Below are 57,671 nucleotides of genomic sequence, written 5' to 3'. Positions count from 1 at the left end.
GTACAGTAAAAGAGGGGCTGGCAGCCAGGGCAGAATTCACGCAAACAGCAAGGAGGGAGACGGCAACAAACAAACGGCGTTTCAAGAGGATATCCTTAAGGTGTGACAAAAGAGCTGACCTTTGTACGGAAAATCTTGTGTCGAATCCTGGAACAATTGCAAACAAATGTGACAGCGAAGAGGTACGCGGCGGAAGCAGGCACGCAGTTCGGGTAAAAACAGCGCTTTTATTTCTGTTTAGCGGGCGGCATGGTTTACCATAAAGAGGTGATATAACAACAGGACAATATCAGGTGTCAGATTCCGCTGCGCAGCCAACTTTTCTTTTCCACGACTACGAAACCTTCGGAACCAGCCCGTCGCTGGACCGGCCGGCACAGTTTGCCGCCCTCCGCACCGATGAGGATTTCACGCCGATTGGCGAGCCGGAGGTGTTTTACTGCCAGCCTGCCGATGACTATTTGCCGCAGCCGGAAGCCGTGATGATCACCGGCATTACGCCGCAGATCGCCCTGGAAAAAGGTGACAACGAAGCCGCCTTTGCGAAGCGTATCCACGATATCTTTACCGTGCCGGGCACCTGCGTGGTGGGCTATAACAACGTTCGCTTCGATGATGAAGTCACCCGCAACGTTTTCTACCGCAACTTCTATGACCCCTATGCCTGGAGCTGGCAGCACGGTAACTCCCGCTGGGATCTGCTGGACGTGATGCGTGCCTGCTACGCGCTGCGCCCGGAAGGCATCAACTGGCCGGAGAACGATGACGGCCTGCCCAGCTTCCGCCTTGAGCATCTGACGCAGGCCAACGGCATCGAGCACAGCAACGCCCACGACGCGATGGCGGACGTCTACGCGACCATTGCCATGGCGCAGCTGGTTAAAGCCCGCCAACCCAAGCTGTTTAACTACCTCTACGCCTATCGCAGCAAGCAGAAGCTGACCACGCTGATCGACGTGCCGCAGATGAAACCGCTGGTGCATGTTTCCGGTATGTTCGGTGCCCATCGCGGCAATACCAGCTGGGTTGCGCCGCTGGCCTGGCACCCCGAGAACCGAAACGCGGTGATCATGGTCGACCTGGCGGGGGATATGTCTCCTCTGCTGGAACTGGACGCCGACGCCCTGCGCGAGCGCCTCTATACGCCTAAAGCGGATCTGGGCGACGAGTCCCCCGTACCGGTGAAGCTGGTGCACCTCAATAAGTGTCCGGTGCTGGCGCAGGCGAATACCCTGCGTCCGGAAGACGCCGATCGGCTGGGTATCAACCGTCAGGCGTGCCTGGCGAACCTGCAAATTCTGCGCGACAACCCAGAGGTGCGGGAAAAAGTGCTGGCTATCTTCGCCGAAGCCGAGCCGTTTGTACCGTCGGATAACGTTGACGCCCAGCTCTATAACGGCTTCTTTAGCGACGCCGATCGTGCAGCGATGAAAATCGTGCTGGCGACCGATCCGCAGAACCTGCCGGCGCTGGATATTACCTTTGCCGACAAGCGCATTGAGAAGCTGCTGTTTAACTACCGGGCACGCAATTTCCCCGGCACGCTGGATGAAAACGAGCAGCAGCGCTGGCTCCAGCATCGGCGTAACGTTTTTACACCAGAATTTTTGCAGGCCTGGGCGGAAGAGCTGGAGACGCTCTACCAGCAGCACGCGGGGGATAGTGAAAAACTCGCCCTGATCAAAGCCCTGTATCAGTACGCGCAAGAGATTGTATAAACAAAAAAGCCAGCTTCTCAGCTGGCTTTTCTTTTTACTTACGGCTTAGCGCATTACGCAACGTCTTCGTACTGCGGGACCGGGTTGCGGAAGCTTTTAGTCACGCAGGCCAGGTAAACCAGACCGATACCGCCCCAGATCAGACCCAGAATCATTGAGCTCTCTTCCAGGTTCAGCCACAGCGCACCTACGGTCAACGCACCGCACAGCGGCAGGATCAGGAACTGGAAGTGATCTTTCAGCGTCTTGTTACGCTTCTCACGGATCCAGAACTGTGAAATCACCGACAGGTTAACGAAGGTAAAGGCTACCAGCGCACCGAAGTTGATCAGCGCCGTCGCAGTCACCAGGTCAAAGTTAATCGCCAGCAGGGCAATCGCGCCCACCAGCAGCACGTTCCAGGCCGGGGTGCGCCATTTCGGGTGCACGTAGCCAAAGAAGCGGCTCGGGAATACGCCGTCACGGCCCATCACATACATCAGGCGGGAAACGCCTGCGTGCGCTGCCATGCCAGAAGCCAGTACGGTAATGGTCGAGAAGACCAGCACGCCGAACTGGAAGGTTTTACCCGCCACGTAGAGCATGATTTCCGGCTGAGACGCGTCAGGATCTTTGAAGCGGCTGATATCCGGGAAATAGAGCTGCAGGAAGTAGGAGGCCACGATAAACACCAGGCCGCCAATCAGCGCTGTCAGGAAGATCGCTTTCGGGATCACGCGCTCGGCGTCTTTGGTCTCTTCCGACAGAGAAGAGATGCCGTCGAAGCCCAGGAACGAGAAGCACAGAATGGTCGCACCGGTGATCATCGGCACCACGTGCGCGCCTTCAGACCAGAACGGACGGGAGCTGGTCAGCGTACCCGCACCTTCACCGTGCGCCACGCCGTAAACAATCAGGCCGACGATGGCTGCCACAATACCCATCTGCAGAATAACAATCAGGGTGTTGAAGTTGGCTACGGATTTAATGCTGCGCAGGTTCGAGATGGTCATAAAGGCCACCAGCGCTACCACAAAGATCCACGACGGCACGCTGGGCACCAGCGCTTCAAAGTAGATTTTAGCCAGCAGGATGTTGATCATCGGCATGAACAGATAGTCCAGCAGCGACGACCAGCCCACCATAAAGCCCACGGCCGGGCTAATGGATTTTTGGGCATAGGTGTAGGCTGAGCCAGCGGACGGGAAACGACGCACCAGTTTACCGTAGCTCAGGGCAGTAAAGAGAATAGCCACCAGCGCAAACGCATACGCGGTCGCGACATGACCATCGGTCAGACCAGAGACAATGCCGAACGTATCGAACAGCGTCATCGGCTGCATATAGGCAAGACCCATCATAACAACCGGAATCAACGTAAGCGATTTACGCAGTTCCACGCGAGAGGTTTTTGGAGTAACGTTATGCGACATGGTCAGCCCCCATTACGGCGAATGCCGTCGCAATAGCAAAAAATTGCCCCATTTTGTTTCTTTCCTCAGCGACAACGACTGTCGGTTTTTAAATGTGTATCTATCCGGTACGAAGCCCGGCCTCTTGGATTTAAATGACGTATTGATGCAAAAAAAATAACCGACGCGTTTAACGTCGGTTAGTGTCATTTTTTGCAGGCGACATATTTTGCCCCAAACTGAGGCGCGATGACAAGATGGCATACACCCATCAGGCCATCTTTTTTAACGCACGCCTGATTCACGGCCGCTCACCGGAATGTAAACGCCAGCGATCGCACTATTTGCTAAAATTTCCGTGCACCACCAGCCGCTTGCCAGCCCTGCGGTCTGCTCATTCCAGCCCATCCAGACCGGTTCGGCTGAGATTGGCGCGACCACCTGCTTCTCTACCAGCGCGCCGCTATTTAAGAAAAGCTGCGCCATATAGCGTGGCAAATAGCCACAGCCAAGACCGCCAATCAGCAGATCCAGTTTAGCCTTAAAATCAAAAACGGTGATCGCCTCCTGATCCTCCAGCAGCAGCTGGGAGTGTGAGCAGCCCGGCCGCGCTTCGCCAACGACAATAGCGCGATGGCGTTTGATTACCCTCCGGGGGAGCGGCTCCGCAGCCCCAGCCAGCGGATGATGGGGCGCAACGGCAAAGACCTGCTCAAGGCTGCCAAGCCTGGCAAAGCCAAATCCGCTGAGCGGCGGTGGGTCGTGCAGCGCACCGACGATAATATCGGCCCGCCCCTGAATTAACGCCTCCCACGATCCCGACAGTACGCCATTAATAAACGCCAGCCGGGTTACGCTGTGCTGCAGATAGAAGGCATCGATAAGCGGTAAAAGCAGTGAGAAGGGAAAGGTGTCATCCACACCAATAGTAAGATGGCTCTCCCAGCCCTCGTTGAGCTTGATGGCCTGCTTCTCCAGCTCGCGCACCGTGTGCAGCACCTCCCTCCCCTTATCCAGCAGCATCTGGCCGGTGCGGGTAAACCTGGCCCGATGGCCGCTGCGGTCGAGAAGCTGAATATTAAGATCGCTCTCCAGCTTATGCACGGTGTAGCTCAGCGCAGAGGGCGTTTTGTAGAGCTTCGCCGAGGCCGCAGCAAAGCTGCCCTCTTTTTCGAGGGCATCAAGGATAACGAGAACATCCAGCAATGGTTTCATGTTCGCCCCATAGGGTGTGCGACCAGTCCCCAGGCTGCTGCCCTACTCCATCGGCATGATCAGCGGATCGGGATACTGATATTCGAACCCTAATTCATTGGTGATGCGGCTCCCGTCAACAAGCTTGCCCTTGCTGTCAGCGTCGCTCTCGGTAAACTGCGGCGGCGCCAGGCCCAGCTGGCGAGCCATCACCGGGTAAAATTCAGATCGCGCAGGGTGCTTAGGCGCGCAGAGGTTGTAGATATGCCCCCCCTTCGGCGACTGCAATAACAGCGTAATCGCGGCGATAACGTCTTCCAGGTGCACCAGATTAACGCCCTGGCTGCCGTTGGGAGCTGTTTTACCGGCGAAGAAGCGCCCCGGATGGCGACCCGGCCCGACCAGCCCGGCAAGCCGAAGGATATCCACCGACGTACCCGGCAGGTTATGCAGCCACTCCTCCAGCTCTTTCAGGGTGCGCCCGCTGTGGGTCACCGGCTGAAGCGGCATGCTCTCTTTGACGGTGCCCTCTGCGTTACCGTATACCGACGTCGAGCTGGTAAAGATAATGCGCGGAATACGCCTCGCCAGCGCGCTGTCGACAATCTCCTGCACCGCCTGCAGATAGAATGTGTTCCCGCTGCCGCTCCGTCGGGCGGGCAGCGTGACCACCAGCGCATCCACGTTCATCAGCGCTTCCAGGTCGTCAGCGTCACACACCAGCTCCGGCTCAAGCTTCAGCGGATAGCTTTCAATACCGCACATGCGCGCCGCTTCGACGCCGTCGTGGGTCGTTTTACTGCCGGTAACCTGCCAGCCCTTTGACTGCAGCGAGAGCGCCAGCGGCATCCCCAGCCAGCCTAAACCGACAATCGCGACTTTTTTCATCCTTAATTCTCCCGGCTTTCATACGTTAGGATTAAGGCTACGCCAGGCAAGGGCAACTGACAATTCAGAAGGCAAGATGAAATGATGTAATGATGTAAAAAAGCCCTTGCTTTCAGCGGGCAAAGTGGTTTAGGTTAATTGACAAGACATGAATAAGCATTCATTGGAAATTTTATGACACGTGTTCAATTTAAACACCACCATCATCACCATCATCCTGACTAGTCTTTCAGGCGATGTGTGCTGGAAGACGTTTGGATCTTCCAGTGGTGCATGAACGCATGAAAAAGCCCCCGGAAGATCCTCTTCCGGGGGCTTTTTTTTGAACCTAATTCAGGCAGGATAAGAGGATAAGTAGAATGTTAGATAACTCCCGTTTACGCATAGCTATGCAGAAATCTGGCCGCTTAAGCGATGATTCACGCGAACTGCTGGCCCGCTGCGGCATCAAAATTAATCTGCACACGCAGCGTCTGATTGCGCTGGCAGAGAATATGCCCATCGATATTCTGCGCGTACGTGACGACGACATTCCGGGGCTGGTCATGGACGGCGTGGTGGATCTCGGCATTATCGGCGAGAACGTGCTGGAAGAGGAGTTGCTGACCCGTCGCGCACAGGGCGAAGACCCGCGCTACTTTACCCTGCGCCGTCTCGATTTTGGCGGCTGCCGCCTGTCGCTGGCCACCGCCGTTGACGAGCCGTGGGACGGCCCGGCAGCATTGAACGGTAAACGTATCGCGACCTCCTATCCGCACCTGCTGAAGCGCTACCTCGATCAGAAAGGCGTCGCGTTTAAATCCTGTCTGCTGAACGGCTCGGTCGAAGTGGCCCCGCGCGCGGGCCTGGCCGATGCTATCTGTGACCTGGTCTCGACCGGGGCGACGCTCGAAGCCAACGGCCTGCGTGAGGTAGAGGTGATCTATCGCTCGAAAGCCTGCCTGATCCAGCGCGACGGCGAGATGCCGGCGGCCAAGCAGCAGCTGATCGACAAGCTGCTGACCCGTATCCAGGGCGTTATCCAGGCCCGCGAATCAAAATACATCATGATGCATGCTCCGACCGAGCGTCTTGACGAGGTGATTGCCCTGCTGCCGGGCGCTGAACGTCCGACCATTCTGCCGCTGGCAGGCGACCAGCAGCGCGTAGCAATGCACATGGTCAGCAGCGAAACGCTGTTCTGGGAAACCATGGAGAAGCTGAAGGCGCTGGGGGCCAGCTCTATTCTGGTGCTGCCGATTGAGAAGATGATGGAGTAATGGCCATGAGCTTCAATACCGTTATCGACTGGAACACCTGTAGCGACGAGCAGCAGCGCGATCTGCTGATGCGTCCGGCAATCTCCGCCTCGGAAAGCATCACCCGCACGGTGGTAGAGATCCTCGACAATGTAAAAGCACGCGGCGACGACGCCCTGCGTGAATACAGCGCTAAATTTGATAAAACCGAGGTCGGCGCGCTGAAGGTCACCGCGCAGGAGATCGCCGACGCCAGCGCCCGCCTGGGTGATGATATCAAGCAGGCGATGGCCGTGGCGGTGAAGAACATCGACACCTTCCACCAGGCGCAAAAGCTCCAGCCTGTGGATGTGGAAACGCTGCCCGGCGTGCGCTGCCAGCAGGTGACCCGCCCGATAGCCTCCGTAGGCCTCTATATTCCCGGTGGCTCCGCGCCGCTGTTCTCAACGGTATTGATGCTGGCCACGCCGGCGCGCATCGCAGGCTGCCAGCGGGTAGTGCTCTGCTCGCCGCCGCCGATTGCCGATGAGATCCTCTATGCCGCCAGTCTCTGTGGCGTGCAGGAGGTCTTCAAGGTGGGCGGGGCGCAGGCCATCGCCGCCCTGGCCTTTGGCACCGAATCGATCCCCTCGGTGGATAAAATTTTTGGCCCTGGCAACGCTTTCGTAACCGAAGCCAAGCGCCAGGTCAGCCAGCGGCTGGACGGGGCGGCGATTGATATGCCCGCCGGTCCGTCTGAGGTACTGGTGATTGCCGACAGTGGCGCAACGCCGGATTTCGTCGCCTCGGATCTGCTCTCCCAAGCCGAACACGGCCCGGATTCGCAGGTGATCCTGCTGACGCCGGACACGCAGATGGCTGAAGCAGTAGCCGACGCCGTTGAGCGCCAGCTGGCCGAGCTTCCGCGCGCCGACACCGCCCGCCAGTCGCTGGCCGCCAGCAGGCTGATCGTCGCGAAGGATCTTGCCCAGTGCGTAGCTATCTCCAACGCCTACGGCCCGGAACACCTGATTATTCAGACGCGCGACGCCCGCTCGCTGGTAGACAGCATCACCAGCGCGGGATCGGTGTTTCTCGGCGACTGGTCGCCGGAGTCGGCGGGCGACTATGCATCGGGGACCAACCACGTGCTGCCGACCTACGGCTACACTGCCACCTGCTCCAGCCTCGGGCTGGCGGATTTCCAGAAGCGCATGACGGTGCAGGAGCTGTCCCGGGAGGGCTTCTCGGCGCTGGCGGCGACTATTGAGACCCTGGCGGCGGCCGAGCGTCTGCACGCCCACAAGAATGCCGTTACCCTGCGCGTTAACGCCCTCAAGGAGCAAGCATGAGCATTGAAGATTTAGCGCGCGAGAACGTGCGAAACCTGACGCCCTATCAGTCCGCTCGTCGCCTGGGCGGCAAAGGCGACGTCTGGCTGAACGCCAACGAGTTCCCTACCCCGGTGGCCTTTGAGCTGACCCAGTCATCGCTCAACCGCTACCCGGAGTGCCAGCCGAAAGCGGTGATTGAGGGTTACGCCCGCTATGCTGGTCTGCAGCCGGAGCAGGTGCTGGTCAGCCGCGGCGCGGACGAAGGTATCGAGCTGCTGATTCGCGCCTTCTGCGAGCCAGGCAAGGACGCGGTGCTCTACTGCCCGCCGACCTACGGCATGTACAGCGTGAGCGCCGAAACCTTCGGCGTTGAGGCGCGCACCGTTCCGGCGCTGGAGAGCTGGCAGCTCAATCTGGAGGGCATCTCTGAGTCCCTCGATGGGGTAAAGCTTATCTATGTGTGCAGCCCCAACAACCCGACCGGGCAGATTATCGACCCGCAGGATATGCGTGCCCTGTTAGAGATGACCCGTGGAAAAGCACTGGTGATTGCCGACGAGGCCTACATTGAGTTCTGTCCGCAGGCGACGCTCAGCGGCTGGCTGGCGGACTATCCGCACCTGGTGATCTTACGCACGCTGTCGAAAGCCTTTGCGCTGGCCGGTCTGCGCTGCGGCTTTACCCTCGCAAGCCAGGAGATTATCGCCCTGCTGCTGAAGGTGATTGCCCCCTACCCGCTCTCGACCCCGGTCGCCGAGATCGCCGCTCAAGCCCTCTCCCCAGCGGGCATTGAGGCTATGCAGGGCCGGGTGGCGCAGATCCTCAACGAACGCCGCTACCTGGTTGAGCAGCTGCGCACGATTCCCTGCGTGGAAACGGTATTCGATTCAGAAACCAACTATATTCTGGCGCGCATCACCGCCTCCAGCGCGGTATTTAAATCCCTGTGGGATCAGGGCATTATTCTACGCGATCAAAACAAACAACCCTCTTTAAGCGGCTGCCTGCGGATCACCATCGGTACCCGGGAAGAGAGCCAGCGCGTCATCGACGCCCTACGTGCGGAGCAAGTATGAGCCAGAAGTATCTTTTTATTGACCGTGACGGCACCCTGATTAGCGAGCCGCCGAGCGACTTTCAGGTCGATAGCTTTGAAAAACTGGCCTTTGAGCCAGATGCCATCCCGGTGCTGCTTAAGCTGCAGGCGGCAGGCTTTAAGCTGGTGATGATCACTAATCAGGATGGACTGGGCACGGCCAGCTTCCCGCAAGAGCACTTTACCGGCCCGCACAACCTGATGATGCAGATCTTCACCTCCCAGGGCGTGATCTTTGACGAGGTGCTGATCTGTCCGCACCTGCCCGCCGACGAGTGCGACTGCCGTAAGCCGAAGGTGAAGCTGGTTGAAGGCTATCTCGCCAACGAGGCGCTGGATAAGGCCAACAGCTACGTGATTGGCGATCGAATGACGGACGTGACCCTGGCCGAAAACATGGGTATCACCGGCCTGCGCTACGATCGAGAAACGCTGAACTGGCGCGCCATTGGTGACCAGCTGACCAAACGCGACCGCTACGCCCACGTCGAGCGTAAGACCAAAGAGACGCAGATTGACGTGAAGGTATGGCTGGATCGCGAAGGCGGCAGCAAAATTAACACTGGCGTGGGTTTCTTTGATCACATGCTGGATCAGATTGCCACTCACGGCGGTTTCCGCATGGAGATTCAGGTCAAGGGCGATCTCTACATTGACGATCACCACACCTTGGAAGACACCGGCCTGGCGCTCGGCGAGGCGCTGAAACTGGCCCTCGGCGACAAGCGCGGCATTAACCGCTTTGGCTTTGTCCTGCCGATGGACGAGTGCCTGGCCCGCTGCGCGCTGGATATCTCCGGGCGTCCGCACCTTGAGTACAAGGCCGAGTTTACCTACCAACGCGTGGGTGACCTGACCACCGAGATGGTTGAGCACTTCTTCCGCTCGCTCTCCTACACCATGGCCGTCACCCTGCACCTGAAAACCAAGGGCAAGAACGATCACCATCGCGTGGAGAGCCTGTTTAAGGCCTTTGGCCGTACGCTGCGTCAGGCGATCCGTGTGGAAGGCGATACCCTTCCCTCCTCGAAAGGAGTGCTGTAATGAACGTGGTGATCCTCGATACCGGCTGCGCCAACCTGCACTCGGTAACCTCTGCGGTTGCCCGCCACGGCTACCAGCCGGTGGTGAGTCGCGATCCGGACGTGGTGCTGCGCGCCGATAAGCTCTTTTTACCTGGCGTAGGGACGGCGCAGGCTGCGATGGATCAGATCCACCAGCGCGAACTGCTGAACCTGATCCGAGCCTGCACCCAGCCGGTGCTCGGGATCTGCCTCGGCATGCAGCTGTTGGGCAGTCGCAGCGAAGAGACCCACGGCGTAGAGCTGCTGGGGATTATCGATGAGCCAGTGGTTAAGATGGAGGACGTCGGTCTTCCTTTACCGCACATGGGCTGGAACCGCGTCTACCCGAAAGCGGGCGATCGCCTGTTTCGCGGCATTGAGGACGGGGCCTACTTCTACTTCGTGCACAGCTACGCCATGCCGGTGAATGCCCAGACCATCGCCCAGTGCCACTACGGCGCGCCCTTCACCGCCGCCGTGCAGAAAGATAACTTCTACGGCGTCCAGTTCCACCCGGAGCGCTCCGGCGCGGCGGGCGCGCAGCTGCTGAAAAACTTCCTGGAGATGTAATGATTATTCCAGCGTTAGACTTAATTGATGGCACGGTAGTCCGCCTGCATCAGGGGGACTACGCGCAGCAGCGCGACTACGGTAACGATCCGCTGACCCGCCTGCAGGGCTATGCCGCCGAAGGTGCAGAGGTGCTGCACCTGGTCGATCTGACCGGGGCGAAAGATCCGGCTAAGCGGCAGATCCCGCTGATTAAAACCCTGGTAGCTGGCGTAAACGTGCCGGTGCAGGTCGGCGGCGGGATCCGCACGGAAGAGGACGTTGCCGCCCTGCTGGAAGCAGGCGTTGCCCGCGTGGTGGTCGGCTCGACGGCGGTAAAATCCCCTGAGGTCGTTAAAGGCTGGTTCACGCGCTTCGGCGCAGAGGCGCTGGTGCTGGCGCTTGACGTACGCATCGACAACGAGGGCGTAAAGCAGGTGGCGGTCAGCGGCTGGCAGGAGAACTCCGGCGTATCGCTGGAAGAACTGATTGAAACTTATCAGCCCGTGGGCCTGAAGCACGTCCTGTGCACGGATATCTCTCGCGATGGCACCCTTGCAGGCTCCAACGTCTCGCTGTATGAAGAGGTGTGCGCCCGCTATCCGCAGATCGCTTTTCAATCCTCGGGCGGCATCGGCGGGCTACAGGATATCGCCGCCCTACGTGGTACCGGGGTGCGCGGGGTGATCGTTGGCCGGGCGCTGCTGGAAGGCAAATTTAACGTAACGGAGGCGATCCAATGCTGGCAAAACGGATAATTCCCTGTCTGGACGTGCGCAACGGCCAGGTGGTAAAAGGCGTGCAGTTCCGCAACCATGAGATCATTGGCGACATCGTCCCCCTGGCAAAGCGCTATGCAGAGGAAGGCGCGGACGAGCTGGTGTTTTACGATATCACCGCCTCCAGCGATGGACGCGTCGTGGATAAGAGCTGGGTCTCCAGCGTAGCAGAAGCGATCGATATCCCTTTCTGTGTAGCGGGTGGGATTAAATCCGTTGACGACGCGGCACAGATCCTCTCCTTTGGCGCGGACAAGATCTCTATTAACTCACCGGCCCTGGCCGACCCGGAGCTGATCACCCGCCTCGCCGACCGCTTTGGCGTGCAGTGTATCGTCATCGGCATTGATACCTGGTTTGATGAAGCTACCGGCAAATATCACGTTAATCAGTATACCGGTGACGAGAGCCGTACCCGCGTCACCACCTGGGAGACGCTGGACTGGGTACAGGAAGTCCAGAAGCGTGGCGCGGGTGAAATCGTGCTCAACATGATGAACCAGGACGGGGTGCGTAACGGATACGATCTGGTGCAGCTGAAGAAGGTGCGCGAGGTCTGCCATGTTCCGCTGATCGCCTCCGGTGGCGCGGGAACCATGGAGCACTTCCTGGAAGCCTTCCGGGATGTTGACGTCGACGGGGCGCTGGCCGCATCAGTGTTCCACAAGCAGATTATTAATATTGGTGAACTGAAAGCGTACCTGGCACTGCAGGGCGTGGAGATAAGGATATGTTAACAGAGCAACAACGCAGCCTGCTGGACTGGACCAAAACCGATGGGCTGCTGCCTGCCGTGATCCAACATGCGGTATCCGGCGAGGTGTTAATGCTGGGCTATATGAACCAGCAGGCGCTGGCGAAGACCGAAGAGAGCGGGCTGGTCACGTTCTACTCGCGCACCAAACAGCGCCTGTGGACCAAGGGTGAAACCTCCGGCAACGTGCTTAATGTGGTCAGTATCACGCCGGACTGTGACAACGACACGCTGCTGGTGCTGGTCAATCCCGTCGGTCCAACCTGTCATACCGGCACCACCAGCTGCTTTGGTGAAGAGAAGAGCCATCAGTGGCTGTTCCTCTACCAGCTGGAGCAGCTGCTGGCAGCGCGCAAAAGCGCCGATCCTGCCAGCTCCTACACGGCGAAGCTCTACGCCAGCGGCACCAAGCGTATCGCCCAGAAGGTCGGGGAAGAAGGGGTTGAAACCGCCCTCGCCGCTACCGTTAACGACCGCGAAGAGCTGACTAACGAAGCCTCCGATCTGATCTACCACCTGCTGGTACTGCTGCAGGATCAGGATCTGGACATGACGGCCATCATTGAAAACTTGAGAGCGCGGCACAAGTAGTACCGCAGAGATAAAAAAACCGGGCAAGCCCGGTTTTTTTTATTACGCTTTCGGCTGGTAGTTTCGCAGCGCGTTGCGGGTAAGGACGTAGCCGGAGCCAAGGATAAGACCCAGCAACACGGCCATAATCAGTGTTAACGCGCGTTTCGGGCTATCACGCCATATTGGCAGAGTAGGCTTCATAACGTAGCGGTAGCTGTGCATATTGGACGGATCGGGCTTCAGACGTGCAATATCCAACAGGTTTTTGCGCATCTGGTAATAGCTTTCCGGATAAACTAACGGTCGGGATGCTTCATTTTTAACCATAGATTCCAGCGCTTCCCCACCCAGCAGGAAGAGCGTATCCTGCGTTACCTCTTGGGTTTGCTGCACCTGTGGATTCTTAATTTGCGCCTCTTGTGCGACCTTCAACGCCTCTGAGATCTGTTTCAGGCGCAGATCTTTCTGTTCCTGAGCCACCTTCTCCTGGGTCGCTAATAGTGCAACCAGTTCATTTGTGCGCGACTTAATGTTTACTGAGAGATCCAGGTCGAGTTCGTCAGCGATCTGTTCGTCTACCTGCTGAATGTACTGGGCCAGCGTTTTCTGTGCATTTTCTGCAGAATCGCCCTGATAAGTAAGTTTTAACGGCAGGGCCTGCCCGCGCACCGCAGAGTCGATAGTGAGCTTTTCAGGCTCCTCCTGGTTTTCTAAAATTTCCGATAGTGCAGAGAAAGCAGCATTAAAGCGACCTATAACGCGCTGCTGGATATTATCGATATCGGCAGATGAGACCCCGTTAAGGACGCTCATTGCGTTGGTGTAGCCAGTAATCTGACCCGCATCCGGCATAGTGATAACTGCCGTTGAGGTCCATTTCTCTTTAGCCACAGTCAAATACACTGCTGCTAATGCCAGGGTAGCAACCACAAAAATTGCAATTGTCCATTTGCTGCGCCAAAGCTGCAGCAGAAGATCAATCATATCAACTTGTTCAGGATTGTAATTTCCCTTTCTTACCACATCATTGTCGTTGTGCGTCATAGCAACCTTTGTGATGAAAGCGCAAGTAACCGTTACGTTTAGCGTAGTTTACCCAAGGCGTTTTTTTTTACTATAAGATTCATTCTAATTCATTACCTGAATGTTGCAGAGTCAGTGTTCACCCCCATCCAGGTGTACAAAATATGAACAATTCAAGCACATAGCCCGACAAACTGAACAAAAAAAAGCCTGATGCTTGGCATCAGGCTTTTGCCTTCCAGAACGGTACATTAGTCATTGCCAAACAGATCGCGGGTGTAAACTTTTTCTGCAACGTCAAGTAACTCTTCCGCCATACGATTTGAGATAATAACGTCGGCCTCTTGCTTGAAGGCAGTGATATCACGCACAACACGTGAGTTGTAGAACTGTTCTTCTTTCATTACCGGTTCGTAGATAATAACTTCGACACCTTTCGCTTTGATACGCTTCATAATGCCCTGAATGGAAGAGGCGCGGAAATTGTCGGAGCCGCTTTTCATTATCAGACGATAAACCCCCACCACTTTCGGCTGGCGCGCCAATATCGCATCGGCAATAAAATCTTTGCGGGTGCGGTTGGCTTCGACAATAGCCGAAACAATGTTGTTTGGTACGGATTTATAGTTAGCTACCAGCTGCTTGGTATCCTTCGGCAAACAGTAACCGCCATAGCCAAATGAAGGGTTATTATAGTGATTGCCAATACGGGGATCGAGACACACCCCTTCAATAATCTGTCGGGTATTTAAACCCAGGCTTTCAGCGTAGCTGTCCAGCTCATTAAAGTAAGCCACGCGCATCGCCAGATAGGTATTAGCAAAAAGCTTAATGGCTTCGGCTTCGGTTGAGTCTGTAAACAGAACGGGAATATCGGTTTTAATCGCGCCCTCTACCAGCAAGGCAGCAAAACGCTCAGCACGCAGCGACTGCTCGCCGATGACAATCCGGGAGGGATGCAGGTTATCGTACAGCGCCCGCCCTTCACGCAGGAACTCCGGGGAGAAGATAACGTTATCAATGCCCAGCGTCTCTTTAATTTTTTGCGTAAAGCCAACGGGAACCGTTGATTTGATTACCATCACCGCATTGGGATTAATTTCATTTACATCCTTGATGACGGCTTCAACGCTGGTCGTGCAAAAGTAGTTGGTTTTCGGATCGTAATCCGTAGGCGTAGCAATAATCACATAATCTGCATCACGATAGGCATCGTACTTATCGGTAGTGGCGCGAAAATTGAGCGGCTTGGTTTTAAGATATTCCTCAATTTCTTTATCAGCAATCGGCGACTTTTCCTGATTCAGCAGATCCACTTTTTCTTGCACGATATCCAGCGCAACAACTTCATGATTCTGGGCAATTAAAATGCCGTTGGAGAGGCCTACATAACCTGTACCGGAGATGGTAATTTTCATACGTTTGACTTTTTCTCGTTAAAGAACGTAGTGCCTGAAAACGACACAGCCAGTGAGTGGAACGGCTTTAACGATAACGACACTCAGATTACAGTGTCAATACACTCTCCTCATATTCAGATAAGCTTCATAATCTGTAGCAGATACATACCTTTTTTAACAAATTACAATCAGACAAAATAAAAAAAGCCCGGCAGAACCGGGCTTAATAACGAATTAATAAATCAGATTATTCCATCCATTCGGTATGGAATACACCCTCTTTATCGGTACGTTTGTAGGTGTGTGCACCAAAGTAGTCGCGCTGGGCCTGGATCAGGTTCGCCGGCAGCACCGCAGAGCGGTAGCTGTCATAGTAAGCAACGGCTGCGCCAAAGGTCGGCACTGGGATACCATTCTGTACAGCATAAGCCACGACGTCACGCAGCGCCTGCTGGTAGTCATCGGCAATCTGCTTAAAGTAAGGTGCCAGCAGCAGGTTGGCAATCGCCGGGGTCTCAGCGTAGGCGTCGGTAATTTTCTGCAGGAACTGGGCACGGATGATGCAGCCCGCGCGGAAAATCTTCGCGATTTCACCGTAGTTCAGATCCCAGTTATACTCTTCCGACGCGGCGCGCAGCTGAGAGAAGCCCTGAGCATAGGAGACGATTTTGCCCAAGTAGAGCGCACGACGCACCTTCTCGACGAATTCGGCTTTGTCACCGGCTGGCTTAGCCTGCGGTCCGCTCAGGACTTTAGAGGCGGCAACGCGCTGCTCTTTCAGCGAAGAGATGTAACGCGCAAACACCGATTCAGTGATCAGCGACAGCGGCTCGCCCAGATCCAGCGAGCTCTGGCTGGTCCACTTACCGGTGCCTTTGTTGGCAGCTTCATCAAGGATCACATCGACCAGGTATTTACCCTCTTCATCTTTCTTAGTGAAGATATCTTTAGTGATGTCGATCAGGTAGCTGCTCAGCTCGCCTTCGTTCCACTCGGTGAAGGTCTGGGCCAGCTCTTCATTAGAGAGGTTCAGGCCACCCTTCAGCAGGGCATAGGCTTCAGCAATCAGCTGCATATCGCCATATTCGATGCCGTTGTGAACCATCTTCACATAGTGACCGGCACCGTCAGCACCGATATAGGTTACACACGGCTCGCCGTCTTCCGCTACCGCAGCAATCTTGGTGAGGATCGGCGCAACCAGCTCATAAGCCTCTTTCTGGCCCCCAGGCATAATGGAAGGCCCTTTCAGCGCCCCCTCTTCACCACCGGAAACGCCGGTACCGATAAAGTTAAAGCCTTCAGCAGAGAGTTCACGATTACGACGAATGGTGTCATGGAAGAAGGTGTTGCCGCCATCAATGATGATGTCGCCTTTATCCAGGTAAGGTTTAAGCGAGTTGATAGCAGCATCGGTACCCGCACCCGCCTGCACCATTAACAGGATACGACGCGGCGTTTCAAGAGACTCTACAAACTCTTGTACGGTATAGTAAGGCACCAGCTTCTTACCTGGGTTTTCAGCAACGACTTCTTCAGTTTTTTCACGGGAGCGGTTGAAAACGGAAACGGTATAACCACGGCTTTCGATGTTGAGCGCCAGGTTGCGCCCCATAACGGCCATACCTACAACGCCGATCTGCTGTTTAGACATTACATACTCCTGTCAGGTGTGTTTTGCAGCTGGTTAACATTTCAGCTGGTTAAGTAACAAATATGTTAACTCAGGATTTTCTCAGGTGATAGTACCGATTTATGCTAAACGATAAATCGGTATGACAAATTATTTATCCATTGCACTTTTAATAAACGCTGAGATCCCATCAACTAAAGGGGTGAGCGGATAAGGGCCAATCACATCCGTTAATCGCTGGTTACATAGAATATTTGAAGGAATCAAGCTGCGGTGAATATCAATATATTTCTTTTCAACGCCACTGTTACCCGCTAACTCCAGCACCGTTTCAACAATATGAATAGTCGAGGTCCCATAGCCTGAACCGATATTGAAAATAGTGTAAGGAGGATTAATATAGTTAAAAAGAGTATAAAAAGCTGAAACAAAATCATCAATATAGATGTAGTCTCTGACCTCTGTACCCGTACCCCAAATTTCAATATCTTTACCGCTTTTTATTTTTCCTAAAAGAATAGCGATCAACCCCTGATTAGCATACAAATTTTGATGCCGTCCATAAGGGTTTGAAGGTCTGATAATGAGGTAGTCTCTGTTCAGAGCGGCACTGCGTTGCGCCACATACTCTTCTAGTTCAACCTTGCTTTTCCCATAGGAGCAGGTCGGTGAAAGCGGATCCGTCTCTTTATGCGGTTCCGGGCTGGTCTTATAGATCCTGCCACCGGAAGAAAAATAGACCACGCGCTTGACGATTGTGTAGAGAAAATCAATCGCCGAACGGTTTTCCGCTAAACGTGCTTCGTAGTCAGTGGGATCAGCATTAACAGGGATATTGTTAACGAGATAGATCGCGCTATCGATAGTTGATTCGGAAAAATGGCTTAGCTTAACATCGATTTCCGAGAGTTCACCGCTGATAAAAGTTAGCCCTGCAAAATCTAATTGTGGTTTGTTCCGTCCATAGACAATAACCTGCCAGGACTCTTTGATAAATTTTTCAATCAGATTAAGCGCTATAAAACTTGATCCGCCGATGATTAAAACGTGCTTGCTCATTACCCCACCCCAGGCTGATTAGGGATACGTTGAAAAATGATTCAGATATTTTTTAAAACCTTTGCCGGTATGCCGCCAATGACTACATTGTCAGGAAATGAGCGTGTCACAACCGAATTAGCCGCTACCACAACATTATTACCTAAGGTTACGCCCGATAGGATCTTAACGTTATCGCCTAGCCAGCAGTTTTTTCCAAGCTTTGTCGCATCGCGGATCGTCAGTGGACGATGTTTTGGCAATATCATTGCTGAGTCACCGCCGAAGGAATGGTCATGATCGCTAATTAGCACGTCGCTCCCAATCAGACAACCATCCTCAATCGTAACGGATTCAGCAGCAGCAATATGCACATTCTGACTTAAAGAGACATCATTACCGATGATGATACTCCCTGTGCCAATAGCATCTAGCCAGGTCTGGTTTCCTAAAATAACATGGCGTCCAAGCTTTATATTTTTAGAACCAACGATAGATATATTTTTACCTACGATGAGCCCCTGCGTCGAAAATGCATAGCTATAATACTTATTACGTAATTTGTTATAGGGGAAAAACAAGGCTTTTAATGTCAATAACAAAGAACGTTCGCTTGAAAGACGAGACATTGCTAGCTCCGGCTGATTGTTTTTTTAATTTTACATGCCACGCGAATTAACAGCCAGGCTGGCAAACCATAGGTTTTTTTCAAAATCTCGTCAGCATCATCCGTAATAAAGGTAAAACCTTGATTGGTGTATACCGTTTTATAGTACCAGGGAATAACAAATTTCTGATACATTTTCCATTTAACCGCATTGAACGTTGTCTCAGAAACTTCACCTGCTTTAACTTTATCTTTAATTAACCCGAGATAGATAAGGCAGAAGCACTCAAAGAGGTTATATCCCCCCTTGCCTGCCACGGCGATATTTTCAAAGACCGTCTTATCACAAATGAGATAACGTGTATTTGTAGAGTTTAACAACAGCGATGTGTGAGGGAACATGGGGTTAACATCTTCTTTCTCATGCGGTATTTTGTCGAAATCCGCCTTCCAGATGCTAAACGCCGAACTCCAGCTATTCTGAAAATGCGTCGCGGCGATAAACTCATCTTTCGAATTACACCGCGTATTTTCTGCAAGCTTTAGGGTTCCATTAGCGAAAAAGATCGTTGGCTTATCGACCAGATTCTGCTTCGCTAGCTCGACAAGATACCTAAACTGGCCCGACAGAAAGCAGCTGTAATCATTATGCAGCTTTAGCAGTGCACCGCTGCCGTTGCGTAAGGCTACAATCGAATTATAAAAACCGAGGACGGGATTACGAACGTGCTTGATATTGTAGCCTTGAGCAGCAATACAATCGCAATGGTTTTTGATGACGTCATTATCCGAATTATCAGAAATAACTATTTCAAAATCGTTAGCATCAACGCCATCATTAATTATAGAATCAATCGTTTTAGTTAAATGTTCCAGACGGTCTTTAGTTGGAATACAAATTGAGACAATTGGCATAATATTATTTATCGAATAATTTAAATGGATTTGATGAGGCTGAGATAAAGTACCAGAACATACTCACCACAATAATTTCGATGACAACTGATGCGATACTTACGCCCCAGGCGGCTAAGAAATAAGCGCCTATAAAAAGCAACGGCAGGCCGATGATCCCACATATGATATACGTCAGGCTGAACTGCTTCTTCATGCCGCGCGGCAGCATGATCTGTATTCCTAACAGGTTAGCAATAGCCACGACCGGTGGGATCCAGATAAGTATTTTAAGCACGCTAGCCGCCTCCATCAGATCTTCTCCATAGAAGATCCGAATCAACTCGTCTGAAAGCAGCATCACCACCAGAGAAAATCCGAAGAAAGGTAACACAAAGAATTTAAACATCACGCGAATAAGCTTCAGCGCTGACTCTTCTTCTTTAATCATTAACTTGCTTAAACGGGGATAGATTGCCTGTGAGACCGGGTTGATCACCGACTGTAATGCTATGCGAATCTTATCTGCGGCTGAAAAGACCCCTACGCTACCCGCACCTGCAAAATATCCTAAAATAAGAGGGATACTCGTTGTATAAAGGCTGACAAAGGACGTGGATACAAATATGTCCCAACTATCTTTAAGTTCCTCAACAACGTCGCGAAAGCTGATTCGTGTCCATTGCACCATGCCGCTTGAAAAGCAGTACACCAGCGCAATGACAGCAGCAATGATAGGCATAATACTCTGGATAACGATCGCCAATAAAAGGTCGCTTTTTGCTGTCACCATCCAGAAAATAAGAATAATCCCCGCCACGCGCGAAATGAAGTTGCAGATAGCAATCCAAATCATTTTTTCATAAGCTTGATATAGCCAAATAGGGAAAAAAACGCTTCCCAGGACGCTCAGGTATCCCAGGTTTAAATATAGCGTATAGTGCTGATACTGCGGTAACAAGAGTAATACCGCATTCATCGCAACAAAACCAATCCCTGCGATCAACAGTTTGGCACTAATAACAGCAAAGAAGAACGTTGATACGCTCTGCTTATCCTCAATATTAATTGCGATCTTACGCGTCGCGGTCAGATTGAACCCATACTCGCTAGCAATAATAAAATACTGGATAACCGTCAGGATAAGTATATATATACCGAACAACTCAATGCCTAACACTCTGACCAGTAAGGGGATGATCAGCAGAGGCAGTAAATAATTTACTGCCTGAATACTAAACAGAGAGAAAATATTTTTAAGCAGAAGCTTATCCAATGCTATTCCCTCTTATAAACTATGCGGCATCGTTTTCTTTACCCACAGATAGCGTACCATGCTCCTCAGATGCCAGAAGAAGCTTTTAGAAAGCAGCTTCCGGTTGGAGTGGGCAGCAAAGTGCAACGCCTTAACGGTAGGATAGAAAGTGACTTTCTCTTTCTGTAACGCCATGGATCGTAAGCAGATATCAATATCTTCACAATACATAAAATAGCTTTTATCAAATCCGCCAATCTGCTGGTATAGCTCAGCGTCGAACATCAAGAAGGAACCAGAAGCCCAATCAACCTTAGCCGGTTCTGTAATTTTACTTTTGTCGATAATGGTTGGGTTAGCCCCGGTTAAATAAGACTTGAAGAAATCAGTTAGGGTTGGGAAATGACGAACGGCATTATCATAGGTTTTAAAATTAATGTCTTTATACAGATTTACCGTTGCCAGACGTACACGATCGTGGCGCATTTTTTCTACTAACTCAAAAATTCGCTCTTTCTCAATGACCACATCCGGGTTCAGTACGAGGAACCAGTCGTCCTCGCCGATCCCATTTTTAAATGCCGCATCAAATACTTTGTTATTATTTTCACCAAAGCCGCATTTAATCTCATTTGCAAGATAATTGATATTGTGATTTTGACACCACTCCTTGAGCCCAGCCTCTTTGACATTATCAATTAAATAAACATCAAAATAGGGGGCAAGATGCTCCAGGCTTTGCAAGTCTTTAATTATTTTAAAATGTTTATGAGAAACTACAGATATAACGATACTCACTGATTTTTCCCTTTAATGATTTGCTCTTTTACGTCATCTAACCACTGAAGCTGGATGTGCTTTAATAGATTCAAGCGAGCGTTGATATCTGCAGCAGGAAAACTATTAGTTGTGATAACTTGCTCAATCTTATTTACTGCTGTCTCTACACTATACTGTTCATCGAGTACGTTAACCCCTTCAAGTTCGTACTCCTGCATAGCCAGCGCCGAAGGGATCGCGGTAGAAACAACGTGGCACCCTGCCACAAACGCCTCAAGATTTGGTAGCCCCAATCCTTCCCACTGCGAGAGGCAAACAAATACTTTAGCCCTGAGCAGCACGTCCACAAAATCTTTACGATTTACGTTGCTGATAATATTCTTACCGGACAGGGCCTGTCGCGAGGCGTTAATAATGCAGACGTTATATTTTTTATCTTCCAGAGACATCATAACCTGTAGCGTCTTATCAGGATCTTTATATTTTCCATCTCTGATAATAGCAACGGCATCAATTTCTTTTTCTTTTCCCTCTACCGCATCAATTTCAAAAGGAACAAATGATAAGCCTTTAACCGCGGTGGGTTTGATGCGCTGAACTCTTGCTGCAAGGGTAGTATTCGTAAAGAGCAGGTGGCGCGCAGAAAGATAATTCTGCCAAAAAATGGCCCCCACTTTTTTCAACCGCTGCGGATAAAAATCGGCTTCCAGATCCTGTACTAAAGCAAACTGGCTGCGTTTTATAAAATTAAAAAGCGATGTCAGATGATGTGTCGCAATATAATTTTTATAAAACAGCGCCTGTACAGAAAGAGAAAAAAATGCGAACAGGTTTTTTAAGGAGTTTATCAAACCGCGCTGGGGCTTAACCAGCACGACATCATGAGCGCGTTTTTTCTGGGAGCCTGACAGGCAATAGACGGTAATTCCTTCATTTTCCAGATAATTTGCAAGTTCTAAAGATACCAGGTTTCCACCAGATAATGCAAACCGAGGTATTGCTATGTGGATAATCACGTCATTAACCTTTAAAATATTTTATATCTTTATACTTCATTGCCATATAGGCACGGTGCGCAAAAAAGTAAACATTTACAATTGCGCTTTCAAAGATATTCCTTGAATGCAATATTTTTCTCGAACGCACCATCTCGTTATAGCGCGTACGTAAGCTATCTGAATTGGCATTAAGCGTACACAGACTCAGGTCGTGCTCAAAGCTGTAGTCCATCACGAACACGCTGCCTTTGGTTTTACGAACAAACTGCATGATATCATCATCGGTACAGTAGTTTCGCAGTTGTTCATTGTAACGGTAGCCATGCTTAACAATATAGGATAACGCTATTATCATCCCACTATTAATCGCAGAAACCGTGCTGCTACTGATGAACCCCTTCGGTGCGCTATCGTAGTAAAAACCTTTTAAATAGAGGATTTTCGTTGGGCTGACAATCTGTTCTTTGAACTTCACTACCGGCAATATAACATCCGGAGTCTGCTGATTAGTGATACTTTCAAATGTTGAGAAATAACCACTATCGAACTCTGAATCCTGATCCAGTACAAAAAGATAATCTTTTTCATTCTGGTACAGTTCAATAACTCTGTTATAGAGCTTCGATAAGGCCAGATTCTCAGGGGTGTTAATATATTTTGCCGTTAGCCCCAGTCCAGTTAACTTACTCATTGCCTCATCAACATGCGCTTCATTAATGCTGGCACTGCTGTTGTCCCAAAAAAGAACCTCATACCCTTCTGCACTATGCGCGCTATTCTCAAACGCTTTTTCTAACGAGATGAAGCTGTGCGTTTTAGTTATTATCTCATTATACAAAACAACCAGAATGATATTTTTCATTTTAAACCGTTAACTCTTTTTTCGTTTGAGAATTATAAACCAGCCAAATAAAGTACGCAGTCATAATCTTTTCAGAAAAATAGATAGGTCCTTTAAGGGCAAAACTGACGATCAACCCTGCCATACTGATACCAAACAATACTTTGAGTGCTGAACTGTTGATCTCAGTATAGACAACATGGTTTTTGATAAAATGCCATGTATACCCCAGGACAAAGATTAAGCCGGTAATACCGAATGCGATATAATTTAACAGGATGCCAGAGTCCGTTTTGTATATGAAATGATGCGGTTCGCTAAGGCTTGGCTGGGCCCAAAAACCGAAACCTGTTAGCGGTGGTACTTCCCAAGGGATGAAAAGATAGCTATCAATGAGTTCATTGGTCGAAGCCGTTTCAAACGACCCGGTATCCATATAGTTATAAATAGGTTCAAAAACAAACTGCAGGAATCGTGTGAACTGGTCTATACCCATTACAGCAATCACAGCCATTATCGCTAAGGTGATGAACGCGGCTAAATTGACTGAATAAAATATCTTACGACGACAGTACAGGAAGAAGAATATAAATATCGTCAGCACTAAAATAAAACCGCTTCTGCCAGCAATCAATGAGAGAACGGTAATGATGAGCGTAATAAGCAGGAACTTAAAGTTTACCGTAAACTTATACGACGTACACCACGGTAGGAAAAACAGATAAAGGATACCATAAGCTATTGAAGTATCATAAATTGACAGCCCGGCAAGACCGGTAGCCCTGAAGTGCCCCACGTCAGCCAACGCTTTCCATTCGTCTGTCAGCTCGATAATTGAGTTAAACGCTTCTCTGAAAGGAGGCAGTGAGAGCTGTAGAATCACAATCGTAAACTGGAAATAGAGCGCAAAGGCAACAGATTGACGAATGACGGTGTGGAAATCGCCCCGTGTTCTGGTGATATCTTGAGCAATATTACGTATTAATAGACAGCACCCAAAAGGTATCAGTATCGCTTTAGATAAGTAGCGAAACAGGACAAAAAGATAATCATTATTCTGGCCAATAAAAAAACATACAAGCATTAATACAAGGAAAAATGCCCACCATTTAATCTCGGTTACGATAATTGCAGGCATCTTTCTGCCTAAAATACTTTGGCCGATCCCTAATAGCGCAAATAAAAGCGGGGGATAAAACTTCACCCCCCCCAGAATATAGCTACCGGAAAAAAGACTAAATGTTACGATCAAATTTAGAAATAATTTATTAGCCAGCATAATTTTTATTAATGGTTACTCTTTAAAGTAGCTACATCCAAATTTTTAAAATTTGAAACTACATCAGAGAATGACGGCAAGATCTTATCTTTATCTGAAACCAGTAACTCACCGTGCGCTGGCCAGTCGATATTCAGATCGGTATCGTTCCACTTAATTCCCGCTTCCATTGCTGGCATATAGTAGGTTGTGGTTTTATAGAGAAACTCAGCCGTATCACTTAATGTCAGGAACCCATGGGCAAACCCTTCCGGGATCCAGAGCTGGCGTTTGTTCTCAGCGGATAAGTTAACGCCCACCCACTGCCCTAGCGTCGGTGAATTTTCGCGGATATCAACGGCGACATCGAATACTTCACCTACAGCGCAGCGCACCAGTTTACCTTGCGCGTGGGGAGCCTGTTGATAATGCAAACCACGCAGCACACCCTTACTGGATTTAGAATGGTTATCCTGCACAAATTCAACGTTGCGCCCAACCGCCTCTTCAAAGATCCGCTGGTTGAAGCTCTCCATAAAGAATCCGCGCGCATCGCCAAAGACCCTGGGCTCAAAAATCAGTACCTCGGGAATGGCTGTCTTGATCACATTCATTTCAATAACCTTTGATCATCTTAAGCAGATATTGACCGTACGCATTTTTGGATAGCGGTGCTGCCAGCTTTTTGACCTGTTCAGCATCGATAAAGCCTTTCCGGAAAGCGATCTCTTCCGGGCAGGAGACTTTCAGCCCCTGGCGCTCTTCAATGGTTTCAATAAAGTTGCTGGCCTCGATCAGGCTCTGGTGAGTCCCCGTATCCAGCCATGCAAAACCACGGCCCATCATTGCTACCGACAGTTTACCCTGCTCCAGGTAGAGACGGTTGATATCGGTAATTTCCAGCTCCCCACGCGGAGAGGGCTTGAGGCTCTTCGCCATTTCAACGACGCTGTTGTCGTAGAAGTAGAGGCCGGTTACTGCATAGTTACTCTTCGGCTCCAGCGGTTTCTCTTCAAGAGAGATGGCCGTGCCGTTGCTATCAAACTCTACTACCCCGTAACGTTCTGGATCGTTAACATGGTAGGCAAAGACGGTTGCCCCGCTCTCTTTGCTTACGGCTGCTTCCAGCTGTTTCGGCAGATCGTGGCCATAGAAGATGTTATCACCCAGCACCAGGGCACAGTTATCGTCGCCGATGAACTCTTCGCCAATGATAAAGGCCTGAGCCAAACCATCCGGGCTCGGCTGTACTTTGTACTGCAGATTCAGGCCCCACTGGCTACCATCACCCAGCAGCTGCTCAAAACGCGGCGTATCCTGCGGAGTACTGATGATCAAAATGTCACGAATGCCCGCCAGCATTAACGTCGAGAGCGGATAGTAGATCATCGGCTTGTCATAGATCGGCAGCAGCTGCTTGCTGACGGCCATCGTGACCGGATAAAGACGGGTCCCAGATCCGCCTGCGAGAATAATACCTTTACGTGTTTTCATTTTTTTCTCTGTGTACAAAAAATGCCCGACACCGGGCATTATCAATTTCGATCAGAATGAGGTCGTGGTAAACAGCTCAGCCAGCATGCGTTTGACGCCAACCTGCCAGTCAGGCAGCACCAGGTCAAACTGACGCTGGAATTTCTCGGTGTTCAAACGGGAGTTGGTCGGCCTGCGGGCAGGCGTCGGGTAAGCAGAGGTCGGTACAGCGTTAAGCTTCTCAATTGCCAGTTCCATACCTGCCGCTTTCGCTTCGGCGAAGACCAGTGCGGCATAGTCATGCCACGTTGTGGTACCCGATGCTACCAGATGGTATAAGCCTGCCACCTCTGGCTTGTGCAGCGCGGTACGAATGGCGTGCGCCGTGCAGTCGGCTAGCAGCTCCGCGCCGGTTGGGGCACCAAACTGATCGTTGATCACCGATAGCTCCGGGCGATCCTTGGCCAGGCGCAGCATGGTTTTGGCAAAGTTGTTGCCTTTACCCGCATAGACCCAGCTGGTACGGAAGATGAGGTGTTTAGTGCAGTTATTCTGCACCGCTTTCTCGCCCGCCAGCTTGGTTTCACCGTAGACGTTTAATGGCGCAACGGCATCAGTTTCCAGCCACGGCCTCTCCCCGGTCCCCGGAAAAACATAGTCGGTAGAGTAGTGGATCAGCCATGCGCCAAGCTTTTCGGCTTCGACAGCAATAGCTTCAACGCTGGTTGCGTTTAAGAGCTCGGCAAATTCGCGCTCGGACTCGGCTTTATCAACGGCGGTGTGGGCCGCCGCATTGACGATCACATCCGGACGCACGCGGCGAACGGTTTCCGCTACGCCTTCTGGGTTGCTAAAGTCACCGCAAAAGGTGGTTGATTTAACGTCAACCGCCGTCACCGTGCCGAGCGGCGCAAGCGCGCGCTGCAGCTCCCAGCCTACCTGGCCAGTCTTGCCAAACAGCAGAATATTCATCATTAACGTTTCTCGTAATTCTGCTCGATCCAGGTCTTATAGCTGCCGCTTTTCACGTTATCCACCCACTGCTGGTTATCCAGATACCAGCGGACGGTTTTACGGATCCCGGATTCAAACGTCTCTTCTGGTTTCCAGCCCAGCTCGCGACTGATTTTGTCAGCATCGATAGCGTAGCGGCGGTCGTGTCCCGGGCGGTCTGTCACATAGGTGATCTGGTCGCGATAAGAGCCCTCTTTCGGCACGATCTCATCCAGCAGGTCACAGATGGTATGCACCACGTCCAGGTTCTGCTTTTCGTTATGGCCGCCAATGTTGTAGGTCTCGCCAGGTGCCCCCTGCGTTACCACGGTATAGAGCGCGCGGGCATGATCTTCAACATAGAGCCAGTCGCGGATCTGATCGCCCTTGCCATAAATCGGCAGCGGTTTGCCCTCAAGGGCGTTAAGGATCACCAGCGGGATCAGCTTCTCGGGGAAGTGATACGGACCGTAGTTATTGGAGCAGTTGGTGACCAGCGTCGGCAGACCATAGGTACGACGCCATGCGCGCACCAGGTGATCGCTGGATGCTTTCGATGAGGAGTACGGGCTGCTGGGGGCATACGCGGTCTGCTCGGTAAACAGCGGCAGCGCCGTGCCCTGCGGATGCTCATCCGGATGCGGCAGATCGCCATACACTTCATCGGTAGAGATATGGTGGAAGCGAAACGCGTTTTTCGCCTCATCGCTCAAGGTCAGCCAGTAGGCACGCGTAGCCTCCAGCAGAACATAAGTTCCGACGATGTTGGTTTCGATGAAGTCAGCCGGACCAGTAATAGAGCGGTCAACATGGCTCTCTGCCGCCAGGTGCATGACCGCATCAGGCTGGTGCTCGGCAAAGACGCGTGCCAGCTCAGCGGCATCACAAATATCTACGCGCTCAAAGGCATAACGATCGCTATCGGCGACGTCAACAAGCGATTCCAGATTACCGGCGTAAGTCAATTTATCAACATTCACAACGGAATCTTGGGTATTTTTAATAATATGTCGGACGACCGCAGAGCCGATGAAACCCGCTCCGCCAGTAACAAGGATTTTCACGCTATCAATTCCGTCAATTCAATAAGGAAGGGGGTATTTTACGCGAGACTGTGTGAAACAGGTTAGCCTCACTCCATTCGCAGGCACGCTACCGCCCCAGGCTCAACAGCTACCCGTGGACTGTACGGACCAATTTGTACCACAACTCATGCCTAACGATGACGTATAGGCAATAAATCAGGTGCTAATTGTCATCCTAAACGCGTACAGAAACAAGGAAAATTCTTAGCGTTTTGCTGTATGTTTAATCATCACAACCCCTTGATCTACAAGAATTTGGGGGTTGTAAAACAAAAACGGCAAGGGATTGTTCACCGCGATTTAGTACCGCACAATGAACGATCTCTTGCCGTCGAATTAAATAAATATTACTTATTTGTGGCCTAGGCCTGGCTTTGGCTCAGCAGCTTCTGAATGCGATTGCGGAACTTTTGCCCTTCTTTCAGGTTACGCAGACCGTACTTCACGAACGCCTGCATGTAGCCCATTTTCTTGCCACAGTCATAGCTATCGCCGGTCATCAGCATGGCATCAACGGACTGTTTTTCCGCCAGTCGGGCAATGGCGTCGGTAAGCTGAATACGGCCCCATGCGCCCGGCTCGGTTTTCTCCAGCTCAGCCCAGATATCCGCCGACAGGACATAGCGCCCTACCGCCATCAGGTCGGAATCCAGCGTCTGCGGCTGATCCGGTTTCTCGATAAAGTTGGTGATACGGCTCACTTTACCTTCGCTATCCAGCGGCTCTTTGGTCTGAATAACGGAGTACTCAGAGAGATCGCCCTTCATGCGTTTTGCCAGCACCTGGCTACGGCCGGTCTCGTTGAAACGAGCAACCATCGCGGCAAGGTTGTAGCGCAGCGGATCGGCGCTGGCGTTGTCCAGAATGATGTCCGGCAGCACCACCACGAACGGGTTGTCACCGACGATAGGACGCGCACAGAGAATGGAGTGGCCCAGACCCAGCGGCTGCGCCTGGCGCACGTTCATGATAGTCACGCCCGGCGGACAGATAGACTGTACTTCCGCCAGCAGCTGACGCTTAACACGCTGCTCCAGCAGAGCCTCAAGCTCGTAGGAAGTGTCGAAGTGGTTCTCCACCGCGTTTTTAGAGGAGTGGGTAACCAGAACGATCTCTTTGATCCCTGCAGCAACCACTTCGTCGACGATATACTGGATCATTGGCTTATCGACGATCGGCAGCATCTCTTTTGGGATCGCCTTGGTGGCAGGCAGCATATGCATCCCCAGACCCGCTACCGGAATAACCGCTTTCAAATTAATCATTATCACTTCCACCTATAAAATGGTTGCTGAATTATAGCCCTTTGATCTCGTTTAGCCAGTAGGATTTCGCTGGGTTGAGACTATCAATTAAAACATCTGCAATAGATGTAATACGAAGCCGCGGGTTGCGGCTCCAGGAATCCTCGCAAAATGGCGACAGAACAATTATGAGCGCTTTGCTGGCAGGGAAAAGTTTAATTTTTCAGCATTAATTGTCTGCTGATCGAGCCGGTCAATATCCACCGAGCTTTGCCCATTTTCATTCACAGCATGAATATTCGCCAGCGACAGCAGGGTGTCCCGCTTCGCCATAAAGCGTCCGCGCACGTCCTTGCGCAGGTCGAAGTGGAGCTTGAGCGCCGGGCCTGTCGCGGCCTCCTGCATTATCTGAATATTGCGCATAAACAGATGCTGGGGCTTATTATGCATCTCCAGCGACGCGCGCTGAATATTGAGATTGGTGATCGAGACAAACGAGTCGGCATTTCCCGATGAGATCTGGATCCCGCGTAATTTCCGCGTCTGCTCGCCGTTGTCTAAATGGACCGCGTTTAGTCTGAAATTTTGCGGTATCGAAAGATAATTACCTTTGATCACCCCATAACCTATTAGCATTCCGGCACTGTTGCGCATTTTAACATCGTCGATGACGAAATTATCGCAGCCGTAAATCGCTACCGTGGCGTTATCAATGCCCGCTTTTTTACTGTAGTCAGGCGTAATATCCGTGGCGGTGATATGACGAATGACAAAGTGCTTGCCGTTTTCGACATGCACCAGCTGGCGGCAGTGGCTACCGGTGATGTTGGCCACGGTAAAGTGTTTTACCGCCTGGTCTTCCGGGTAGGTGTTGTCATAGGTGCTGCCCGCCAGCCCGATGCCGATCCCCCAGTTGATTTTGCCGTTGGTACAGTCGATATGGTCAATCACGTGGTCGGAGATCAGCAGGTTACGATCGTTAATCGCCACGTTCCACTCGATGGCGTCCCCCTGCAGGTAGCTGAAACGGCCGTTGGTAATGCGCGCCCCGTCAATCTGATTGTGGAAACCCTGGCGCAGAATGGCGTAGTTGGCTTTGGTCACGGTGATATTATCGATGACCAGGTTACGCATAACCCGCTTCTCTTTGCCGCCGATATAGATCTGTGTCACCGGGCCGTAGCCGCTCATCGCCACGCCCTCGATAGTGCAGTCCGAGCCGCGCACGTCGAGGGTAATGTTATACAGGCTTCCGCCCTCTTCCCCGCGAACCCGACAGCCATCCTGCAATACAAAGCGCCCCCGGCCGTTGCCCTTGAGCGCCCCGCGAATTAGCAGCGTTTTACCCGCTGGAATAAAGATAGCGGTATTGATGTTCTCGCAGACGACGCCCGCCGGCACCAGCACCGTGCTGGCCTCGGCAAAGGCCTGCTTAAAGGCGGCGATAACGTCATTTTTCAGGTAGCGACGGATATCAACGCTGCCGGACTCCTGAGCCTGGAGCAGCGGCGAGTGCAGAAGGGGGAGCGCCGCCAGGGCAGAGCCTGCCCCAATAAAGCGACGACGGGAGAGTAAGATATCTGGCATATCACCTCTGGCTTAGAGCGCTTGCAACAGCGTGGCAAGCCGCTGGTTAATGATTCGCTGATTAAACTCGGTTTCGACTTTCTCCCGCGCGCGGGAAACGACCGGCACCAGCGTCTCCTGCTGGATAGCGCTGAGCGCCGCCAGCCGATCCGCAAGGGCCTGGGGATCGTTCTCTGGCACCAGCCAGCCGGAGCGATCGGCGTCGATAAGCTCGGGGATACCGCTGTGAACGGTAGAGACGACCGGCAGACCCACCGCCATCGCCTCCATCAGCGCCACCGGGATCCCCTCCATATCGCCGTCCGCGCCGGTGATCGAGGGCAGCAAGAAGAGATCCGCCTCGTCCAGCATCGCCTTTACCTCGTGGCTCGGCTTGAAGCCCGGCATCTCGATCATCTCCTGCAGGCCATACTCGGCGATTTTGTCGCGCAGACGCTGCTCCCACGGCCCGATGCCGAGAATGCGATAGTGAAAGGCCACGCCCCGCGCCTTGAGCAGGCGGCAGGCCTCAATGGCTACGTGCAGTCCCTTCTTCTCGGTGAGGCGGGCAACGGAGATGATATTCAGCCGGTTTGCCGGAGCCTGTACGGGACGCGGGGAGAAACGTGACAGATCAACGCCCATACGCGAGACGGCAATTTTATGCGCCGGGCAGCCCATATTCATGAGTCGTCCAGCCCACAGTTCGCTGATAGGCAGCATCAGGTCGCCCCGGCGAAAGAGCTGCTGATACTCCGGGGTATAGTGGCTGAGCACCGCCCGGCTGGAGATGTCGATGCCGTGGAATACGGTGGCGATTTTTCCGTTGAGGACGCCCAGCTCGCGCAGCTTGGCTGCCGTGACGCCCGCCGGGCCAAAGTGGGCGATAAAGACATCAGCATGGAACGTGCGCGGCGCAAGGCCGCACATCGCCGCGAGGATCAGATTGCGCGCCTCGGCTCCGTAGCGCCCTACGTTCAGCGCCCGCCAGGTTGCGCCCCGCCCTGCCCCGCGCAGCAGCGCCGCGCCACGATAGCGCAGCTTCGCCAGCTTGCCCTGCGGCTCGTCCAGCAGCCAGTGGGTCTTCTCTGCCAGCCGATAGTGTTGGAATGCCGCATGAGTATTGCTCAGATCCCCTTTATGCATCGCCACGATCTCAACCTCGTAGCCCATCTCAATAAAGGCGACGATCTGATCCAGCACGAAGGTCTCCGACGAGAGGGGGAACTTCAGCAAAAAGAAACTGACCTTCATTTACCCTCCCGAACGCGTTTCAGCACCGACTCCACCATCTCCATGCCGTGCTGCCGCTCGTGGGCCACGGCATCAGAGAGGCGCTGCTCCAGCGCCGGGAGCTGGCCAAGGGTGTCGGCCACCATGGCCTCCAGCGAGCCGTCCAGCAGATGGCGAATATCGATCGCCATCTCCGGCATCCCCAGCTGCTGCATAATGCCCGCCGACTTGTGTTCGTAGTTGATAGCGATCGCCGGGGTGCCAAAGTTCATCGAGATAATGGCCGAGTGCAGGCGGGTCCCCACCGTCAGATCGCAGGCGGCAAAGATTTTGCCCATCTCAAGGTCGTTCAGCTCGTCCATCACCACGTGATAGCGCGAGGGATCGCTGACGTGCTCGCGGAGGTTGAGCGCCACCATGCGATCGTCTTTGTTGTAGCTGTCGATACCGGTACAGGTCGAGAGGGCCAGCACCTGGTAGCCTGCATCAATAATGCGGTTGACCACGCCGGCAAAAGCCTGCTCATAGGCTTTCTGCGTGGTGCCGAGCCGCTTGTCGAAGGGGGCCAGCTCGCGCAGGGTAATGGCGACCGTCTTCTCTTTTGCCGCCACGTCGAGCCAGTGGGCAACCGCATAGTTCGGCACGAACGTCTCGTCGTGATCCACCAGCCAGGCGGTATCCACCCCCTGCTCGACTTTCGCGGTGGTGATCTGGCTGTGCTCCATCAGCTCAAGGCTCACGCGCTCGCGGAGGATCAGCGCGTCACAGTGGCCGAAGACGTAGTTCGCCAGCTGGTTAAACTGGGCATCCTGGAACGGCCCTACGCTGTGGCCGATCATATAGAGCGGCTTTTTCGCCATAAAGGTGCAGAGAGCATGTTCGAACTGCGGCACGCCATAGAGATCGACAAAGAACGAGCCGCCGACCTGGATAATGGCATCGTAGCCCGCCAGCAGGCGAACAAAATCAGTGAAGCCCTGGGCGATGGCGATGTTACGCAGCTTGCCGCTGTCGGTGACCCGGGAGAGCAGTACCTGATGCTGATAGCGGCGGCGCAGCACCTTCTTGACCCGCCCCATCAGTCCGGCGGCCGTGTTGTGCTGTTTCATCTGGCTGTAGAGCGGATCGCCCATCACCGGGCGGTTCAGCAGCCAGGAGGAGCTAACCGGGTAGCGGCTCATCACGTCCACCTCGGCGTTCGGCTCAAGCACGGCAATCGCGTCCAGCAGGCCGCGCAGGATGGCGCTGTCGCCACGGTTCCCGCAGGTATGGTTGCCCAGAATCAATAGTTTCATTGTGACCTCATTAAAGAAATAGGATTAACCTGCCCGCAGGAGCGTTCTTAATTTTTCATTGCGGCAAAGCTGGCGTTTGATCTCCACCACCAGCGCGTTACGCGACAGCGCGAGGGTGACCGCGAACGTCAGCGCGCCTGCGGCGATCTGGACGATCAGCAGGGTCACCAGCGGCAGATGGCCGCTCAGCGCCAGACCCAGTCCATAGCTCACCGCCAGCATCGGCAGTGACAGGTAGAACGGTAGCCAGAGGCTAAGCACGTACTGGCGGTAGCTGGGGCCGAGCACTGGCCTGATCATCACGAAGTAGCTCAGCACGGTATTGATAATCTGCACCAGCAGGAAGCCCAGCGTGACCCCCAGCGCCCCCGCCCACTGCCCGCCGAGAATAATGGCGGGCACAAAGAGCGCGGTTTTGAAGAGGTTAAACTTAAAGCTGATATCGACCCGCGCCTTGGCCATCAGCAGGGAGCCAATGGGGTTCCCCACGGCGCGCAGCAGGCCAACAATGCACAGCAGCTGAAGAATGGGGATAATCCCGCGCCACTTCTCGCCAAACACCAGCGGCACCATGTTATTGGCGACCACCATCAGGCCCAGCAGTACCGGGAAGTTGATGATCCCCACCGCCGACAGCAGCTTGTAGAAGTTGAGCCGCAGCTTGGCCGTATCGTCCTGGATTTTGGCGAACGCCGGGAACAGCACGCGGGTGATGATGGGGTTAAGCTTCATCGGCGGCACCACCGCCACGTTATAGGCGAGGTTATAGCCCCCGGCGACGCTGGCCCCGAGAATGCGCGCCAGTACCAGCGTGGAGAGGTTGGTATTGATGTAGTTGATGACGCTATCCGCCGTCAGCCAGGCCCCAAAACGCAGGTTGGCGCTGACCGAGGCGAGGGAGAAGTGCAGGCCCGGACGATAGATTTTGCGCCCGAAGAAGCCAAACAGCAGGGTGCGCACCAGGGTATTAACGAGATAACCGACGATGGCGGTCATTGCCAGCGGCCAGAACCACGCGCCAATCACCGTTACGCTGAATCCCGCGACCACGGAGAGCGTTTCAATTGCGCCAATTTTGCCAAACTCTAACTCTTTTTGCATTAGCGCGCGGAACTGCTGGCCGTGGGGGATCACCACAAAGGCCAGCGACAGGGTTTTGATCAGCGGGGCGATATCCGGGTTGTGCAGCACCCGGGCCAGGGTATCGCTCAGGAGGAACATCGCCACGCAGACCAGCAGCCCCAGGCCGACGTTCAGCCAGTAGAGGGTGGTCAGCTCCAGCTGGCTGATCTCTTTGCGCTGGATAATGGAGTTGGCGATGCCGAAATCGGACAGCGTATCGGCAAGGGCGATAATCGTCAGCGCCACGGTCAGCAGGCCAAACTGGTGGCTGTCGATAATTCGCGCCAGCCAGGTCATCTGCACCAGGCCGAGGCCAATGATCGTGACGGTAGCCATCGCCGACCATTTGGCCCCGCTTAAGGTTTTCTCTCTCAGGCTCACAGGGTACTCACTCAGTAGGCCGCTTTGTTAACAAAGCCTTTGAAAATGGTCAGGAAAACGATCTTGATATCGAACCAGAGGCTCCATTCGCGAATGTACTCCAGGTCGAACTCGATCCGTTTCTCCATCTTCTCCAGGGTGTCGGTTTCTCCGCGCCAGCCGTTGATCTGTGCCCAGCCGGTAATGCCTGGCTTGACCTTATGGCGCAGCATGTAACCCTGAATCAGCGTCCGGTACTGCTCGTTGTGCGCCACGGCGTGCGGACGCGGGCCCACAATCGACATGCCACCGGTGAGAACGTTAATAAACTGCGGCAGCTCGTCGAGCGAGGTACGACGCAGGAAGTTGCCGACGCGGGTCACGCGGGGATCGTTCTGCGTCGCCTGGGTGACTACGCTGTCGTTCTCCATCACCTTCATGGAGCGGAACTTCCACACCATGATGGGCTTGCCGTCCATGCCGTAGCGGGTCTGACGGAAGATCACCGGGCCCGGCGAGGTGAACTTCACGGCAGCAGCAATGCTCAGCAGCACCGGGGAGATCATCAGCAGGATCAGCGAGGAGAGTACAATGTCCTCAAGGCGTTTCAGGACGCGGTTCATGCCGGAGAGCGGCGTGTCGTACAGCGGCACCACCGGAATCCCGTTCATCTCCTCAATACGCGAATGCAGGATATTGAAGGTAAAGACATCGGGAATAAGGATCACCGAGCAGGTCGTATCCGCCAGATCGCTCACCAGCTTTTTAATGCTGGCGGCGTCGTTCATCGACATGGCGATGTAGACGTTGTGGATTTTCGCCGCCTTGGCATCCTCAATGAGCTGCGCAATAGTGCCCGTCCACTCCGCCGACACGCCCTCGGGGCCCACGTCGTGATAGACACCCACCACCTCAAAGCCCAGCCACGGCTCGTTGCGGAAGCTCTCCAGCAGCATCTGCCCCACCGGCAGATCGCCGGCAATGGCCACCCGGCGGGTGTTATATCCACGGTTACGCAGCCAGCCCGCGCCGAAGCGGATCAGCGAGCGGCAGACCACCAGGCCAATGCTGCTCAGCACGTACCAGGCGAAAAACAGCGAGAAGTCGTCGTTAAAATCAGCGTTAAAGGCCATCAGCCCGGCGCTGAAGATCAGGCTCAGGGTCCAGTTTTGCAGCAGCAGCACCAGCTCGGTGGAGATCTTCACCCCGCGCCACGAGCGGTAGAAATCGGTCATACCGCCAATCATCTGGAAAACCACCAGCGCCATCAGCGCCATCAGCAGATGCAGATAGAAAAAGGGTAAGGCGTTTGCCTTACAGACCACCCAAAGCCCGCCAAACAGGATAGTGATGTCCGAAAATCGCTGCACCATAGAGATTAACGATGCATTCGTTTTGGCTCGCTCGCGCTTTTTTAAGTTTGTCATCGTTGTTCCTGTTCATTAATGCCCTCTCCGAAGAGAGGGCTCGCAACGGCTACCTGTCGAGCAGCGCCAGAATTTCCTGCGTCTTCGCCTCCATCAGCGAGACGTCGCCCTGGGACTCGACGTTCAGGCGTACCACCGGCTCGGTATTAGAGGATCGCAGGTTAAAGCGCCACGTTGGGAAGGCGACGCTGAGACCGTCGGTACGATCAATCTCCTGCGCCCCGCTGGCAAAATGCTGCTCCACGCGGGCAATGGCCTGCGCCGGTTCGCTGAGGGTACGGTTGATCTCACCGCTGGCAGGGAACGCCGCCATGCGATCGCGCACCAGCGCCGACAGCGGCTGACCGGAGAGGCACAGCAGCTCGGTGACCAGCAGCCAGGGGATCATCCCACTGTCGCAGTAGGCAAAGTCGCGGAAGTAGTGGTGGGCGCTCATCTCGCCGCCGTAGATCGCATCCTCGGCGCGCATCCGCTCTTTGATAAAGGCGTGGCCGGTTTTCGACATTACCGGCGTGCCGCCGGCCTGGGTCACCACGTCTACGGTGTTCCAGGAGAGGCGCGGGTCGTGGATGATTTTCGCGCCGGGATGCTTCTCCAGAAACGCCTGCGCCAGCAGGCCAACAATGTAGTAGCCCTCGATAAACTGACCGTCGCCGTCGAACAGGAAGCAGCGATCAAAGTCGCCGTCAAAAGCGATGCCCATATCGGCACGGTGGGCAATCACCGCATCGCGGGTGCTGTCCCGGCACTCCGGCAGCAGCGGGTTAGGAATACCGTTCGGGAAGTTGCCGTCCGGGGTGTTGTGCACTTTGATAAAGGTTACTGGCACCTTCAGCGCCTGGAAACGCGCTTCGATGGCATCAATCACCGGGCCCGCCGCGCCGTTGCCAGCGTTAATCACCAGCGTCAACGGCTTGAGATTCGCCACATCGATATAGCCCAGCAGGTGGTCAATATAGGCATCGCGCAGATCGATCTGCTTATAGCTGCCGCGCTTCGCCGGATTAACCGGCGGGAAATCGTTGGCCTCTGCCAGACGCTGCACGTCGCGCAGGCCGGTATCGCCGCTGATCGGGCGGGCACCCTTGCGCACCAGCTTCATGCCGTTGTAGTCCATCGGGTTGTGGCTGGCGGTGACTTCGATACCGCCGTCAATCCCGAGGTGGAAGGTGGCGAAGTAGATCTCTTCCGTGCCGCACATCCCGAGGTCGAGCACGTCTACCCCGGCGTCCTGCAACCCCTTCGCCAGCGCCAGCTTCAGCGCCTCGCTGGTCAGGCGCACGTCGCCCCCCAGCACGATGGTTTGCGGCTTCAGGTATTCACCATAGGCGCGGCCAATGCGCCAGGCGATCTCTTCATTGAGCTCCGTGCCCAGCCTGCCGCGAATATCATAGGCTTTAAAACAGGTTAATTTTTCCATAATGGCCTCCATAGGCCCGGTAAGCGCACGCTGCCGGGCAGAGTTAATGCGTACTAAACTCGCCCGTAGCGGTCTTCGAAGCGCACCACGTCGTCCTCTTCGAGGTAGCCGCCGGAGCGCACCTCAATCAGATCCAGCGGGATCTTGCCGGGGTTCTCCAGGCAGTGGGTTGCGCCAAGGGGGATGTAAACCGACTCGTTCTCACCAATCAGGCGGATTTCGTCGTTGATGGTCACCTTCGCCGTGCCCGCTACCACGATCCAGTGCTCGGCCCGGTGGTGGTGCATCTGCAGGGAGAGTCCCTCCCCCGGCTTGACGGTGATCCGTTTTACCTGGTAACGCTCGCCCGAGTCGATGGAGTCATATTTACCCCACGGACGGTATACCTCGCGGTGGACGTGGTGCTCATGACGACCGTCGGCTTTGATCTGCTCGACGACTTTTTTGACGTCCTGCACCGCGTTGCGGTCGGCAATCAGCACCGCATCTTTGGTCTGGACAATCACCAGATCCTTGACCCCCACGGTGGTGACCAGGCCTGACTCGGCGTAGACATAGCTATTTTCGGTTTTGTGGCTGATGACGTCGCCGTGGTGAACGTTTCCCTCCGGCGTATGGGGGCTGATCTCCCACAGCGAGGACCAGGAGCCGACGTCGCTCCAGCCCGCGTCCATCGGAACCACCACTGCGTCGGCGGTCTTCTCCATCACCGCGTAGTCCACCGACTCTTCCGGGCAGGCGAGGAACGCCTCTTCATCAACGCGGATAAAGTCGAGATCCGGATCAACGGTGCGCATGGCGTTCTCACAGGCTTCGAGAATGTCCGGGCGGAAGCGCTTTAACTCGTCGAGATAGCGCCCGGCGCGGAACAGGAACATGCCGCTGTTCCAGTAGTATTCGCCGCTGGCAACGTAGGCCTGCGCCGTTTCCAGATTGGGTTTTTCGACAAACTGCGCCACTTCGAAGGCAACGGTATCGATCCCGCCCTGACTGACCTCGCCACGACGAATGTAGCCGTAGCCGGTCTCGGGCAGATCCGGCACGATGCCGAAGGTCACCAGCTTGCCGCTTTCGGCATAGGGCATTGCCGCGCGCACCGCCTCGCGGAAGGACTCTTCCTGCTGGATCACGTGATCGGCAGCGAGTACCAGCAGAAGCGGATCCGCATCAGGGCTGTTGCGCTTAGCGGCCAGCGCCGCGAGGGCGATAGCAGGCGCGGTGTTGCGTCCCGCCGGCTCAAGAATGATGTTTTCGGTCAGCTTATCAAGCTGACGCAGCTGCTCGGCAACGATAAAGCGGTGCTCTTCATTGCAGATCACTACCGGGCTTTCGCACTCGACGCCGTTCAGACGGTTAATCGTCGCCTGTAACATCGTCAGCTCGCCCTTCAGGCAGAGAAACTGTTTGGGGTAAAGCACGCGGGAGAGCGGCCACAGGCGGCTACCCGTGCCACCAGCCATGACTACCGGAAAAAGGGTGGTTTGCTTCATGATTATCCCTGGATATCGGCAATAAATTGGCTCAACACGCTCTCTTTTTCGAGCGTGCGTTCGGCATATTCACGTGCCACCGTGTTGTTTTTAGGCAGGGCTAACGCCTGCTCGATTCCGCTCACCAGTGCATCCACCGACTCCGGCTCGACGCACACGGCAATGCCGGGAAAGGCGGTGCAGAGCTGGCCCAGCTCGGTATCCGCTTCCGCGGTGATCACCGCGTTCCCGCCCACCGCCAGAATGTTAGTGAGCTTGGAGGGCAGTACCGCATCCGCTGCCCCGCGCTTCTGGATCACCAGATGGCAGTCGCCCATTTTCAACAGCGCCGGCAGCGCCTCGTAGGGCTGCAGCGGGAAGAATTTGACGTTGTCCAGCCCGCGCTCGGCGGCCAGTTTTTCCAGCCGGGCCTTGCCGCCGCCCTGGCCGACAATCACAAACAGCCACGGCTCGGCGCGCAGGCGCGCTGCGGCCTCAATAACGCTCTCCAGACCCTGCTTCTCGCCGATGTTGCCGGAGTAGAGAATGATGCGTTTGTCGTCCGGCAGGCCTAGCGAGGCACGCAGCTGAGCAACCTCGCTCTCGCTGACGTCGCGAAAGCGCGCCACTTCTGACCAGTTCGGGAAGAAGATAACCCGCTCTTCGGCCACGCCCTTCTCCCGGGCTTTGTTCATCATCGAACGGGAGATAGTGGAGACGTTATCTACCCCAAGCAGACCGCTGCGCTCAAAGGCGCTGGCCAGCTTCGCGACCTTACCGCCCTTGCCGTTGCCCGCCATTCCGAGGCCGAGCATGGCGTCTACCTCATAGTCCTGAATGTGCAGCAGCGTGCGTGCCCCGGAGAGCTTCGCCAGCAGGCGCATCCCCGGCGTACAGAACAGGGTAGGCACGACGCCGATGATGCGATCTGGCTTCCAGCGGCGCTGGGCCAGCAGCGGGAAAAAGCTGCTAAGAGCAAAGCTGCCGAGGTGAACCAGCCGCTTCAGGGTCGAAGGCTGCTTTGGCACATACAGCGGACAGCGCCAGACGGTCGCCGCCCCCTCTTCCCGACGATAGCGCCAGGCCGAGTAGCGTTCGCCCACCTTCCACTCTGGGTAGTAAGGCGGTGCGGTGATGACCCGCACGTCATGGCCCTGACGGGCCATCCACTCCACCATCTCACCGGTGTACTTACCGATGCCGGTAAGCTCCGGCGAGTAGTTAATGCCGTACACAAGGATCTTCATATGCCAACCGCCTGACCCTTATCCATAAAGTATGCCCGGCTGTTGTCGTGCACGTTCTCGTCGGCGATCAGCGCCTCTGGCGTCAGCCAGCGGTACGCTTCATGCTGCGCATCCGGCAGGGCCAGATCCGCCTGATTGACCTTCAGGCGGAAGCCGAGCACGATGTAGTGGGTGCTAAAGTCGCTCCCGGAGAAGTTATCGTCATAGAAGTGCTGCCAGACGCCGTAAAACTCCCCCGCCGTCAGCGGCAGACGCACGCCAAGCTCGGCCAGGGTCAGGCGCTCAAACGCCTGGGCCAGCGGCTCATCTTTCTGCACGCGCCCGCCGGGCACAAACCAGAAGCCCTGCGCAGGACGGTTAGTGCGCTTGCCGAGCAGAAACTCGCCGCGCGCGTTCTCCACGATCAGATCGATGGAGATTAACGGCGTGGAACGCACCACGGTGGCTAAATCTTCCTGACTTAAAAACATGCCTACCCCCGGAACCGGTGCTGGTTTTCAAGGAACCACTGGTAGGTGCTTGCCAGCCCCTGCTCCAGCGAGATCTCATGACGCCAGCCCAGGGCGTGCAGGCGCGACACGTCCAGCAGCTTGCGCGGCGTGCCGTCGGGTTTGGTGGCGTCAAACACCACCCGCCCCTTGAAGCCCGTGACCTGAGCAAGGGTCTGCGCCAGCTCGCGAATGGTGCAGTCAACCCCAGTCCCGACGTTGATGTGTGACAGCATCGGCTCGGTGTTCTCCAGCCACACCTCGCGATCCAGTTCCATCACGTGGATGCTGGCCGCAGCCATATCATCGACGTGCAGGAACTCGCGCATCGGCGTGCCGCTGCCCCACACCACCACATCAGTGGCGTTCTGCTCGGCCGCCTCATGAAAGCGTCGCAGCAGCGCCGGGATGACATGGGAGTTGCTCGGGTGGAAGTTGTCGTGCGGACCATACAGGTTGGTCGGCATCACCGAGCGGTAGTCTCGGCCATGCTGACGGTTGTAGGATTCACACAGCTTGATCCCGGCAATTTTAGCAATGGCGTACGGCTCGTTAGTGGCTTCCAGCGTCCCCTGCAGCAGCTCGCTCTCGGCGATCGGCTGGGTGGCCATCTTCGGATAGATACAGGAGGAGCCGAGGAACAGCAGCTTGTTCACGCCGTGCGTGTGCGCAGCGTGAATGATGTTGCTCTCGATCATCATGTTTTCGTAGATGAAGTCAGCCGGATACGTATTGTTCGCCACAATACCGCCCACCTTCGCCGCCGCCAGGTAGACCTGATCGATCCGCTGGTCGGCGAAAAAGGCGTCTACGGCGGCCGCATCCAGCAGGTTCAGCTCATCACGGGTGCGCAGGATCAGCTCCACGTTACCGCGCTGCTCCAGCTGGCGCACGATAGCTGACCCCACCATGCCGCGATGGCCAGCTACAAAGATACGTTGTTTACTCATGCTCAGGACTCCAGCGCGATGGCAACCTCGTAGCCGTGGGACTTCAGCAGCGAGTGCTTCTTAGCGGCTTCCAGATCCTTGGCGACCATCTCAGAGACCATCTCCTGCAGGGTGGTTTCCGGCTTCCAGCCCAGCTTCTCGTGCGCCTTGGTCGGATCGCCGAGCAGGGTTTCAACTTCTGCCGGACGGAAGTAGCGCGGATCGACGGCAACAATCACATCGCCCGCCTTCACGCCCGGCGCGTCATGGCCGGTGACCGAAACAACAATGCCCTTCTCGTCTACGCCGGTGCCTTCAAAGCGCAGCTTGATGCCCAGCTGTGCTGCCGCCATCTCAACGAACTGGCGAACCGAGTACTGCACGCCGGTAGCGATAACGAAATCTTCCGGGTGATCCTGCTGCAGCATCATCCACTGCATTTTCACGTAGTCTTTGGCATGGCCCCAGTCACGCAGGGAGTCCATGTTGCCGAGATAGAGGCAGGATTCGAGGCCCTGGGCAATGTTGGCAATGCCGCGGGTGATTTTACGGGTCACGAAGGTCTCGCCGCGGCGCGGGGATTCGTGGTTGAACAGAATGCCGTTGCAGGCGTACATGCCGTAGGATTCACGGTAGTTAACGGTGATCCAGTAGGCGTACAGTTTGGCAACCGCATACGGTGAGCGCGGGTAGAACGGCGTGGTCTCTTTCTGCGGGGTTTCCTGCACCAGACCATACAGCTCAGAGGTGGACGCCTGGTAGAAGCGGGTCTTCTTCTCAAGGCCGAGGAAGCGGATCGCCTCCAGCAGACGCAGGGTGCCCATGCCGTCAACGTCGGCGGTATATTCCGGCGACTCAAAGGAGACTGCTACGTGGCTCATCGCCCCCAGGTTGTAGACTTCGTCCGGCTGCACTTCCTGCAGGATACGGGTCAGGTTGGAGCTGTCGGTCAGATCGCCATAGTGCAGATGGAATTTCGGGTTGGTGGCGTGCGGATCCTGGTAGATGTGATCCACGCGTTCAGTGTTAAATGAGGAGGCGCGACGCTTGATGCCGTGAACCTCATAGCCTTTCTCCAGCAGCAGCTCTGCCAGATAAGAGCCATCCTGCCCGGTAACGCCGGTGATGAGAGCGACTTTAGACATAATTTTATTCTCCAGACTTATCAGAAATTATTCAGTTTCTACGCGTTCGCGTATCACCACTGCGGGATTGCCACGGCAGATGGCGTTGGCCGGTAGCGATTTAAAAACGCTGCTCCGCGCCCCTACCACCGTGCCGCTGCCAATCGTGACCCCTGGGGCAACGAAGACATCCGTTGCCAGCCAGCACTTCTCGCCAATCACGATAGGCGACGCGTTAATATCAAAATGCGCGCTTAAATAGTCGTGACTGCCGGTACACAAATAACACTTTTGTGACACTACCGAATTCGCGCCGAGGGTAATCTCGCCCAGCGTATATAAAACGGCCTCGTCCCCTATCCAGCTATGGTCTCCGAGGGTTAATTTCCACGGATAGGTAATTTTTACCGATGGTCGGATCACTACGTTTTTTCCGATTTTTGCGCCAAACAGACGCAATAAAAAAGCACGCCAGCGATACATAACCTGCGGTGACCAGGCAAATAAGGTTGCCTGCACCGCCCACCACAGCTGAACTTTAATCGCACTCGCCCCTCGGAACCCTTTCGGTACCGAGAATCCTTTTAGATCCTGCATGGTTATCCCTTATATTTAGGCTTTGTGATATAAGGCTTTTGTCTTTCCGGTGGTACGCACGCGTAAGAAATAAGAGAGCTGCGCCCAGAAGCCGGGCACGCGCAATATTTTACGCTGGACTTTTCGCGCATCGTCGCAGAGCTCAAGATTATTCGAGGTTGAGACGCCGCCCATAGAAAACTCTGATACCAGGCCCTTAATGCGTTTAAAGGGGTAGCCCGCTTTAAACATTCTGGCGGCTAACGCATAATCCGATGACACTTTATATTGCAGATCGTAGGGATAGGTTTTTAACCCGCTCACCGGGAAAAAGATCGCCTGATGGCTCGCCGGCAGGCTGTGATAAATATACCAGCCGTGCTTGGCGCTGCGGCGTATCTTGGTGCCGTCGCCGAAATCCAGCAGCGCGTCGCCAATGTACATCGCCTTCTCGCGCTCGTCCGCCAGCTGGCGAACCACGTCGGCAACGTCCTCATGGAAAATATCGCCCGAGTTAAGGAACAGGGCAAAGCGCCCTTCAGCCAGCGCAACGCCCTTGTTCATGGCGTCATAGATGCCGTTATCTTTCTCGCTGACAAAGCGTAAGTTGTATTCCCCGTTGAGGTTTTCTAAAAACTCACGGGTGCCGTCGTTAGAGCCGCCGTCCACCACAATCCACTCAAAGGTGATGTCCTTTGCCCGTGCCAGGTGGGCCAGTGAGGCATGTGTTTTCACCACGCCCGCATAGTTACGGAAGGCAACGGTAATGACACTGAGCAGCATGTTTTCACCTCATCAGGATTGAGTAATATTAAGCGCCTTGCGCAAAATAAACGGGCAAACGATCAAAAATGCGTATTCCGGGCTAAAAATCGAACCGGTAAAAAAGAGTGACACCGGCATAAATAGATAAAGCTGAACACGATAATTCTGATTATTACCAAAAGCGTTGACCATCATTTTTAAGACTTTACTCATGTACCAAATGGTCAGTACTACAGCGCACCAGGAAAAATAAATAATCAACAGATACAGGCCATTGTCTATTGTTTTTCCGACGTCCGCACCGTTAAAGATTCCGAATGATGCAACATATTCATAAAGCGATCCAAAACGTACCGCGCCATCGATATTGGTTAATGCGCTGCCGACCATCGCCAGCGGACCGATGATTCGATAATAGGAAGAGGAGCCTTCCGTACCGAGATCGCCGAGTCGTTCGGAAATATACGGAAATGCAAACACGATACCGACCATAAAAACGGCTAACGATATTATTGCCAACGGCAGTTTTTTCTTAATCGCCTCTTTATTCAGATACTGAAACGCCCACTCCAGCAAATAAAAGAGAATAAAGGTCATTACGCCAGAGAAAGATCCTGAGAGAACTATCCCTGCCAGAATCATACCATCAGTTTTAGGGGTCTTGATACCAAACTGTTTGATGCTGAGCCAAATTGAGATTAATGCCAGAGCGAAGAAGGCCGGTTCAAAATAGAGCGCCGTGGTTCGCTTTCCGCCGAACTTGATAAAATTCAAAACGTAGCTGTTGGAGTAGATCAAATATTTCGAAATGGTTTCCATCAGGCTGCTGCCGCCGGAGAGAATAATCTGCGCCATCTCCATCGCCGCCAGGGTCACGATCAGCCCCACTACCATGTAGAAGAAGCGCAGGATCTTACGGTAGTTGTGGGGCGAGACGACCTTAAAGCGAATGCTCCACACCATCCCGATAATAATGACGATGTTGATAAACAGCAGCGTAGAGGTCGCGTACTTGCTGGCGTTAAACGACCGTCCGAACAGGTAGTTAAAGACGGTCAGACCGGCACCTATCCCCAGCGCGATCAGCAGCTTCTTAACGCTGATCTTATCGACGAAGAGCAGCAGCAGCACCGGTAAAAAGGTGACGATAGTAATGGGGAAGCTCTCCCCCAGCTGAGCGATTTTAACGTTGACCAGCAGATAGGTCAGCGGCAGCAGCAGATAGCTACAGACTCTGATAGAACGCGACATACTCCTCCAGCATCTGCTCTCCGCTATAGGCCTGACGGCTGCGCGCCCGGAACGCCGCCAGCGAGGTGCCAAACACCGCCTCGGCAATCTCCGCTTTTGGCCGCTGGACCAGATCCAGCACCTCACTCTCGCTAAAGGTGGTGCCGCCGGATTTGCGCAGCACCTCGTGCGCCGCGTCGCTGTGGGTCGCAATTACCGGCACGCCAATCGACAGCGCCTCGCACAGGATCAACGGATAGTTATCGACCCGGGAGCTAAACACCAGGGCATCCATCTGGTTAAGCTCGCTCATCAGCTGGCGCTTGTTGGTTAAAAAACCGTGGTTGATGACGTTCTCGCCAGCAAAGGGGGAGAACTTGCCGAAGGTGTGCAGCTCAATGCCGCTGCCAAGGGCCATCATTTTTTGGACCAGCGCCTGATTAGTTTTACCGTCATAGCGCAGGTCGTGGGCGACAACGGCTATTTTAGGTGCGCCCTGGCTGGGCTCTATCAACGGCAGCTCGGCGAGGATCGCCTCGGTGGCGACATCGATACCGTTGTTAACAATCTTGCAGCGATCCGCGCCGTAGATGCTGTTGAACGCGTCGGCCACGTGCTGGCTGGGAGAGATAAAGTGACACCCGAGGGCGATCATCTCGTTAAACAGGCGACGTTTGCCTGCCACCAGGCTATGGGCACGATCGATTTTCACCGGCGGATAGTTATCCAGCGTTGGACAGGTCTGACAGTGGTTTTTCCACCCTTCGCAGCCGTCGGTAAATGCACAGCGGCCGGTCACGCTCCAGTGATCGTGCAGTGTCCAGACCAGAGTCACGTCACGACGGCTGGCGGTTATCCGTTGACAAAATGCCACCACCGCCTCCAGCTTCAGCCAGTAGCTGTGCATCACGTGAAAGTGCAGCACCACCGGCCCCTCAGTGCGGATCACATCGAGATAGAGGCTGTTGAGATCGCCAAACAGATCGCGGTTAAAGAGACGGAACAGCGCCAGGTTAGCAATCGAGGTCAGGCGCGGCGTGTGCTGGATCACCTCTGGATAGCTGTCATGGCTGACGCTCTTCCTGCCGCCTTTGCCGTAGCCGTAGACAAAGCGCGAACGCATACCCTGCTGTAAAGCGCGCTGATGCAGGTCAAGGGCCACGCCTGCTGCGCCCCCTTCGGCGAGGCGCACGTTAAACTGTAAGATATTCATTGTCTCACCTTCACCCGGGCTTTCTCTCCTGTCACCAGCGCGTTGTCCGGGATGCTGTCCAGCACCACGCTACCTGCCCCGATGGTGACGCCGTTGCCAATGGTGATATCACCAATGATGACCACGTTTGCTCCCAGCTCCACGCCGTTACCAATCACCGGGCAGGCCAGACTGTCACCGCCTCGGTTGCCAATGGTGACGCCGTGACGAATGGTGAAGTCATCCCCGGCCACAACGTTTTTATTGATCACCACGGCATAGCCGTGATGAATGGTAAAGCGCCGTCCAATGGTGGCTGCGGCCTGGATCTCATAGCCAAACAGGCACTCGGTGATAAAGCGGTAGAGCAGCAGCACCGGCGCGGCCCAGATGTTGTTAATGACGTTTTTTTTGCGCCACACCGAGCAAAAATGCGCGATACGGTAGGCCATGACCATGCAGCAGGGGCGCAGGCTCCAGTGGTTTGCGCGAAAATCTTCCAGGCGCATTATTTACTCCGTAACCCATAAGCCAGGCGCTTGCCGTTGCGCAGGGAGAACAGGGTCAGCAGCGTGCGCAGGGTCATCCGCTTGTTGCGGATCTGATAGAGCGTAAAGAGCTGGTACTTCTTGCTGGCACGATCGAACTTATCTTTATGCTTGCGATAGAAGTGGAAGTAGCCGGAGAACTTCTTCGGCGAGGTGGTGATCTGCATCTCGCCGTGGTTGATATGCAGGATCTGCGTGGCCTCGTCGACCTTCCACGGCTCGCCATACTCGACCACCATGCGCAGGAAGATGTCGTAGTCCTGAGCCGCCTTCAGATCGACGTCAAACAGGCAGGCCTTGAAGCGCGAGGCCAGGGTAAAGACCTGGTTGCCAATAATGTTGCGCTTGTAGAACAGCGTGCGTGAATAGGGCGACTTCGGGTAGAGCGGCAGGCTGGCCGGCTGGGCGTAGACCTCCCCTTCGCAAACGTAGTCGTTGGCGTAGAGGAAAGCATGGGTCACCAGCTGGTGCTTGTGCGCAAGGAAAACCGACAGGCGGTCCGGCGTCCACTCGTCGTCATCGTCGATACCGGTGATGTAGTGGCCACGCGCCTGTAAAATCGCCTGGTTACGTACCGCACAGGCACCGGAGTTGAACGCGTTACGGACGTAGGTCACGCGCGGATCGTCCAGGTCAGCAACATACTGCTCAAGCTGTTCAAAATTCGATGAGCAGTCGTCGACGACGATCATCTCCCAGTGCGGATAGTCCTGGCGTAAAACCGATTTGATAGCGCGGATCGCCAGCTGCTGACGATTCCATGTCGGCATATAAATCGAGATCGTTGGGTAATTAGCGGTTGTCATTTCTTGTCCCCGAGGTTGCCTAAGATGCTTATTTGGCGTCCGATTTGTATTCGTACTCGTAGTAGCCGTAATCCTGATATCCCGTCGCCCGCCGGAAGATAGAGTTAAGGATCACGCCTTTCACCTGAATGCCGTTCTGCGCAAAGCGGCTCAGGCTGGTCTCCACCTCTTTCAGGGTGTTAACGGCATAGCGCGCCACCATCAGGGTGGTGCCTGCATGCCGTCCGACCACTGCCGCATCGGTCACGGCGAGAATTGGCGGAGTATCGATCAGCACCAGGTCATAGTGGCTGCTGGCCCATGCGATCAGCTGAGCAAAGCGTTCGCTCATCAGGAGCTCGGAAGGGTTAGGCGGCACCTGGCCACGCGGCACCAGATCGAAGTGGGTAATGGCGGTCGGCTTAACGCAGGTAGAGAAATCCCCCTTCCCGGCCAGAATGTCCGACAGACCGTTGACGTTATCAGTGCCGAGCAGCTCGTGGGTGTAGCCCTTGCGCATGTCACAGTCGATCATCAGCACGCGCTTGTTGGTCTGACTGATCACCGCCGCCAGGTTGGCACAGACGAAGGTTTTACCGATTGACGGGCTGACCCCGGTCATCATCAGCACGTTATTGCTGGCCTGCATCATGGCGAAGTGCAGGCTGGTACGCAGGCTGCGGATCGCTTCGATGGCAAGGTCGGTGGGGTTGCCCACGGCCAGCAGCTGGCTCTGTTTGAAGCGCTTGGTACCTTTATGGGTGTTGACGCTGTCACGCGCTTTTTGCCACTCGGAGAGCGGAATGCTGGCGTAGACGCTGATGCCGTTCTCCTCCAGCACCTGCGGGCTTTCGATACCGCGATTGAACAGCGAGCGCAGCAGCACGCCAACAATAGAGAGCATCAGGCCAAGGATAATGCTGCCAAGAATAATCAGCGCCTTTTTCGGCTTCAGTACGCCAGGCTGATCGATAGCCGGATCGACAATGCGAACATCCCCTACCGTACTCGCCTCGGTGATCTTCAGCTCCTGCTGCTTATTCAGCAGCTGCATATAGACCTGCTGACCGGACTCAACGTCACGGGTCAGGCGCACAATTTCCTGCTGCGTTTTTGGCATCGCGGAGACGCGACCGCTGAGGCGATCCTTCTCATCTTCTAACGCGCGGCGTTTCTCCAGCAGCGTGCGGTAGGCCGGGTGCGCTTTGGTATAGAGCTTGGAGATCTCGGCCTCTTTGAACGTCAGCTCGTTGAGCTGGGCATCGATGTTGACCATGGAGTCCAGCACCGCCTTGGCCTCCAGCGGCAGGTCTACCGAATCCTTGTCCTGACGGAAGGCATTGAGCTTGTTCTCCGCCGCATCGAGATTCGCCCGCACTTCCGGGAGCTGTTTCGCAAGGAAGGCCAGGCTTTTAGCCGCCTCTTCCGACTTACGCTCAATGTTTTGCGCCAGATAGTTACGGGTAATGCTGTTGAGAATGGCGCGGATCTGGTTGCGATCCTCACCGGTGTAGCTCAGGCTGAGCACTCCGGTATCTTTACCGTTCTCCGTCACCGACAGGTTGTTTTGCAGATTATTGATGACGCCCAGCGTGGAGAATTTAGATACCGTGAATTCGCTGCCCTCCGCTGCCTGGATAGCGCTGACTTCAAAGGTGACGCCCTCCTTTTGCAGCAGCTTGCCTACCTCACCGCGGGCGCTAAACCCGGCGTCGCTGGTTAGCTGATACTGCTTCGGCCCCAGCACGCTGAGGGTAAAGACCTCTCCGCCTGCCCCCTTGGGCAGCGTAAAGGTAGTGACCTTAACGGTTTCGTTCTGGCGGCCCTGAAGGCGATCCCAGCCTGCGCCAAAAATGGGAAAGGTGTTTTTGGTCACGCCGATATCGAGATCGAGATCGTCAACCGTCTTGCCCAGCACCATCCGCGACTTAATCAGCTGGATCTCGGCATCCGAGGCGGGAGGCTTGTTAGAGAGCGCGCTGTTGAGATTCTGCACCAGTGAGCCGCCAGCGTCCTGCTCAATCTGCACCAGCGCATCAGCGCTGTAGATCGGGGTGGCAAACAGGGTATAGATCGTCGCCGCCAGCGCGAACAGGGCCGTAATGCCCAGCACCCACCAGCGCGCCTCGATAACAGTTCCCACAAGGCGGCCAATATCGATCTCATCACTGCCCGTCTGTGGGGCAGCAGCATGGTGTAATTTTTCTGTCATGGTTATCCCTGCTGAACGTGCAACGCCTGCGCCCACTGGCGGGCCGAGCGATCGAGTAAGGTGTAGACGGCCTCAAAGGCCTCCCGGCTTTTGCGGTAGGGATCGGGGATCTCACGCTCGCCGTCCCAGTGACCGAACAGCATCACCTTGCCGCGCATCTCCGGTGCGATTTCGCACAGCGCGGCGATATGGCGCTTCTCCATCACCAGGATCAGGTCATACTCCCGGCACATCTGCCCGGTGAGCTGGCGCGCGCTGTGTCCGGCCAGCGACAGCTGGTTATCCTGCGCCACGCTGGTCGCGGTGGCGTCCGCACCTTTTCCTACCAGCGCCCCGAGACCGGCAGACTCCACCGTCAGAGCAGGCTGATAGTGTTTCAGCAGCCGCTCACCCGTCGGAGAGCGGCAGATATTGCCCACGCATACCACTAAAATTTTGTTAAACATGAGCGTTACCAGTTGTGAACGTCGCTGGCGGTGTCGGTCATGTAGCGAACGCCACTGATCGTCGGCAGCAACTGGTTGATAAGACGGTTCCAACGGGTAACCGGCGCGGTGGTGACGTAAACCACGTCGTAAGGCTGAAGCCGGAACTCCGTCGCCATCACCAGCGAGGTGGCATCGGACATATCGAGCTGGTAGATATTGGCCATCTTGCCGCTGCGACCGCCGTCGCCTTTCAGCGGACGGATCACAAAGATACCGCTGGCATCGGAGGCAGTGAGATCCAGACCTTCGGCCTGGCCCAGCGCTTCGGTCAGGGTCATACCGCTGAAGTCCATCTTGAGGGTGCTCTGTTTTTTCACTTCGCCCATCACGAACACTTTCAGATCGTCATTGCGCGGTACAAACAGAATGTCCCCTGGATAGAGCAGGCGGTTCTGGCTAAGGTCGCCGTTCTGCATCAGCGCCTGCAGAGAGATGCGCTGCTCGCGGCCATCATGGGTAAGCACCACGTTGCGCCAGTCGGCGGTATCGGTCAGGCCACCGGCGGCGTTAATCGCATCCAGCACGGTGAGCGGCACGTTAGTAATGGCCTGCTGGCCCGATTTATTAACCTGGCCGGAGATATAGGCTTTCTGCGAGCGGAAAGCGGCGATATTAACGTCCACCTGCGGGTCGGCGATGTACTGCGCTAAACGGCCGGTAATATCACTGCGAATTTCAGCAAGGGTTTTGCCCACTACGTGGACTTTGCCAATATAGGGGTAGAACATGGTGCCGTCGGGCTGCACCCAGTTACCGGCGTCGCTGGAGCTGCGGTACTGCCCGGCAGGAGTGGTGAGCTCCGGGTGATCCCAGACGGTGACGCTGAGGACGTCACCCGGTCCTACGCGATACTGGTAGCTGGAGATCTCCTGGTCCAGCGACATATTGGGCTGCGCAACGGTGGGACGGGGTCGAAGCTGTTCTACCAGTCGGGGAGTCAAAGGATAAACATTTACCATGCGGTCAAGATCGAAGTCAGCATCTTGCTGTTTAATCACATCCTTACCCATTGTGGTCATATTGCTTCCGGGGAACACCGTGCAACCACTCATCAAGGCCACAGATACCAATAATGGCATCAATTTCATTTTGGATTTCATCATTGATTATTTATCACTTTGGCAGAGTAATTATCCTGTGCAATTTAATTAGCGCTGCTTTCGCCGCACATTTAACAGAATGCATTTAATTACTGTTAAATATAACTGGCATCAGTCCTAAAAAGCGCCTGGTCAAATGCAGCCGATTGATAGCATGAGCGAAGGTGATTAATACCCCTTATGATCCAGAGACATAACGTTTAACCACGGGCGGACAACGCCGGGCAGGACAACGGCAAAATAGTTTAGTAAAGTAGCGCGTTAACGCTGGAAGAATTGTTGCAGCTAAAGGAATTACAGGCAAGGCTCCACTTTGTCTGATGCCAGTTTTTAAGAATAAGATTAAGTCGCTATTTTTGCGCTTTTAGGAATTACTTCATATTGACAAAAAAAATAGACACATTTACATCTGCGATATATCCTAAATTCTATTCCCGCTGAGTCGGGTAGTTATTTTTTCTGGAGGATGAAAAACGTATTATGGAATGGATTGCCGATCCATCAATCTGGGCCGGGCTGCTGACGCTGGTCGTGCTTGAGCTGGTCTTAGGCATTGATAACCTGGTGTTTATCGCCATCCTGGCCGAGAAGCTGCCCCCTGCACAGCGCGACCGGGCGCGGGTCACCGGTCTTGTGCTGGCGATGCTGATGCGCCTGCTGCTGCTGGCCTCTATCTCCTGGCTGGTAACGCTCACCACCCCCCTTTTCTCACTGCGCGGCTTCAGCTTTAGCGCGCGAGATCTGATCATGCTGTTTGGTGGCCTGTTCCTGCTCTTTAAGGCCACGGTCGAACTCAACGAGCGGTTAGAGGGTAAAGACAGCGACAACCCGACCCAACAGCGCGGGGCGAAATTCTGGCCGGTGGTGGCGCAGATTGTCGTGCTGGATGCGGTCTTCTCGCTGGACTCGGTGATCACCGCCGTAGGGATGGTCGATCATCTGCCCGTGATGATGGCGGCGGTAGTGATTGCCATTGCGCTGATGCTGCTGGCCAGCAAGGCCCTGACGCGCTTTGTGAACAGCCACCCTACTATCGTGATCCTCTGCCTCAGCTTCCTGCTGATGATCGGCTTTAGCCTGATTGCCGACGGCTTCGGGTTCCACATTCCGAAAGGCTATCTGTATGCGGCCATTGGCTTCTCGGTGATCATTGAGGCCCTTAACCAGTTGGCGATCTTCAACCGCCGCCGTTTTCTCTCTGCTAACCAGACGCTGCGCCAGCGCACCACCGATGCGGTAATGCGCCTGCTGAGCAATAAGAAAGAGGATGCCGAGCTGGACGTGGAGACCTCGTCTCTGCTGGTGGATCACGACGATAGCCAGATCTTCAACACCCAGGAGCGCCTGATGATCGAGCGGGTGTTGAACCTTAACCAGCGCAGCGTCAGCAGCATCATGACCTCGCGCCATGACATCGAGTATATCGATCTCAGCGCCCCGGAAGAGGAGATCCGTGCCCTACTGGACAAAAACCAGCATACCCGCATGGTGGTCACCGGTGGCGACGAGCATGAGGATCTGCTGGGCGTGGTGCACATTCTCGATCTGCTTCACCAGTCGCTGCGCGGCGATCCGCTCAACATCAACGTGCTGATCCGCCAGCCGCTGGTCTTTCCCGAGGGGCTGCCGCTGTTGCAGGCTCTGGAGCAGTTTCGTAACGCGCGCACGCACTTTGCCTTTGTGGTCGATGAGTTCGGCTCCATCGAGGGGATCGTGACCCTTAGCGACGTGATGGAGACCATCGCTGGCAACCTGCCGAACGAGGTAGAGGAGATTGACGCCCGCCACGATATCCAGAAAAACGCCGACGGCAGCTGGACGGCAAACGGTCATATGCCGCTGGAAGATCTGGTGCACTATGTGCCGCTACCGCTGGACGAGAAGCGGGAGTATCACACCATCGCAGGCCTGCTGATGGAGTACCTGCAGCGTATTCCTAAAGTCGGGGAGGAGGTGCAGGTGGGTGATTATCTGCTGAAAACGCTTCAGGTAGAGAGCCATCGCGTACAGAAGGTACAGATTGTGCCGCTGGAGACAGAAGACGCGGACTACGAGGTGTAACGCCGCGCAGAGTGGTCAATGCCCGGTGGCGCTACGCTTACCGGGCCTACAAACCACAAACCATTACCCGCCTGATATTAAAGCTTGTCGATCAGCTTTTTAATATCTTTGCTGCGCTGGCTATCTTTGTTGCGATCCGCCCAGTCGCTAAGACGGCGTTTCGCTTCATCCTGCAGATGCTTACGCAGAACCTGATCTACTTGCAAGCTGTAACTGAGCGCCTGCCATTTGCCATAGACGCGCAGCGGGATCGGCGTATTGCGCAGGAACTCGATCAGCTTGCCATCGCCCTTCCACCCCTCGGTGACCTGCACGCTGAAGCGCGTATCGCAGAGCTGTTTCACCAGGTCGAGCGAGCCCTCACCGGAGAGATTGAGCATCGCTGATTTCCCCTGCATATCGTTGAGGGCCATCTGACCGCGATCGAGGGTCAAATCCGTGCTGAAGCTATCGAGTTTTGTCGCGCTATCGTAGTTCTGCTCAGCCTGCACATCGCTGCTGCGGGCCACCGCCTGCTGGATAAGCTGCTGGAAGTTCAGCCCCTCCATGCGCGTGTTGGCCATCTCAACGTGGGCGCTCCCCTGCCAGCTGCGGCGAAACGCCTCGGCATCTATCCTGTCGCCTTTAAAATCCCCCGCCAGCGACAGCTTACCGGTCAGTGACAGCGGATAGTTAAAAGCTTTCAGCACCGTGCCGATCTCAACGTTATCAAGCTGCGGCTGGAAGGCGCTTTTTGGCATTTTGCCCCGAACGTCAAGGCTTCCCGGCAGCGAGAGCATGCCCTCGCCTAATTTTCCGGTCAGGGTCGAGAGCGTCAGCAGGCCGGTGTTATTGGTGATATGGCTGCTCACGTTGGTAAAATCCATACCGCGCCAGCGCACTTTTTTCGCTGCCAGCGACAGATTTGCCGTAAAGCCGCGCAGGCTGCTGTAATCATCGCCGTCCATGTCCCGGGCGATAACCGGACGCGGCGGCGCGATCGTGCCCTGCCCCTGCTGCGCTGCGGTGGCGTTAGTGGCCGGGTTGGTCACCGCCCCCAGCAAATTCTCCAGGTTTAGCGTGTCAAACGCCAGATCCAGCACCCAGTCAGGTTTATCCCCTAGCGTCACGCTGCCGCTGCCGGTCACCGCGCTGTCATTGGCGGTCATATTCAACTGGTTAAAGATGAGCTGCTTTTTCGCTTCGCGCCACTGGGCCTGGAAGCTGCCCTGCCCGGTAATGCCCTGAGCAGGGACGTCGCCGCCCTGGAGCTGCCAGTTAAGCTGCTCAACGACGGCGGTTAAATTATAGGGGTAGTCAGCGGCGTTCACGCTCGCCTTCAGCGCCAGGGTCAGGTCGCGCTGGTTGCGGTTGATCCGCCCCGAGAAGTCGACGTTGGCGTGATAGTTTTCGTCCTGGTCCATCTTCAGATGGATATTACGCACCGTTACCTGCTCGTCGTCCTTATGCTGGAAAACCAGCACGCTGTCGGCAATTTGCAGATGGGAGACAGCCCATGACCAGCCGCGATCGCTCTCTACCTGCGGCAGGGCGTTCTCCTGCGGCGCAACCGGCGCGTCTTTTGGCTCTGACGCCTCGGTTTGCGGCGTAAGCTGAACAACCGCGCCCTTTAGCATCACCTGCTTAACGTGCAGCTGGTGGGAGAGCAGCGGCAGCAGCTCTACGTCCAGCCGCATGTTGTCCGCCGTAACCAGCGGCTGCGGTGCGCCTGGCGCCGTCAGCGACATGCGGCCAGAGAGAATGCTCAGCCGGGGCCAGACGTGCCAGCGCAGCGGCTCGTCAAGCTTCAGCTGATAACCGCTGCGCGACTCAACGTGTCGCACCATGTAATCCCGAAAGTCGTTCGGGTTCACCAGCAGCACCAACGCAGAGAGGCCGGCGACCAGCACGACCAGTAAAATCATCAGCGTGGTTAACACTCTTCTCATGGCATCCTCAACGAGCAGCTATTACATCGCGCAACAGGCGCTCAGTCTTTATCAATTCGGCTAGCCACCGCGCCCTGCTGGTCGCGATACTTCGCGTCCTGGCGACGGTTATAGGGCCGCGCGGCCGGGCCGGAAAGTGGCTCAAAGCTCAGCGCGCCGATAAGCATACCCGGACGCAGCGCCAGCGGCAGCTTACCGGAGTTATAGAACTCCAGCACGATGCAGCCGGACCAGCCCGGATCGATACGGTGGGCGGTAACGTGCACCATCAGGCCCAGCCGCGCCAGCGAGGAGCGGCCATCCAGCCAGCCCACCAGGTCCGCTGGCAGGGTCACGGACTCAAAGGTCACCGCCAGCGCCAGTTCGCCCGGGTGCAGGAAGAAGGCATCGCCTTCTGCCAGCACAATCTCATCGCTCATCACCCGATCCAGCGCGGCGCTCACCTCATCCTTGGGACCACTCAGATCGATAAAGGCAGCGGTGTGGCCCCGGAAGGTGCGAAACTTGTTGCCCAGACGCACGTCCACCGTCGCACCGTTAATGCGTTCTACCGGCGGGCGCGGGGTAATCGACAGGCGGCCATCGTCCAGCCAGGCTTCAATATCGCGATCACACAAACGCATAGCACTTTCTCCTTAGGTGCTGCCCGTCCGACTAAGTTCGGTCTGGGCAGGCAAGTTATCTCTGAACGGTACACAATTCGCGCCGTTTATTCAAAACCAGACGGTTTAAAAAGCCCGGTTATTCAAAAAACTGGCTGATTTTGGCCTTCAGGATATCGATAGCAATGCGGTTTTTACCCCCGCGCGGCACGATAATATCGGCGTACTGTTTGGATGGCTCAATAAACTGCAGGAACATCGGACGCACTGTCTTCTGATATTGTGCCATCACCGAGTCCATGGAGCGGCCACGTTCGTTGACGTCACGCTTGATACGGCGCATCAGGCAGATATCCAGTGGGGTGTCGACAAAGATCGAAAAGTTCATCGACTCGCGCAGGCGCGCATCGGTCAGCAGCAGGATCCCCTCAAGAATGATCACTTTCTTGGGTTCAATGAGAATGGTCTCGTTGGTACGGGTGTGCTCAACGTAGCTGTACACCGGGAGCTCAATGGGATTGCCGCCTTTCAGGGTCTGCAAATGTTCGAACAGCAAACTGTGATCCATGGCGCTGGGATGGTCGTAGTTCGTTTTAACACGCTCTTCCATCAACAGGTGACTTTGATCCTTGTAGTAGCTATCTTCTGGGATAACGCCAATATGTTCATCACCAACCTGTTCGCGCAACTCGCGGTAAAGCGTACTGGCAATGAGACTTTTACCTGAAGCGGATGCGCCGGCGATGCCGATAATGACGCACTGATGGGACTTATCAGTCATAAATTTTTGCGACCTGATTAACCTGGAAGTAAAGAAGGGAGACGCTATAGCGTCAAACGCGGCAATTATAGGGATTTCGCTCTCGTGATACCAGTCGAATGCGCAAACGTCTGTCACAACGGCGCTAATCTGGCATATTACCCTTTTCGCAAATTAAAATGTTTAATTTTACAGCGTTCAGTTGCCTTTTTTGGCAGACTAAGTGATTAATAACACTATGATGTCAAATTATGAGCGGTCACCATAGGAATTGTAAATTGTTTGTACTAGCATAATCCAAATTTCAATTTTACCCGTCCGGGCGTTATGAACCTGGCGGCACAGGGACTGCGGATAAAGCGGTAATGAATAAACAATACCAGCGCGTTTTGGTTACTACCCCAAATCCCCTACTGAGGTTGCTCAGTTTAGGACTGGTGACCTTTATCTTTACCCTGTTTTCCCTTGAGCTGACCCGTTTCGGTACCGTTCTTGCGCCGCTGTGGTTTACGACATCTATTATGATGGTGGCCTTCTACCGCCACGCCGGGCGCATGTGGCCGGGCATCGCCATCGCCTGTACGCTGGGCAGCCTGGCCGGGTCGTTTGTGCTCTTCCCCGCAAGAGAAATCAACCTCTGGTATCCGGGAATCAATATCATTGAG

Annotated in this window: 56 protein-coding genes and 1 other annotated feature (2 of these 57 running past the window's edge); of the genes, 12 read left to right on the top strand and 44 right to left on the bottom strand. The window is 54.6% G+C overall.

Features of this window, described 5'->3' with window-relative positions:
* Nucleotides 1-91 carry the start of a serine-type D-Ala-D-Ala carboxypeptidase DacD gene (dacD, locus tag WFN61_RS11715; RefSeq protein WP_144817413.1) on the bottom strand. 1,079 nt of this gene lie to the left of the window's left edge, so the window shows 91 of its 1,170 coding nt (coding positions 1-91); the start codon lies at nucleotides 89-91; its stop codon lies beyond the left edge, outside the window.
* A 202-nt stretch (nucleotides 92-293) separates the two neighbouring features.
* Between dacD and sbcB the strand changes: the two genes are divergently transcribed.
* Nucleotides 294-1,718: an exodeoxyribonuclease I gene (gene sbcB / locus WFN61_RS11710; RefSeq protein ID WP_144817283.1), complete on the top strand. Its 1,425-nt coding sequence runs from the start codon at nucleotides 294-296 to the stop codon at nucleotides 1,716-1,718.
* A 53-nt stretch (nucleotides 1,719-1,771) separates the two neighbouring features.
* On the opposite strand, the gene WFN61_RS11705 is transcribed toward sbcB, so the two are convergent.
* From WFN61_RS11705 to WFN61_RS11695, 4 genes are all read right to left on the bottom strand, one after another.
* Nucleotides 1,772-3,130 carry an APC family permease gene (locus WFN61_RS11705; protein ID WP_222888250.1) on the bottom strand — a complete coding sequence of 453 codons (1,359 nt, stop codon included), beginning with the start codon at nucleotides 3,128-3,130 and terminating at the stop codon, nucleotides 1,772-1,774.
* A complete protein-coding gene (gene yoeI, locus WFN61_RS20965; protein WP_103819469.1) occupies nucleotides 3,120-3,182 on the bottom strand; it encodes a membrane protein YoeI in 63 nt (20 codons plus the stop codon). Before yoeI ends, WFN61_RS11705 begins: the two co-directional genes overlap by 11 nt.
* Nucleotides 3,183-3,394: 212 nt before the next feature.
* Complete coding sequence (locus WFN61_RS11700) at nucleotides 3,395-4,324, bottom strand: LysR substrate-binding domain-containing protein (RefSeq protein ID WP_337038704.1); 930 nt, start codon at nucleotides 4,322-4,324, stop codon at nucleotides 3,395-3,397.
* 42 nt (nucleotides 4,325-4,366) lie between these two features.
* The gene (locus WFN61_RS11695; RefSeq protein ID WP_337038703.1) at nucleotides 4,367-5,191 is read right to left on the bottom strand and encodes an SDR family oxidoreductase; all 825 of its coding nucleotides are present in this window, start codon (nucleotides 5,189-5,191) and stop codon (nucleotides 4,367-4,369) included.
* Nucleotides 5,192-5,365: 174 nt separating this feature from the next.
* Here WFN61_RS11695 and hisL point away from each other — a divergent pair, with 174 nt between their 5' ends.
* The 9 genes from hisL to hisIE all read left to right on the top strand — a co-directional run bounded on the left by hisL (nucleotide 5,366) and on the right by hisIE (nucleotide 12,575).
* Nucleotides 5,366-5,416, top strand: coding sequence for a his operon leader peptide (hisL, locus tag WFN61_RS11690; RefSeq protein WP_001364200.1), 51 nt, complete (start codon nucleotides 5,366-5,368; stop codon nucleotides 5,414-5,416).
* Nucleotides 5,392-5,515 (top strand) — a sequence feature (His leader region). (Overlaps the previous gene by 25 nt.)
* A 35-nt stretch (nucleotides 5,516-5,550) precedes the next feature.
* Nucleotides 5,551-6,450, top strand: a complete 900-nt coding sequence (gene hisG, locus WFN61_RS11685; RefSeq protein ID WP_144817279.1) for an ATP phosphoribosyltransferase — start codon at nucleotides 5,551-5,553, stop codon at nucleotides 6,448-6,450.
* Nucleotides 6,451-6,455: 5 nt separating this feature from the next.
* A complete protein-coding gene (gene hisD / locus WFN61_RS11680; protein WP_337038702.1) occupies nucleotides 6,456-7,760 on the top strand; it encodes a histidinol dehydrogenase in 1,305 nt (434 codons plus the stop codon).
* Nucleotides 7,757-8,818, top strand: a complete 1,062-nt coding sequence (gene hisC / locus WFN61_RS11675) for a histidinol-phosphate transaminase (protein WP_144817277.1) — start codon at nucleotides 7,757-7,759, stop codon at nucleotides 8,816-8,818. Before hisD ends, hisC begins: the two co-directional genes overlap by 4 nt.
* The gene (hisB, locus tag WFN61_RS11670) at nucleotides 8,815-9,882 is read left to right on the top strand and encodes a bifunctional histidinol-phosphatase/imidazoleglycerol-phosphate dehydratase HisB (protein WP_337038701.1); all 1,068 of its coding nucleotides are present in this window, start codon (nucleotides 8,815-8,817) and stop codon (nucleotides 9,880-9,882) included. The genes hisC and hisB overlap by 4 nt, the downstream gene beginning before the upstream one ends.
* Entirely contained in the window at nucleotides 9,882-10,472 is a 591-nt protein-coding gene (gene hisH, locus WFN61_RS11665; RefSeq protein ID WP_312282676.1) for an imidazole glycerol phosphate synthase subunit HisH, read from the top strand. Before hisB ends, hisH begins: the two co-directional genes overlap by 1 nt.
* On the top strand, nucleotides 10,472-11,209 hold the full coding sequence (gene hisA / locus WFN61_RS11660) for a 1-(5-phosphoribosyl)-5-[(5-phosphoribosylamino)methylideneamino]imidazole-4-carboxamide isomerase (RefSeq protein WP_144817274.1): 738 nt from the start codon (nucleotides 10,472-10,474) through the stop codon (nucleotides 11,207-11,209). Before hisH ends, hisA begins: the two co-directional genes overlap by 1 nt.
* Nucleotides 11,191-11,967, top strand: coding sequence for an imidazole glycerol phosphate synthase subunit HisF (gene hisF / locus WFN61_RS11655; protein WP_144817273.1), 777 nt, complete (start codon nucleotides 11,191-11,193; stop codon nucleotides 11,965-11,967). Before hisA ends, hisF begins: the two co-directional genes overlap by 19 nt.
* Nucleotides 11,961-12,575: a bifunctional phosphoribosyl-AMP cyclohydrolase/phosphoribosyl-ATP diphosphatase HisIE gene (gene hisIE / locus WFN61_RS11650; protein WP_238085117.1), complete on the top strand. Its 615-nt coding sequence runs from the start codon at nucleotides 11,961-11,963 to the stop codon at nucleotides 12,573-12,575. The genes hisF and hisIE overlap by 7 nt, the downstream gene beginning before the upstream one ends.
* A 42-nt stretch (nucleotides 12,576-12,617) precedes the next feature.
* Here hisIE and wzzB read toward each other — a convergent pair whose 3' ends face one another.
* The 36 genes from wzzB to WFN61_RS11470 form a co-directional block, all read right to left on the bottom strand.
* Nucleotides 12,618-13,601, bottom strand: coding sequence for an LPS O-antigen chain length determinant protein WzzB (wzzB, locus tag WFN61_RS11645; protein ID WP_257758026.1), 984 nt, complete (start codon nucleotides 13,599-13,601; stop codon nucleotides 12,618-12,620).
* Between the two features lie 230 nt (nucleotides 13,602-13,831).
* Nucleotides 13,832-14,998, bottom strand: a complete 1,167-nt coding sequence (gene ugd, locus WFN61_RS11640; RefSeq protein ID WP_144817270.1) for a UDP-glucose 6-dehydrogenase — start codon at nucleotides 14,996-14,998, stop codon at nucleotides 13,832-13,834.
* Nucleotides 14,999-15,227: 229 nt separating this feature from the next.
* Nucleotides 15,228-16,634: an NADP-dependent phosphogluconate dehydrogenase gene (gndA, locus tag WFN61_RS11635; protein ID WP_144817269.1), complete on the bottom strand. Its 1,407-nt coding sequence runs from the start codon at nucleotides 16,632-16,634 to the stop codon at nucleotides 15,228-15,230.
* Nucleotides 16,635-16,763: 129 nt separating this feature from the next.
* A complete protein-coding gene (locus WFN61_RS11630; RefSeq protein ID WP_337038700.1) occupies nucleotides 16,764-17,672 on the bottom strand; it encodes an NAD-dependent epimerase/dehydratase family protein in 909 nt (302 codons plus the stop codon).
* Nucleotides 17,673-17,713: 41 nt separating this feature from the next.
* A complete protein-coding gene (locus WFN61_RS11625; protein ID WP_144817267.1) occupies nucleotides 17,714-18,280 on the bottom strand; it encodes a DapH/DapD/GlmU-related protein in 567 nt (188 codons plus the stop codon).
* A gap of 2 nt (nucleotides 18,281-18,282) precedes the next feature.
* On the bottom strand, nucleotides 18,283-19,173 hold the full coding sequence (locus WFN61_RS11620) for a glycosyltransferase family 2 protein (RefSeq protein WP_337038699.1): 891 nt from the start codon (nucleotides 19,171-19,173) through the stop codon (nucleotides 18,283-18,285).
* A 4-nt stretch (nucleotides 19,174-19,177) separates the two neighbouring features.
* A complete protein-coding gene (locus tag WFN61_RS11615) occupies nucleotides 19,178-20,428 on the bottom strand; it encodes a flippase (protein WP_312282679.1) in 1,251 nt (416 codons plus the stop codon).
* Between the two features lie 12 nt (nucleotides 20,429-20,440).
* Entirely contained in the window at nucleotides 20,441-21,205 is a 765-nt protein-coding gene (locus tag WFN61_RS11610; protein ID WP_312633179.1) for a glycosyltransferase family 2 protein, read from the bottom strand.
* The gene (locus WFN61_RS11605) at nucleotides 21,202-22,203 is read right to left on the bottom strand and encodes a glycosyltransferase (protein WP_257758032.1); all 1,002 of its coding nucleotides are present in this window, start codon (nucleotides 22,201-22,203) and stop codon (nucleotides 21,202-21,204) included. Before WFN61_RS11605 ends, WFN61_RS11610 begins: the two co-directional genes overlap by 4 nt.
* Nucleotides 22,204-22,207: 4 nt before the next feature.
* Nucleotides 22,208-23,047, bottom strand: coding sequence for a glycosyltransferase (locus tag WFN61_RS11600; protein WP_337038698.1), 840 nt, complete (start codon nucleotides 23,045-23,047; stop codon nucleotides 22,208-22,210).
* Nucleotide 23,048: 1 nt separating this feature from the next.
* Nucleotides 23,049-24,305, bottom strand: coding sequence for a hypothetical protein (locus tag WFN61_RS11595; protein WP_144817261.1), 1,257 nt, complete (start codon nucleotides 24,303-24,305; stop codon nucleotides 23,049-23,051).
* Between the two features lie 8 nt (nucleotides 24,306-24,313).
* Nucleotides 24,314-24,898 carry a dTDP-4-dehydrorhamnose 3,5-epimerase gene (gene rfbC / locus WFN61_RS11590; protein WP_144817260.1) on the bottom strand — a complete coding sequence of 195 codons (585 nt, stop codon included), beginning with the start codon at nucleotides 24,896-24,898 and terminating at the stop codon, nucleotides 24,314-24,316.
* A 1-nt stretch (nucleotide 24,899) separates the two neighbouring features.
* Entirely contained in the window at nucleotides 24,900-25,778 is an 879-nt protein-coding gene (gene rfbA, locus WFN61_RS11585) for a glucose-1-phosphate thymidylyltransferase RfbA (protein ID WP_144817259.1), read from the bottom strand.
* A gap of 51 nt (nucleotides 25,779-25,829) precedes the next feature.
* Complete coding sequence (gene rfbD / locus WFN61_RS11580; RefSeq protein ID WP_337038753.1) at nucleotides 25,830-26,729, bottom strand: dTDP-4-dehydrorhamnose reductase; 900 nt, start codon at nucleotides 26,727-26,729, stop codon at nucleotides 25,830-25,832.
* Between the two features lie 2 nt (nucleotides 26,730-26,731).
* Nucleotides 26,732-27,814: a dTDP-glucose 4,6-dehydratase gene (rfbB, locus tag WFN61_RS11575; RefSeq protein WP_144817258.1), complete on the bottom strand. Its 1,083-nt coding sequence runs from the start codon at nucleotides 27,812-27,814 to the stop codon at nucleotides 26,732-26,734.
* A 383-nt stretch (nucleotides 27,815-28,197) separates the two neighbouring features.
* Nucleotides 28,198-29,100, bottom strand: a complete 903-nt coding sequence (gene galF, locus WFN61_RS11570; protein ID WP_257758033.1) for a GalU regulator GalF — start codon at nucleotides 29,098-29,100, stop codon at nucleotides 28,198-28,200.
* Between the two features lie 165 nt (nucleotides 29,101-29,265).
* A complete protein-coding gene (wcaM, locus tag WFN61_RS11565) occupies nucleotides 29,266-30,666 on the bottom strand; it encodes a colanic acid biosynthesis protein WcaM (protein WP_337038697.1) in 1,401 nt (466 codons plus the stop codon).
* Between the two features lie 12 nt (nucleotides 30,667-30,678).
* Nucleotides 30,679-31,899 carry a colanic acid biosynthesis glycosyltransferase WcaL gene (wcaL, locus tag WFN61_RS11560; protein WP_144817256.1) on the bottom strand — a complete coding sequence of 407 codons (1,221 nt, stop codon included), beginning with the start codon at nucleotides 31,897-31,899 and terminating at the stop codon, nucleotides 30,679-30,681.
* Complete coding sequence (wcaK, locus tag WFN61_RS11555) at nucleotides 31,896-33,173, bottom strand: colanic acid biosynthesis pyruvyl transferase WcaK (protein WP_222888275.1); 1,278 nt, start codon at nucleotides 33,171-33,173, stop codon at nucleotides 31,896-31,898. The genes wcaL and wcaK overlap by 4 nt, the downstream gene beginning before the upstream one ends.
* A 24-nt stretch (nucleotides 33,174-33,197) precedes the next feature.
* Nucleotides 33,198-34,676, bottom strand: coding sequence for an MOP flippase family protein (locus WFN61_RS11550; protein ID WP_312235347.1), 1,479 nt, complete (start codon nucleotides 34,674-34,676; stop codon nucleotides 33,198-33,200).
* A gap of 11 nt (nucleotides 34,677-34,687) precedes the next feature.
* Nucleotides 34,688-36,082: an undecaprenyl-phosphate glucose phosphotransferase gene (wcaJ, locus tag WFN61_RS11545; protein ID WP_144817253.1), complete on the bottom strand. Its 1,395-nt coding sequence runs from the start codon at nucleotides 36,080-36,082 to the stop codon at nucleotides 34,688-34,690.
* A gap of 49 nt (nucleotides 36,083-36,131) precedes the next feature.
* Nucleotides 36,132-37,502, bottom strand: coding sequence for a colanic acid biosynthesis phosphomannomutase CpsG (gene cpsG, locus WFN61_RS11540; protein WP_144817252.1), 1,371 nt, complete (start codon nucleotides 37,500-37,502; stop codon nucleotides 36,132-36,134).
* 53 nt (nucleotides 37,503-37,555) lie between these two features.
* Nucleotides 37,556-38,998, bottom strand: a complete 1,443-nt coding sequence (cpsB, locus tag WFN61_RS11535) for a mannose-1-phosphate guanyltransferase (RefSeq protein WP_257758290.1) — start codon at nucleotides 38,996-38,998, stop codon at nucleotides 37,556-37,558.
* Nucleotides 38,995-40,218 (bottom strand): colanic acid biosynthesis fucosyltransferase WcaI, encoded by a 1,224-nt coding sequence (wcaI, locus tag WFN61_RS11530; RefSeq protein ID WP_337038696.1) that lies wholly within the window; start codon nucleotides 40,216-40,218, stop codon nucleotides 38,995-38,997. The genes cpsB and wcaI overlap by 4 nt, the downstream gene beginning before the upstream one ends.
* A complete protein-coding gene (locus WFN61_RS11525; protein ID WP_337038695.1) occupies nucleotides 40,215-40,688 on the bottom strand; it encodes a GDP-mannose mannosyl hydrolase in 474 nt (157 codons plus the stop codon). The genes wcaI and WFN61_RS11525 overlap by 4 nt, the downstream gene beginning before the upstream one ends.
* Nucleotides 40,689-40,690: 2 nt before the next feature.
* Complete coding sequence (gene fcl / locus WFN61_RS11520) at nucleotides 40,691-41,656, bottom strand: GDP-L-fucose synthase (RefSeq protein ID WP_144817248.1); 966 nt, start codon at nucleotides 41,654-41,656, stop codon at nucleotides 40,691-40,693.
* Nucleotides 41,657-41,658: 2 nt separating this feature from the next.
* Nucleotides 41,659-42,780: a GDP-mannose 4,6-dehydratase gene (gmd, locus tag WFN61_RS11515; protein ID WP_144817247.1), complete on the bottom strand. Its 1,122-nt coding sequence runs from the start codon at nucleotides 42,778-42,780 to the stop codon at nucleotides 41,659-41,661.
* 27 nt (nucleotides 42,781-42,807) lie between these two features.
* Nucleotides 42,808-43,356: a colanic acid biosynthesis acetyltransferase WcaF gene (gene wcaF, locus WFN61_RS11510; RefSeq protein WP_337038694.1), complete on the bottom strand. Its 549-nt coding sequence runs from the start codon at nucleotides 43,354-43,356 to the stop codon at nucleotides 42,808-42,810.
* Nucleotides 43,357-43,371: 15 nt separating this feature from the next.
* The gene (gene wcaE, locus WFN61_RS11505) at nucleotides 43,372-44,118 is read right to left on the bottom strand and encodes a colanic acid biosynthesis glycosyltransferase WcaE (protein WP_144817245.1); all 747 of its coding nucleotides are present in this window, start codon (nucleotides 44,116-44,118) and stop codon (nucleotides 43,372-43,374) included.
* A 12-nt stretch (nucleotides 44,119-44,130) separates the two neighbouring features.
* Entirely contained in the window at nucleotides 44,131-45,351 is a 1,221-nt protein-coding gene (gene wcaD / locus WFN61_RS11500) for a colanic acid polymerase WcaD (protein ID WP_222888281.1), read from the bottom strand.
* Nucleotides 45,326-46,543, bottom strand: coding sequence for a colanic acid biosynthesis glycosyltransferase WcaC (gene wcaC / locus WFN61_RS11495; RefSeq protein ID WP_312235346.1), 1,218 nt, complete (start codon nucleotides 46,541-46,543; stop codon nucleotides 45,326-45,328). The genes wcaD and wcaC overlap by 26 nt, the downstream gene beginning before the upstream one ends.
* On the bottom strand, nucleotides 46,540-47,031 hold the full coding sequence (wcaB, locus tag WFN61_RS11490) for a colanic acid biosynthesis acetyltransferase WcaB (RefSeq protein ID WP_144817242.1): 492 nt from the start codon (nucleotides 47,029-47,031) through the stop codon (nucleotides 46,540-46,542). Before wcaB ends, wcaC begins: the two co-directional genes overlap by 4 nt.
* Nucleotides 47,031-47,876: a colanic acid biosynthesis glycosyltransferase WcaA gene (wcaA, locus tag WFN61_RS11485; RefSeq protein WP_312927648.1), complete on the bottom strand. Its 846-nt coding sequence runs from the start codon at nucleotides 47,874-47,876 to the stop codon at nucleotides 47,031-47,033. The genes wcaB and wcaA overlap by 1 nt, the downstream gene beginning before the upstream one ends.
* A gap of 28 nt (nucleotides 47,877-47,904) precedes the next feature.
* Nucleotides 47,905-50,067, bottom strand: a complete 2,163-nt coding sequence (gene wzc / locus WFN61_RS11480) for a tyrosine-protein kinase Wzc (RefSeq protein ID WP_312273491.1) — start codon at nucleotides 50,065-50,067, stop codon at nucleotides 47,905-47,907.
* Between the two features lie 2 nt (nucleotides 50,068-50,069).
* Entirely contained in the window at nucleotides 50,070-50,513 is a 444-nt protein-coding gene (gene wzb / locus WFN61_RS11475) for a low molecular weight protein-tyrosine-phosphatase Wzb (protein ID WP_144817239.1), read from the bottom strand.
* 5 nt (nucleotides 50,514-50,518) lie between these two features.
* Entirely contained in the window at nucleotides 50,519-51,658 is a 1,140-nt protein-coding gene (locus WFN61_RS11470) for a polysaccharide export protein (protein WP_144817238.1), read from the bottom strand.
* A 477-nt stretch (nucleotides 51,659-52,135) separates the two neighbouring features.
* Between WFN61_RS11470 and WFN61_RS11465 the strand changes: the two genes are divergently transcribed.
* Nucleotides 52,136-53,716, top strand: a complete 1,581-nt coding sequence (locus tag WFN61_RS11465; protein WP_144817237.1) for a TerC family protein — start codon at nucleotides 52,136-52,138, stop codon at nucleotides 53,714-53,716.
* 77 nt (nucleotides 53,717-53,793) lie between these two features.
* On the opposite strand, the gene asmA is transcribed toward WFN61_RS11465, so the two are convergent.
* The 3 genes from asmA to udk form a co-directional block, all read right to left on the bottom strand.
* Nucleotides 53,794-55,644, bottom strand: coding sequence for an outer membrane assembly protein AsmA (gene asmA / locus WFN61_RS11460; protein WP_312174878.1), 1,851 nt, complete (start codon nucleotides 55,642-55,644; stop codon nucleotides 53,794-53,796).
* Nucleotides 55,645-55,685: 41 nt separating this feature from the next.
* Nucleotides 55,686-56,267: a dCTP deaminase gene (gene dcd / locus WFN61_RS11455; protein WP_042389830.1), complete on the bottom strand. Its 582-nt coding sequence runs from the start codon at nucleotides 56,265-56,267 to the stop codon at nucleotides 55,686-55,688.
* A gap of 118 nt (nucleotides 56,268-56,385) precedes the next feature.
* On the bottom strand, nucleotides 56,386-57,027 hold the full coding sequence (gene udk / locus WFN61_RS11450) for a uridine kinase (protein WP_222888288.1): 642 nt from the start codon (nucleotides 57,025-57,027) through the stop codon (nucleotides 56,386-56,388).
* Nucleotides 57,028-57,371: 344 nt separating this feature from the next.
* On the opposite strand from udk, the gene WFN61_RS11445 reads away from it, so the two are divergent.
* A protein-coding gene (locus tag WFN61_RS11445) for a diguanylate cyclase (RefSeq protein ID WP_312282683.1) crosses the window boundary here: on the top strand, nucleotides 57,372-57,671 show its 5' portion. 3,030 nt of this gene lie beyond the right edge of the window; the window shows 300 of its 3,330 coding nt (coding positions 1-300); the start codon lies at nucleotides 57,372-57,374; its stop codon lies off the right edge, out of view.

Source organism: Pseudescherichia sp. AS216 (assembly GCF_037152055.1).
Lineage (GTDB): Bacteria > Pseudomonadota > Gammaproteobacteria > Enterobacterales > Enterobacteriaceae > Pseudescherichia.
This window is presented reverse-complemented; position numbering and strand designations above follow the sequence as displayed.

Bases quoted from the DNA above. Each gene is read 5' to 3' on its own strand.
- WFN61_RS11705 (WP_222888250.1), bottom strand. From the start codon at position 3,130: ATGTCGCATAACGTTACTCCAAAAACCTCTCGCGTGGAACTGCGTAAA.
- WFN61_RS11700 (WP_337038704.1), bottom strand. From the start codon at position 4,324: ATGAAACCATTGCTGGATGTTCTCGTTATCCTTGATGCCCTCGAAAAA.
- WFN61_RS11695 (WP_337038703.1), bottom strand. From the start codon at position 5,191: ATGAAAAAAGTCGCGATTGTCGGTTTAGGCTGGCTGGGGATGCCGCTG.
- hisG (WP_144817279.1), top strand. From the start codon at position 5,551: ATGTTAGATAACTCCCGTTTACGCATAGCTATGCAGAAATCTGGCCGC.
- hisD (WP_337038702.1), top strand. From the start codon at position 6,456: ATGAGCTTCAATACCGTTATCGACTGGAACACCTGTAGCGACGAGCAG.
- hisC (WP_144817277.1), top strand. From the start codon at position 7,757: ATGAGCATTGAAGATTTAGCGCGCGAGAACGTGCGAAACCTGACGCCC.
- hisB (WP_337038701.1), top strand. From the start codon at position 8,815: ATGAGCCAGAAGTATCTTTTTATTGACCGTGACGGCACCCTGATTAGC.
- hisH (WP_312282676.1), top strand. From the start codon at position 9,882: ATGAACGTGGTGATCCTCGATACCGGCTGCGCCAACCTGCACTCGGTA.
- hisA (WP_144817274.1), top strand. From the start codon at position 10,472: ATGATTATTCCAGCGTTAGACTTAATTGATGGCACGGTAGTCCGCCTG.
- hisF (WP_144817273.1), top strand. From the start codon at position 11,191: ATGCTGGCAAAACGGATAATTCCCTGTCTGGACGTGCGCAACGGCCAG.
- hisIE (WP_238085117.1), top strand. From the start codon at position 11,961: ATGTTAACAGAGCAACAACGCAGCCTGCTGGACTGGACCAAAACCGAT.
- wzzB (WP_257758026.1), bottom strand. From the start codon at position 13,601: ATGACGCACAACGACAATGATGTGGTAAGAAAGGGAAATTACAATCCT.
- ugd (WP_144817270.1), bottom strand. From the start codon at position 14,998: ATGAAAATTACCATCTCCGGTACAGGTTATGTAGGCCTCTCCAACGGC.
- gndA (WP_144817269.1), bottom strand. From the start codon at position 16,634: ATGTCTAAACAGCAGATCGGCGTTGTAGGTATGGCCGTTATGGGGCGC.
- WFN61_RS11630 (WP_337038700.1), bottom strand. From the start codon at position 17,672: ATGAGCAAGCACGTTTTAATCATCGGCGGATCAAGTTTTATAGCGCTT.
- WFN61_RS11625 (WP_144817267.1), bottom strand. From the start codon at position 18,280: ATGTCTCGTCTTTCAAGCGAACGTTCTTTGTTATTGACATTAAAAGCC.
- WFN61_RS11620 (WP_337038699.1), bottom strand. From the start codon at position 19,173: ATGCCAATTGTCTCAATTTGTATTCCAACTAAAGACCGTCTGGAACAT.
- WFN61_RS11600 (WP_337038698.1), bottom strand. From the start codon at position 23,047: ATGAAAAATATCATTCTGGTTGTTTTGTATAATGAGATAATAACTAAA.
- WFN61_RS11595 (WP_144817261.1), bottom strand. From the start codon at position 24,305: ATGCTGGCTAATAAATTATTTCTAAATTTGATCGTAACATTTAGTCTT.
- rfbC (WP_144817260.1), bottom strand. From the start codon at position 24,898: ATGAATGTGATCAAGACAGCCATTCCCGAGGTACTGATTTTTGAGCCC.
- rfbA (WP_144817259.1), bottom strand. From the start codon at position 25,778: ATGAAAACACGTAAAGGTATTATTCTCGCAGGCGGATCTGGGACCCGT.
- rfbD (WP_337038753.1), bottom strand. From the start codon at position 26,729: ATGAATATTCTGCTGTTTGGCAAGACTGGCCAGGTAGGCTGGGAGCTG.
- galF (WP_257758033.1), bottom strand. From the start codon at position 29,100: ATGATTAATTTGAAAGCGGTTATTCCGGTAGCGGGTCTGGGGATGCAT.
- wcaM (WP_337038697.1), bottom strand. From the start codon at position 30,666: ATGCCAGATATCTTACTCTCCCGTCGTCGCTTTATTGGGGCAGGCTCT.
- wcaL (WP_144817256.1), bottom strand. From the start codon at position 31,899: ATGAAGGTCAGTTTCTTTTTGCTGAAGTTCCCCCTCTCGTCGGAGACC.
- wcaK (WP_222888275.1), bottom strand. From the start codon at position 33,173: ATGAAACTATTGATTCTGGGCAACCATACCTGCGGGAACCGTGGCGAC.
- wcaJ (WP_144817253.1), bottom strand. From the start codon at position 36,082: ATGACAAACTTAAAAAAGCGCGAGCGAGCCAAAACGAATGCATCGTTA.
- cpsG (WP_144817252.1), bottom strand. From the start codon at position 37,502: ATGGAAAAATTAACCTGTTTTAAAGCCTATGATATTCGCGGCAGGCTG.
- wcaI (WP_337038696.1), bottom strand. From the start codon at position 40,218: ATGAAGATCCTTGTGTACGGCATTAACTACTCGCCGGAGCTTACCGGC.
- WFN61_RS11525 (WP_337038695.1), bottom strand. From the start codon at position 40,688: ATGTTTTTAAGTCAGGAAGATTTAGCCACCGTGGTGCGTTCCACGCCG.
- fcl (WP_144817248.1), bottom strand. From the start codon at position 41,656: ATGAGTAAACAACGTATCTTTGTAGCTGGCCATCGCGGCATGGTGGGG.
- gmd (WP_144817247.1), bottom strand. From the start codon at position 42,780: ATGTCTAAAGTCGCTCTCATCACCGGCGTTACCGGGCAGGATGGCTCT.
- wcaF (WP_337038694.1), bottom strand. From the start codon at position 43,356: ATGCAGGATCTAAAAGGATTCTCGGTACCGAAAGGGTTCCGAGGGGCG.
- wcaE (WP_144817245.1), bottom strand. From the start codon at position 44,118: ATGCTGCTCAGTGTCATTACCGTTGCCTTCCGTAACTATGCGGGCGTG.
- wcaD (WP_222888281.1), bottom strand. From the start codon at position 45,351: ATGTCGCGTTCTATCAGAGTCTGTAGCTATCTGCTGCTGCCGCTGACC.
- wcaC (WP_312235346.1), bottom strand. From the start codon at position 46,543: ATGAATATCTTACAGTTTAACGTGCGCCTCGCCGAAGGGGGCGCAGCA.
- wcaB (WP_144817242.1), bottom strand. From the start codon at position 47,031: ATGCGCCTGGAAGATTTTCGCGCAAACCACTGGAGCCTGCGCCCCTGC.
- wcaA (WP_312927648.1), bottom strand. From the start codon at position 47,876: ATGACAACCGCTAATTACCCAACGATCTCGATTTATATGCCGACATGG.
- wzc (WP_312273491.1), bottom strand. From the start codon at position 50,067: ATGACAGAAAAATTACACCATGCTGCTGCCCCACAGACGGGCAGTGAT.
- wzb (WP_144817239.1), bottom strand. From the start codon at position 50,513: ATGTTTAACAAAATTTTAGTGGTATGCGTGGGCAATATCTGCCGCTCT.
- WFN61_RS11470 (WP_144817238.1), bottom strand. From the start codon at position 51,658: ATGATGAAATCCAAAATGAAATTGATGCCATTATTGGTATCTGTGGCC.
- WFN61_RS11465 (WP_144817237.1), top strand. From the start codon at position 52,136: ATGGAATGGATTGCCGATCCATCAATCTGGGCCGGGCTGCTGACGCTG.
- asmA (WP_312174878.1), bottom strand. From the start codon at position 55,644: ATGAGAAGAGTGTTAACCACGCTGATGATTTTACTGGTCGTGCTGGTC.
- dcd (WP_042389830.1), bottom strand. From the start codon at position 56,267: ATGCGTTTGTGTGATCGCGATATTGAAGCCTGGCTGGACGATGGCCGC.
- udk (WP_222888288.1), bottom strand. From the start codon at position 57,027: ATGACTGATAAGTCCCATCAGTGCGTCATTATCGGCATCGCCGGCGCA.